The 57671-nt window shown below is 65.8% G+C and carries 55 protein-coding genes (2 of these 55 cut by a window edge); 32 read left to right on the plus strand and 23 right to left on the minus strand.

Annotation, left to right across the window (positions count from 1 at the left end; all coding sequences use genetic code 11):
• A protein-coding gene (locus VO57_000320) for an L-serine ammonia-lyase (protein ID XBL69816.1) crosses the window boundary here: on the minus strand, positions 1–906 show its 5' portion. The gene continues 480 nt to the left of window position 1, outside the view; the window shows 906 of its 1386 coding nt (coding positions 1–906); it begins with the start codon at positions 904–906; its stop codon lies off the left edge, out of view.
• 202 nt (positions 907–1108) lie between these two features.
• Here VO57_000320 and gyrB point away from each other — a divergent pair, with 202 nt between their 5' ends.
• A complete protein-coding gene (gene gyrB / locus VO57_000325) occupies positions 1109–3628 on the plus strand; it encodes a DNA topoisomerase (ATP-hydrolyzing) subunit B (GenBank protein XBL69817.1) in 2520 nt (839 codons plus the stop codon).
• 64 nt (positions 3629–3692) lie between these two features.
• On the opposite strand, the gene VO57_000330 is transcribed toward gyrB, so the two are convergent.
• Positions 3693–4814 (minus strand): acyltransferase family protein, encoded by a 1122-nt coding sequence (locus VO57_000330; GenBank protein XBL69818.1) that lies wholly within the window; start codon positions 4812–4814, stop codon positions 3693–3695.
• Between the two features lie 133 nt (positions 4815–4947).
• On the opposite strand from VO57_000330, the gene VO57_000335 reads away from it, so the two are divergent.
• Positions 4948–6129 carry an NAD(P)/FAD-dependent oxidoreductase gene (locus tag VO57_000335; protein XBL69819.1) on the plus strand — a complete coding sequence of 394 codons (1182 nt, stop codon included), beginning with the start codon at positions 4948–4950 and terminating at the stop codon, positions 6127–6129.
• 82 nt (positions 6130–6211) lie between these two features.
• The gene (locus tag VO57_000340) at positions 6212–7921 is read left to right on the plus strand and encodes a bifunctional metallophosphatase/5'-nucleotidase (protein ID XBL69820.1); all 1710 of its coding nucleotides are present in this window, start codon (positions 6212–6214) and stop codon (positions 7919–7921) included.
• 130 nt (positions 7922–8051) lie between these two features.
• Here VO57_000340 and VO57_000345 read toward each other — a convergent pair whose 3' ends face one another.
• The 5 genes from VO57_000345 to VO57_000365 form a co-directional block, all read right to left on the minus strand.
• On the minus strand, positions 8052–8327 hold the full coding sequence (locus tag VO57_000345; protein XBL69821.1) for a hypothetical protein: 276 nt from the start codon (positions 8325–8327) through the stop codon (positions 8052–8054).
• Between the two features lie 121 nt (positions 8328–8448).
• The gene (locus VO57_000350; protein ID XBL69822.1) at positions 8449–10056 is read right to left on the minus strand and encodes a carboxyl transferase domain-containing protein; all 1608 of its coding nucleotides are present in this window, start codon (positions 10054–10056) and stop codon (positions 8449–8451) included.
• On the minus strand, positions 10053–10724 hold the full coding sequence (locus tag VO57_000355; protein XBL69823.1) for an RNA methyltransferase: 672 nt from the start codon (positions 10722–10724) through the stop codon (positions 10053–10055). Before VO57_000355 ends, VO57_000350 begins: the two co-directional genes overlap by 4 nt.
• A gap of 36 nt (positions 10725–10760) precedes the next feature.
• Positions 10761–11066 carry an alkylphosphonate utilization protein gene (locus tag VO57_000360; protein ID XBL69824.1) on the minus strand — a complete coding sequence of 102 codons (306 nt, stop codon included), beginning with the start codon at positions 11064–11066 and terminating at the stop codon, positions 10761–10763.
• Entirely contained in the window at positions 11063–12232 is a 1170-nt protein-coding gene (locus VO57_000365) for an acyl-CoA dehydrogenase family protein (GenBank protein ID XBL69825.1), read from the minus strand. The genes VO57_000360 and VO57_000365 overlap by 4 nt, the downstream gene beginning before the upstream one ends.
• A 144-nt stretch (positions 12233–12376) precedes the next feature.
• On the opposite strand from VO57_000365, the gene VO57_000370 reads away from it, so the two are divergent.
• The 3 genes from VO57_000370 to VO57_000380 are packed head-to-tail and all read left to right on the plus strand — an operon-like array spanning position 12377 to position 16202.
• A complete protein-coding gene (locus VO57_000370; protein XBL69826.1) occupies positions 12377–13888 on the plus strand; it encodes an HWE histidine kinase domain-containing protein in 1512 nt (503 codons plus the stop codon).
• A gap of 11 nt (positions 13889–13899) precedes the next feature.
• Positions 13900–14655, plus strand: a complete 756-nt coding sequence (locus VO57_000375) for an ABC transporter ATP-binding protein (protein XBL69827.1) — start codon at positions 13900–13902, stop codon at positions 14653–14655.
• Positions 14652–16202 carry an ABC transporter permease/substrate-binding protein gene (locus VO57_000380; GenBank protein XBL69828.1) on the plus strand — a complete coding sequence of 517 codons (1551 nt, stop codon included), beginning with the start codon at positions 14652–14654 and terminating at the stop codon, positions 16200–16202. The genes VO57_000375 and VO57_000380 overlap by 4 nt, the downstream gene beginning before the upstream one ends.
• 47 nt (positions 16203–16249) lie before the next feature.
• Here VO57_000380 and VO57_000385 read toward each other — a convergent pair whose 3' ends face one another.
• The 3 genes from VO57_000385 to lgt all read right to left on the minus strand — a co-directional run bounded on the left by VO57_000385 (position 16250) and on the right by lgt (position 18667).
• On the minus strand, positions 16250–16675 hold the full coding sequence (locus VO57_000385; protein ID XBL69829.1) for a DUF2147 domain-containing protein: 426 nt from the start codon (positions 16673–16675) through the stop codon (positions 16250–16252).
• Positions 16676–16721: 46 nt separating this feature from the next.
• Positions 16722–17717, minus strand: coding sequence for an SAM-dependent methyltransferase (locus VO57_000390; GenBank protein XBL69830.1), 996 nt, complete (start codon positions 17715–17717; stop codon positions 16722–16724).
• Positions 17718–17782: 65 nt separating this feature from the next.
• Complete coding sequence (gene lgt / locus VO57_000395) at positions 17783–18667, minus strand: prolipoprotein diacylglyceryl transferase (protein XBL69831.1); 885 nt, start codon at positions 18665–18667, stop codon at positions 17783–17785.
• A gap of 140 nt (positions 18668–18807) precedes the next feature.
• Between lgt and VO57_000400 the strand changes: the two genes are divergently transcribed.
• The 6 genes from VO57_000400 to VO57_000425 all read left to right on the plus strand — a co-directional run bounded on the left by VO57_000400 (position 18808) and on the right by VO57_000425 (position 26508).
• Positions 18808–20499, plus strand: coding sequence for a class I adenylate-forming enzyme family protein (locus VO57_000400; protein XBL69832.1), 1692 nt, complete (start codon positions 18808–18810; stop codon positions 20497–20499).
• On the plus strand, positions 20496–23264 hold the full coding sequence (locus tag VO57_000405) for a [protein-PII] uridylyltransferase (GenBank protein XBL69833.1): 2769 nt from the start codon (positions 20496–20498) through the stop codon (positions 23262–23264). Before VO57_000400 ends, VO57_000405 begins: the two co-directional genes overlap by 4 nt.
• A gap of 542 nt (positions 23265–23806) precedes the next feature.
• Positions 23807–24406 carry a pentapeptide repeat-containing protein gene (locus VO57_000410; GenBank protein XBL69834.1) on the plus strand — a complete coding sequence of 200 codons (600 nt, stop codon included), beginning with the start codon at positions 23807–23809 and terminating at the stop codon, positions 24404–24406.
• 84 nt (positions 24407–24490) lie between these two features.
• Positions 24491–25324: an IS5 family transposase gene (locus tag VO57_000415; protein XBL69835.1), complete on the plus strand. Its 834-nt coding sequence runs from the start codon at positions 24491–24493 to the stop codon at positions 25322–25324.
• 174 nt (positions 25325–25498) lie between these two features.
• The gene (locus VO57_000420) at positions 25499–26176 is read left to right on the plus strand and encodes a nucleotidyltransferase domain-containing protein (protein XBL69836.1); all 678 of its coding nucleotides are present in this window, start codon (positions 25499–25501) and stop codon (positions 26174–26176) included.
• A gap of 68 nt (positions 26177–26244) precedes the next feature.
• Complete coding sequence (locus VO57_000425; protein ID XBL69837.1) at positions 26245–26508, plus strand: hypothetical protein; 264 nt, start codon at positions 26245–26247, stop codon at positions 26506–26508.
• Positions 26509–26543: 35 nt separating this feature from the next.
• Here VO57_000425 and VO57_000430 read toward each other — a convergent pair whose 3' ends face one another.
• On the minus strand, positions 26544–27215 hold the full coding sequence (locus tag VO57_000430; protein XBL69838.1) for a YggS family pyridoxal phosphate-dependent enzyme: 672 nt from the start codon (positions 27213–27215) through the stop codon (positions 26544–26546).
• A 70-nt stretch (positions 27216–27285) separates the two neighbouring features.
• Here VO57_000430 and VO57_000435 point away from each other — a divergent pair, with 70 nt between their 5' ends.
• Positions 27286–27783, plus strand: a complete 498-nt coding sequence (locus VO57_000435; protein XBL69839.1) for a thiamine phosphate synthase — start codon at positions 27286–27288, stop codon at positions 27781–27783.
• 95 nt (positions 27784–27878) lie between these two features.
• Entirely contained in the window at positions 27879–30245 is a 2367-nt protein-coding gene (locus VO57_000440) for a DNA translocase FtsK 4TM domain-containing protein (protein XBL69840.1), read from the plus strand.
• Between the two features lie 218 nt (positions 30246–30463).
• Here the strand turns inward: VO57_000440 and VO57_000445 are convergent, their stop codons facing one another.
• Both VO57_000445 and VO57_000450 read right to left on the minus strand, forming a co-directional pair.
• A complete protein-coding gene (locus VO57_000445) occupies positions 30464–31348 on the minus strand; it encodes an oxidoreductase (protein XBL69841.1) in 885 nt (294 codons plus the stop codon).
• Between the two features lie 11 nt (positions 31349–31359).
• The gene (locus VO57_000450; protein XBL69842.1) at positions 31360–32235 is read right to left on the minus strand and encodes an NAD(P)H-binding protein; all 876 of its coding nucleotides are present in this window, start codon (positions 32233–32235) and stop codon (positions 31360–31362) included.
• A gap of 92 nt (positions 32236–32327) precedes the next feature.
• On the opposite strand from VO57_000450, the gene VO57_000455 reads away from it, so the two are divergent.
• Positions 32328–33029: a helix-turn-helix domain-containing protein gene (locus VO57_000455; protein XBL69843.1), complete on the plus strand. Its 702-nt coding sequence runs from the start codon at positions 32328–32330 to the stop codon at positions 33027–33029.
• Positions 33030–33305: 276 nt separating this feature from the next.
• The gene (locus tag VO57_000460) at positions 33306–33740 is read left to right on the plus strand and encodes a DUF983 domain-containing protein (protein XBL69844.1); all 435 of its coding nucleotides are present in this window, start codon (positions 33306–33308) and stop codon (positions 33738–33740) included.
• Positions 33741–33764: 24 nt separating this feature from the next.
• On the opposite strand, the gene VO57_000465 is transcribed toward VO57_000460, so the two are convergent.
• Together VO57_000465 and VO57_000470 are read right to left on the minus strand one after the other, a co-directional pair.
• On the minus strand, positions 33765–34556 hold the full coding sequence (locus tag VO57_000465; GenBank protein XBL69845.1) for a hypothetical protein: 792 nt from the start codon (positions 34554–34556) through the stop codon (positions 33765–33767).
• A gap of 53 nt (positions 34557–34609) precedes the next feature.
• Positions 34610–35152: a hypothetical protein gene (locus tag VO57_000470; GenBank protein XBL69846.1), complete on the minus strand. Its 543-nt coding sequence runs from the start codon at positions 35150–35152 to the stop codon at positions 34610–34612.
• A 126-nt stretch (positions 35153–35278) separates the two neighbouring features.
• Here VO57_000470 and VO57_000475 point away from each other — a divergent pair, with 126 nt between their 5' ends.
• Positions 35279–36091, plus strand: a complete 813-nt coding sequence (locus VO57_000475; protein XBL69847.1) for a hypothetical protein — start codon at positions 35279–35281, stop codon at positions 36089–36091.
• A gap of 84 nt (positions 36092–36175) precedes the next feature.
• On the opposite strand, the gene VO57_000480 is transcribed toward VO57_000475, so the two are convergent.
• Positions 36176–37285 carry a substrate-binding domain-containing protein gene (locus VO57_000480; protein ID XBL69848.1) on the minus strand — a complete coding sequence of 370 codons (1110 nt, stop codon included), beginning with the start codon at positions 37283–37285 and terminating at the stop codon, positions 36176–36178.
• A gap of 195 nt (positions 37286–37480) precedes the next feature.
• Between VO57_000480 and ald the strand changes: the two genes are divergently transcribed.
• Together ald and VO57_000490 are read left to right on the plus strand one after the other, a co-directional pair.
• The gene (gene ald / locus VO57_000485; GenBank protein XBL69849.1) at positions 37481–38596 is read left to right on the plus strand and encodes an alanine dehydrogenase; all 1116 of its coding nucleotides are present in this window, start codon (positions 37481–37483) and stop codon (positions 38594–38596) included.
• Positions 38597–38626: 30 nt separating this feature from the next.
• Complete coding sequence (locus tag VO57_000490; GenBank protein XBL69850.1) at positions 38627–39610, plus strand: oxidoreductase; 984 nt, start codon at positions 38627–38629, stop codon at positions 39608–39610.
• Positions 39611–39689: 79 nt separating this feature from the next.
• On the opposite strand, the gene VO57_000495 is transcribed toward VO57_000490, so the two are convergent.
• Complete coding sequence (locus VO57_000495; protein ID XBL69851.1) at positions 39690–40076, minus strand: hypothetical protein; 387 nt, start codon at positions 40074–40076, stop codon at positions 39690–39692.
• Between the two features lie 10 nt (positions 40077–40086).
• A complete protein-coding gene (locus tag VO57_000500) occupies positions 40087–40698 on the minus strand; it encodes an outer membrane beta-barrel protein (protein ID XBL69852.1) in 612 nt (203 codons plus the stop codon).
• 83 nt (positions 40699–40781) lie between these two features.
• On the opposite strand from VO57_000500, the gene VO57_000505 reads away from it, so the two are divergent.
• Both VO57_000505 and VO57_000510 read left to right on the plus strand, forming a co-directional pair.
• The gene (locus VO57_000505; protein ID XBL69853.1) at positions 40782–41414 is read left to right on the plus strand and encodes a hypothetical protein; all 633 of its coding nucleotides are present in this window, start codon (positions 40782–40784) and stop codon (positions 41412–41414) included.
• On the plus strand, positions 41414–41638 hold the full coding sequence (locus VO57_000510; GenBank protein ID XBL69854.1) for a helix-turn-helix transcriptional regulator: 225 nt from the start codon (positions 41414–41416) through the stop codon (positions 41636–41638). Before VO57_000505 ends, VO57_000510 begins: the two co-directional genes overlap by 1 nt.
• Positions 41639–41646: 8 nt before the next feature.
• Here VO57_000510 and VO57_000515 read toward each other — a convergent pair whose 3' ends face one another.
• The 4 genes from VO57_000515 to VO57_000530 all read right to left on the minus strand — a co-directional run bounded on the left by VO57_000515 (position 41647) and on the right by VO57_000530 (position 46363).
• Positions 41647–42069 (minus strand): acyl-CoA thioesterase, encoded by a 423-nt coding sequence (locus tag VO57_000515; protein ID XBL69855.1) that lies wholly within the window; start codon positions 42067–42069, stop codon positions 41647–41649.
• A 10-nt stretch (positions 42070–42079) separates the two neighbouring features.
• Positions 42080–42724, minus strand: a complete 645-nt coding sequence (locus tag VO57_000520) for an HAD family phosphatase (protein ID XBL69856.1) — start codon at positions 42722–42724, stop codon at positions 42080–42082.
• A gap of 74 nt (positions 42725–42798) precedes the next feature.
• A complete protein-coding gene (locus VO57_000525; GenBank protein XBL69857.1) occupies positions 42799–44196 on the minus strand; it encodes a M1 family aminopeptidase in 1398 nt (465 codons plus the stop codon).
• A gap of 1 nt (position 44197) precedes the next feature.
• The gene (locus VO57_000530; GenBank protein XBL69858.1) at positions 44198–46363 is read right to left on the minus strand and encodes a S9 family peptidase; all 2166 of its coding nucleotides are present in this window, start codon (positions 46361–46363) and stop codon (positions 44198–44200) included.
• A 112-nt stretch (positions 46364–46475) separates the two neighbouring features.
• On the opposite strand from VO57_000530, the gene VO57_000535 reads away from it, so the two are divergent.
• The 6 genes from VO57_000535 to VO57_000560 all read left to right on the plus strand — a co-directional run bounded on the left by VO57_000535 (position 46476) and on the right by VO57_000560 (position 52185).
• Positions 46476–48320, plus strand: coding sequence for an aminopeptidase P family protein (locus VO57_000535; GenBank protein XBL69859.1), 1845 nt, complete (start codon positions 46476–46478; stop codon positions 48318–48320).
• Between the two features lie 72 nt (positions 48321–48392).
• Positions 48393–48791 (plus strand): VOC family protein, encoded by a 399-nt coding sequence (locus tag VO57_000540; protein ID XBL69860.1) that lies wholly within the window; start codon positions 48393–48395, stop codon positions 48789–48791.
• Positions 48784–49182 carry a cupin gene (locus VO57_000545; GenBank protein XBL69861.1) on the plus strand — a complete coding sequence of 133 codons (399 nt, stop codon included), beginning with the start codon at positions 48784–48786 and terminating at the stop codon, positions 49180–49182. The genes VO57_000540 and VO57_000545 overlap by 8 nt, the downstream gene beginning before the upstream one ends.
• A gap of 213 nt (positions 49183–49395) precedes the next feature.
• The gene (locus tag VO57_000550) at positions 49396–49986 is read left to right on the plus strand and encodes a hypothetical protein (protein XBL69862.1); all 591 of its coding nucleotides are present in this window, start codon (positions 49396–49398) and stop codon (positions 49984–49986) included.
• Positions 49987–49996: 10 nt separating this feature from the next.
• Entirely contained in the window at positions 49997–50734 is a 738-nt protein-coding gene (locus VO57_000555) for a response regulator (GenBank protein XBL69863.1), read from the plus strand.
• Between the two features lie 5 nt (positions 50735–50739).
• Positions 50740–52185, plus strand: a complete 1446-nt coding sequence (locus VO57_000560; GenBank protein ID XBL69864.1) for an ATP-binding protein — start codon at positions 50740–50742, stop codon at positions 52183–52185.
• A 33-nt stretch (positions 52186–52218) separates the two neighbouring features.
• On the opposite strand, the gene VO57_000565 is transcribed toward VO57_000560, so the two are convergent.
• Positions 52219–53793 (minus strand): helicase HerA-like domain-containing protein, encoded by a 1575-nt coding sequence (locus VO57_000565; protein XBL69865.1) that lies wholly within the window; start codon positions 53791–53793, stop codon positions 52219–52221.
• 105 nt (positions 53794–53898) lie between these two features.
• Between VO57_000565 and pabB the strand changes: the two genes are divergently transcribed.
• The 5 genes from pabB to VO57_000590 all read left to right on the plus strand — a co-directional run.
• Positions 53899–55707, plus strand: coding sequence for an aminodeoxychorismate synthase component I (gene pabB / locus VO57_000570; protein ID XBL69866.1), 1809 nt, complete (start codon positions 53899–53901; stop codon positions 55705–55707).
• A 16-nt stretch (positions 55708–55723) separates the two neighbouring features.
• The gene (locus VO57_000575; protein ID XBL69867.1) at positions 55724–56401 is read left to right on the plus strand and encodes an RNA pseudouridine synthase; all 678 of its coding nucleotides are present in this window, start codon (positions 55724–55726) and stop codon (positions 56399–56401) included.
• On the plus strand, positions 56391–56810 hold the full coding sequence (gene arfB / locus VO57_000580; protein ID XBL69868.1) for an alternative ribosome rescue aminoacyl-tRNA hydrolase ArfB: 420 nt from the start codon (positions 56391–56393) through the stop codon (positions 56808–56810). The genes VO57_000575 and arfB overlap by 11 nt, the downstream gene beginning before the upstream one ends.
• 162 nt (positions 56811–56972) lie before the next feature.
• Positions 56973–57140 (plus strand): 50S ribosomal protein L33, encoded by a 168-nt coding sequence (gene rpmG, locus VO57_000585; GenBank protein ID XBL69869.1) that lies wholly within the window; start codon positions 56973–56975, stop codon positions 57138–57140.
• 105 nt (positions 57141–57245) lie between these two features.
• On the plus strand, positions 57246–57671 hold the 5' portion of the coding sequence (locus tag VO57_000590) for an outer membrane lipoprotein carrier protein LolA (protein ID XBL69870.1). 243 nt of this gene lie beyond the right edge of the window; the window shows 426 of its 669 coding nt (coding positions 1–426); its start codon is at positions 57246–57248; the stop codon falls past the right edge of the window.

The raw sequence follows: 57671 nt of genomic DNA on the forward strand, positions 1-57671 counted from the left end.
GATCACCGCCGGGATGATTCCCGCCGCGCCATTGGTCGGCGCGGTCACCACGCGGCCTCCGGCGGCGTTTTCCTCGTTCACCGCCATCGCGTAGCAGTTGAGCCAGTCGAACAGCTGCTCCCGCTCGTTGGAGAGGGGATTGCCGGAAAGCTTGTCCCACAGATCGGGCGCGCGGCGCTGGACCTTGAGCCCGCCTGGCAGCACACCGCGCTGGGTGAGCCCGCGATCGATGCACCCGTCCATCGCCTGTGCAATCCGGTCGAGCCCGGCGACAGTTTGCTCGCGCGGGCGCATCGCGTCTTCATTGGCGAGGATCAGCTCGGCGACGGACAGGCCGTGCGCATCGCACAGCGCGAGCAGCTCCTGCGCCGAGCCGAACGGGTGCGGCACCTTCGCGCCCGCCTTCACCTGATCGTCCTTCGGCGGCTTCTTGAGCTGCGCCTGCGAGGCGACGAAACCGCCGCCGGTGGAGAAATAGGTGCCCTCTCGCAGCAGCTTTCCACCCGCGTCGTAGGCGCGCAGGACCATGCCGTTGGGATGCAGATCGGGGATGATCTGCCCGGCCAGATCAATATCGGCCTGCGGATCGAACGCGATTTCGCGCTGATCGCCCAGCCGCAGCCGCTTGTCCTCGCGAATGCTCGCCAGCGTGCGCGCCGCCTCGTCCGGATCGGTCCGTTCGGGCCGGAAGCCCGCAAGGCCAAGAATGGTCGCATCGACCGTGCCGTGCCCGATCCCGGTCAGCGCGAGCGATCCCTGCAGCTCGACCGCCACCCGCTTTACCTGCGGCAATTCGCCTGCTTTTTCGAGGGCACGGACGAAGCGCCGGGCGATCCGCATGGGGCCGACCGTGTGCGAGGAGGACGGGCCGATCCCGATCCGGAAGATGTCGAGTATAGAAAGCATGGCCCATGCGATGGTGAAGCCGGTGGGCAAGGTCAATGCCGATCCCGGCCGCGTGCCCGCCGTGCCCGAACACACGCCAAATCCGGCAGCACAGGGCCCGCATTGCGATTAGTGGCCAGCGCGGTTCGACACCCCGTGGAAAAGCCCGCGTTTTCGCCATGTTTCGTTTGGGTTTCAGCCCTCGTATGCCTATATTCGCCCAATGGACGAGAACACGAAGAATGGCCGGAATACCGGCGAATATGGTGCGGATTCGATCAAGGTGCTCAAGGGCCTCGACGCGGTCCGCAAACGCCCCGGCATGTATATCGGCGATACCGACGATGGTTCGGGCCTGCACCACATGGTGTTCGAGGTGTCAGACAACGCCATCGACGAAGCGCTGGCGGGCCATTGCGACCTCGTCCTGATCGAGCTCAATCCCGACGGCAGCGTCGCGGTCGAAGATAATGGCCGCGGCATTCCGGTGGACATGCACAAGGGCGAAGGCGTCTCCGCCGCCGAGGTCATCATGACCCAGCTGCACGCGGGCGGTAAGTTCGAGAACACCAGCGACGACAATGCCTACAAGGTCTCGGGCGGCCTCCACGGCGTGGGCGTCTCGGTGGTCAACGCGCTGTCCGAATGGCTCGAACTGGTCATCTGGCGCGACGGCAAGGAGCACTGGATGCGCTTCGAACATGGCGATGCGGTCGCCAGCCTCGAAGTGCGCGGTGATGCGCCGCCCGTGGACTCCAACGGCGACGAGAACGGCTTGAAGAAAGGCACGCGCGTCACCTTCAAGGCCAGCGAAGACACGTTCAAGAACGTCACCGAGTTCGATTTCGAGAAGCTCGAGCATCGCTACCGCGAACTCGCCTTCCTCAACTCGGGCGTGCACATCAAGCTGCGCGACCGCCGGGGCGAAGATGTACAGGAGCACGACCTGTTCTACGAGGGCGGGATCGCGGCCTTCGTCAACTATCTCGACCGCAACAAGGATGCGCTGATCCCCGAGCCTATCTCCGTCTCGGCGGAGAAGGACGGGATCGGCATCGACGTCGCGCTCGAATGGAACGATTCCTATTACGAGAACGTGCTCGCCTTCACCAACAACATCCCGCAGCGCGACGGCGGCACGCACCTTGCCGCCTTCCGCACCGCGCTGACCCGCACGCTCAACAACTATGCCGCCGCATCGGGCCTGCTCAAGAAGGAGAAGGTCTCTCTCAGCGGTGAAGACATGCGCGAAGGGCTGACCGCGATCGTTTCGGTCAAGCTGCCCGACCCCAAGTTCTCCTCGCAGACCAAGGACAAGCTGGTCAGCTCCGAAGTCCGCTCGCCGCTGGAAAGCCTGATGGGCGACAAGATGACCGAGTGGCTGGAGGAAAACCCCAACCACGCCAAGGCCATCGTCCAGAAGGTCGTCGATGCCGCCGCCGCACGCGAGGCCGCACGGCGTGCGCGCGAAATGAGCCGTAAAGGTGCCATGAGCGTCGCGTCGCTGCCGGGCAAGCTGGCCGATTGCCAGGAACGCGACCCAAGCAAGTGCGAACTCTTCCTGGTCGAGGGTGACTCGGCCGGCGGTTCGGCCAAGCAAGGCCGCGACCGCAAGACGCAGGCGATCCTGCCGCTGAAGGGCAAGATCCTGAATGTCGAGCGCGCGCGGTTCGACCGGATCATCTCGTCCAAGGAAGTCGGCACGCTGATCCAGGCGATGGGCACCGGCATCCGCGACGATTTCAACCTCGAGAAGCTGCGCTACCACAAGATCGTCATCATGACCGACGCCGACGTGGACGGTGCGCATATCCGCACGCTGCTGCTGACCTTCTTCCACCGCCAGCTGCCAGAGATCGTCAAGAACGGCCATCTCTTCATCGCGCAGCCGCCGCTCTACAAGGTCGCGCGCGGCCGCAGCGAGGTCTACCTGAAGGACGAGCGCGCGCTCGACCGCTATCTGGTCGCCGAAGGGTTGCAGGACCGCGTGCTCGACAGCGCGACCGGCGTGCGCGCCGGGGCTGATCTGTCCGCGCTGGTCGATCATGCACTGCGGATGCGCAACCTGCTCGCCTACGCGCCGCGCAAGTACGACACCGCGATCGTCGAAACGCTCGCGATGGCGGGCGCGTTCGATCCGGAAAACCTCGCGGCGGGTGACGCGCTCGACCGCGCGGCAGCACGCCTCCAGATGGGCGACACCGAAGCAAAGTGGAGCGGCGAGCGTTCGCCCGATGGCGGAATCATGCTCAGCCGCCTGTGGCGCGGAGTGACCGACACGCACCTGATCGAGGAGAAATTCCTCGAAAGTGCCGAGGCGCGCAAGCTGCACAAGGTCGCGGCGGAAAATCTCGACGCCTACGAAAGCGCTGCGAAGCTGGTGAAGCCGAGCGCGGTGGAGGATGCTCCCGAGCCCGACAGCGAGGATGACGGCGGCACGCCGGATCGCTCCGCTACCGTAGGCCAAGGCACGATCATTCGCCCGACCCAGCTGTTCGACGCGGTGATCGCGGCGGGGCGCAAGGGCCTGTCCGTGCAGCGCTACAAGGGTCTTGGCGAGATGAACGCGGAACAGCTGTGGGAAACCACGCTCGACCCGGACAACCGCGCGCTGTTGCAGGTGAAGATCGAGGATGCCGACGTGACCGACGAGATCTTCAGCCGCCTGATGGGCGACGTGGTCGAAACCCGGCGCGAGTTCATTCAGGACAATGCGCTGAACGTCGCCAATCTCGATATCTGACCAGCGTCAGACATCGGCTTCGCTTGGGGCCCTGAACGTCGCTAATCTCGATATCTGACCTGCGTCAGGCGGGTGCGCCCTCGCGCGCGCCCGCCAGCAGGCCCCAGCCGCGCTGCTGCGGACGCACGCCGTTGAGCAGCCAAAGCGCCAGGGGACTGCGGCGGACCAGCCGGTGCGCGGCATAGGGCAGCGCGAAAGCGCCCAGGCAGATCGCGATCCACGCCAGCAGTGGCGAAACCGCGGCGGTGATGCACACAATCGCCAACCCGACCACCACCGGGTGGTGCAGCAGGTAGATCGTGAAAGAGGCGTCGACCATCCGGTCGACCCGCGCCGAAGGCTTGCTGAACAGGCGCAGCAAGAGTGCGAGGATGGTCTGCACGAGGCACACCGACGACAGCCCGTCGAACAGGATGTCGAGCGCCATCCCGACCGTCGAGCGATCCTCCCACAGGCCGACATGCAGCACCAGCGCGAGCAGCCCGATGAACGCCACCGCCGGATCGAACCGAGCGAAGCGATTCCACAGCGCGGGCGACCGCCGCATCGCGACACCCAGCGCAAAGAACGGCAGGAAGATCGCCAGCGATCGCAGATCCAGATATCCGCCTGCAAAGCTCAGATCGCTGTGCAGCACGTGCTCGGCGACGACCAGACCCAGCTCGTACACCGCCAGCCCCGCCGCCAGTGCGATCACCGGCGGGGCCGCAAAGGCTCTTGCGCGGGCGACCAGCGGCCACACCGCCGCGAGCAGCGCGCACAGGATGAGCAGAGTGGGCAGGAACCACAGGTGCGCCAGCGGATGGGCCGCTGCAGCGGGGTCGACGATGTCGCGCGGCGCATATCGCAGGATCGCGGCCTGCAGCGGCAGGATGATCGCCATCCCGGTCAACAGCGGCACGCCCAGACGCTCGGCCCGGCCCTTGAGCCACGCGCCGCGAGAGCGTCGCTCCAGCAGCATAGCGGCGAAGAACCCGGCGATCAGGAAGAACCCGGGCATGCGGAAATCGCTCAGCAGCGGGGGGATGATGGCGAGCATGGGGTCGCGCGATCCGCTCATCACCAGCCAGTGCCCGCCTGCGAAGGCAAGGCTCGCATGGAAGGGAATGCCCAGCAGCATGAACAGCGCACGCGCGGCGTCGAGGTGGTGGTAGCGCTGCGCGCCGGAGGGCGACCCGGGGTCCATGGATCGCCGTTGCACCCGGCCCGGCGCAATGTCGCGCGCGCGAAATGCACCGTCTCCGGATAGGACGATGCGCGCGCCAATTCCTACCGCCCCCGCTCGACATGCGCGCGGGGAAAGTCCACGGCGCTGGTCCATGGATCATGATGCAATCATCCTCGGCGGTGGTGCCGCCGGGCTGTTCTGCGCGAGCGTCGCAGGCCAGCGCGGGCGGCGCGTGCTGGTGCTCGAAAAAGCCGACGCGGTGGGGAAGAAGATCCTCATCTCGGGCGGCGGACGGTGCAACTTCACCAATCTGGGCGCGGGGCCGGAGAATTACCTCTCCGCCAACCGCCATTTCGCCAAGTCTGCGCTGGCCCGCTACACCCCGCGCGATTTCCTCGATCTGGTCGAGCGGCACGGGATTGCGTGGCACGAAAAGACGCTCGGCCAGCTGTTCTGCGACGGGTCGGCGCGGCAGATCGTCGACCTGCTGCTGGCCGAGTGCGAAAAGGGCGGTGTCGAAATCCGCACCGGGCAGGAAATCGGCAGGATCGCGCGCGACGAGGCAGGCTTCTCGGTCGAGGCGAACGGCGAAACCCACCGCGCGCCTACGCTGGTCATTGCCACGGGCGGCCCGTCGATCCCGAAGATGGGCGCGACCGGCTTTGCCTATGATCTCGCCCGCCAGTTCGGCCTCAAGGTGGTCGAGCCGCGCCCCGCCCTCGTCCCGCTGACACTCGGCGGAGAAGACGTGCTGTTCCGCGAGCTTTCGGGCGTCTCCGCCCCGGTCGAGGCCACCGCCGGCCAGGGGAAAACGGCTGCGAAATTCCGCGAGGCCGCGCTGCTGACGCACAAGGGCCTCTCCGGCCCCGCGATCCTGCAGGCGAGTTCCTACTGGCGACACGGCGAGGTGCTGCGGATCGATTTCCTGCCCGATCTCACCCCCGGCTGGCTGAGCGAGCGCAAGGCGAAGACCCCGCAGGCGAGCATGGCACAGGTCCTGCGCGAGCATCTGCCCGAGAGACTCGCGGTCACGCTGGCAGATCGTCTCAGCCTGTCCGGCCCGCTCCAGGGGCTCTCCGACAAGGCACTGGTTCAGGCGGAGGAGCGGCTGCGCGGCTGGCAATTCCACCCCAACGGCACAGAAGGCTTCGCCAAGGCCGAGGTGACCGCAGGCGGCATCTCCACCGCCGAGCTTTCCTCGCAGACGATGGAGGCCAAGAAGGTCCCCGGCCTGTTCGCGATCGGCGAGGCGGTGGATGTGACGGGGTGGCTGGGTGGCTATAATTTCCAGTGGGCCTGGGCGAGTGGGCAGGCCTGCGGCGAGGCGCTGTAGCGGAGCGTTCCGTCCCCGCGCGGCCCATCGCGCGCCAACTGCCTTCTTGAACTTGCAACAGCGCTCGCGCATGCCGCGTCCCATGACCTTCGCAAAAGTTCTCGCCCCGCTCTTCGCGCTTTCGCTTGCCGCCTGCGCCACCGTCCCCGACCAGCGCGCAGCCGAGCCCGTGACCATCGGCATCGTCGGGCTCAACGATTTCCACGGCAATCTGGAGCCGATCACCCGGCCCGTGAAGCTGGGCGACGGGCGCGAGGCGAAGGCCGGCGGCGCGGCCTGGCTGGCCGCTGCGGTCGATGCGGTACGCGCAAAGCACAAAAACACGATGGTGATCGCAGCCGGCGACCTGATCGGGGCGAGCCCGCTGGTCTCCTCGCTGTTCCTCGATGAGCCGACGATCGGCGCGATGAACCGCATCGGGCTCGATTTCAACGCGGTCGGCAACCACGAATTCGACAAGGGCTGGCGCGAACTCAAGCGCGTGCAGGATGGCGGCTGCGAGAAGCTGACACTGCGCGATCCGTGCGCGGTCGAACCCGATTTTGCCGGCGCGGACTTCGCCTTCCTCGCCGCGAACGTTGCGATGGAGGATGGCGGCACGCTGTTCCCCGCCTACGGGATCAAGACGTTCGAGACCCCCGCGGGCGAAATCAGGATCGGCGTGATCGGCCTGACGCTGAAGGAAACCCCCACGCTGGTGACGCCCAGCGGGGTCGACGGGCTGACCTTCGGCGACGAGGCGGCAGCGATCAACCGCACCGTGCCGCTGCTGGAAGAACAGGGCGCGGATGCGATCGTGGTCGCGATCCACCAGGGCCTGTACACCGATGTCGGCTTCAACGACAAAAGCTGCGGCGGGGTCGCCGGGCCGCTGATCAACATTCTCAAGCAGGTCGATCCGCGCGTGAATCTGGTCCTCTCGGGCCATACCCATGCCGCCTATGTGTGCGATTTTTCGAAGATCGACCCGGCACGCAGCTTCCTCGTCACCAGTGCGGGCTATGGCGGATCGCTGCTGACCGACATTACGCTCGATTTCGATCCGGCGACGCATGATGTGGTGGGCGTCACCGCAGACAATGTCGTGGTGCAGAGCGCCGCGCCGCAAGACGCCAACCCCGACTTCGCCACGCTGATTCCGCGCAGCGACCTCACCGAATATGTCGCGCGCTACAGCGATGCGGCGAGCGCGGCGGAGCAGCGCCCGGTCGGCCGGATCAGCGGCAATCCCACGGCCCCCGGCCCCGCGACCGAGGAAACCCAGCTGGGCAATTTCATCGCCGACGCGCAGCTTTTCGCGACCCGCGATGCGGGCGCGCAGATCGCCTTCATGAACAATTCGGGCATTCGCGGCGCTGGGCTGGAGCCTGCGGCGGACGGCACGATCACCTTCGGCAGCATCTATTCGGTCCAGCCCTTCGGCAACACGCTGGTGACCAAGACCTTCACCGGCGCGCAATTGCTCGCGCTGCTCGAACAGCAGTTCGACGATGACGGCTTCGTGCAGACCTTCAGCCCGTCCGAAGGCTTTGCGCTTGTCTACGATATGAGCCGCCCGGTGGGATCGCGCGTCGTCTCGGTCACGCTCGATGGCGAGCCGATCAATCCCCAAGCCGATTATCGCGTCACGATGAACAGCTTCCTCGCCGCAGGCGGCGACAGCTTCACCGTGTTCAAGGATGGCACCAACGTGGTCACCGGCCCGGTCGATCTGGACGCGATCGAGGCCTACCTGGCGGGCAAGGACATGGTCGCCCTGCCCGCCACGGGGCGGGTCACCGGAGTGATGTAGCCTACACAGCTGGCGAAGACGGTACAGTTCACATAGCACCTGGGCGAAGCGCCGGAATCAATGATTCAATTGACCATCCCAATCAGAAATTCCGACCGATCAAATCTCAATTATCCTTGAAACTACCGATCTATGTGTCCTCAGCTAATTTCAAAATGAACGCGACAGTAAGCATTCCTAGAGAAAGAAAAGTAAGAAATGCGCCTCTTTCTCCAAGCAGGTAAAATGATAAGCATAAAGAGTTTATAAATAAAGCGCCTGCGCCAATTAGTAGAGAGAAATCTATTTTTTTATTAGGCCTATCGTAAACAAGCAATATACATCCCATGGAGAATGCATAGAAGAAAATCATGGCTAATATTGAAAGGGCCCTGCCGACAGTAAATTTATCACTGTCGATCATCATGCAGTTCTCCCACGAAAAGTAGGAATCGCAGACGCGAATTGTCCCGTAGACACTTTCGTATAATACGAACCCCATCAAAATGATGGATAATTCGAAGAACCAAACGGAGCCGCGATTCATCTCACATCCTGAACACGCCGAACGCCGGGCGATCCTCGATCGGCGCTTCGAGACAGGCGGCGAACGCCAACCCCAGCACGTCGCGGGTCTGCACGGGGTCGATCACGCCGTCGTCCCACATGCGCGCGGTGGCGTAGTAGGGATTGCCCTCGTCCTCGTATTTCTGGCGGATGGGGGCCTTGAACTCCTCGGCCTGTTCCTCGGTCCATGAATCCGCGTCGCGGTGGACTGTCGCGAGCACGGAAGCCGCCTGCTCGCCGCCCATCACCGAGATGCGGCTGTTGGGCCAGCTGAACAGGAACCGCGGAGAATAGGCGCGGCCCGCCATGCCGTAATTGCCCGCACCGAAGCTGCCGCCGATCAGGATGGTGACCTTGGGCACGCTCGCGGTAGCTACCGCCGTCACCAGCTTCGCGCCATGCTTGGCGATGCCTTCCGCCTCGTACTTCCCGCCGACCATGAAGCCGGAGATGTTCTGGAGGAACAGCAGCGGGATGCGCCGCTGGCAGGCGAGTTCGATGAAATGCGCGCCTTTCACCGCGCTTTCGGAGAACAGCACGCCGTTATTGGCGAGCACCGCCACCGGCATGCCCCAGATATGCGCAAAGCCGCACACCAGCGTGGAGCCGTAATCCTTCTTGAACTCGTGGAACTCGCTGCCGTCGACCAGCCGCGCGATCACCTCGTGCACGTCATAGGGCGCGCGCACATCCTCGGGGATCAGCGCGTAGAGGTCTTCCGCGTCGAACTTGGGCGGCACCGGCTCCTGAAGGTCGATATTGGTCGCCGCGTCGGTGTTCGCGCCCAGATGGCTGACGATGTCGCGCACGATGGTCAGCGCGTGTTCGTCGTTCTCCGCCAGATGGTCGACCACGCCCGACTTCTTGGCGTGCAGGTCGCCGCCGCCCAGATCCTCGGCGCTGATTTCCTCGCCCGTCGCGGCCTTCACCAGCGGCGGCCCGGCGAGGAAGATCGTGCCCTGATTGCGCACGATCACGCTCTCGTCGCTCATCGCGGGCACATAGGCCCCGCCCGCGGTGCAGCTGCCCATCACGCAGGCGATCTGCGGGATACCGAGGCTGCTCATCTGCGCCTGGTTGAAGAAGATGCGCCCGAAGTGCTCCTTGTCCGGGAAAACCTCCGCCTGGTAGGGCAGGTTCGCGCCGCCGCTATCGACCAGATAGATGCACGGCAGGCGGTTCTCCTGCGCGATCTCCTGCGCGCGCAGATGCTTCTTGACCGTCATCGGGTAGTACGAGCCGCCCTTCACGGTCGGATCGTTGCACACGATCATCACCTGCCGACCGCTGACGCGCCCGACGCCGCAGATCATCGAGGCGCCGTTGACGTCGCCTTCGTACATCCCGTTGGCCGCCAGCTGGCCGATTTCGAGGAAGGACGAACCGGGATCGAGCAGCCGCTCGACCCGCTCACGGGGCAGCAGCTTGCCACGCGAGACATGCCGCTCGCGATGCTTCTCGCTCCCGCCCAACGCCGCCTCGGCGACCTTGTCGCGCAGCTCTTCGGCAAGCGCCTTGTTATGCTCGAAGCGCGCCTTGGCATCGGGCGCTTCACGGTCGAGCATCGAGGTGAGGGTGGGTGCGGTCACTGCTGTGCTTCCTCTCGGCCCATAACGGTCGGTAGCGGTTCGGTCCGCTTTCCCTTCCTCCGGCCCTTTTTGTATTTGCTTTGATATTCGCGGCGTTGCTTCGTCACCTCGTAGAGGACGATCCCCGACGACGTCGCAAGGTTGAGGCTCTCGATCATTCCGAACATTGGAATCGCAACGCAGGCCTCGCTGCGCTCGACAGCCCGGTCGCTGATCCCGCGCTTTTCATTCCCGAACCAGACCGCAAGCTTGGTGTGCTCGGTGAAATCGCCCTCGTGAAGCCAAACATTGTTCTGCCCCTTCATGTGAGGCGATGTGACAATCGAATGGACATTGTTCTTTTCCAGATGATCGAAGCAATCATCCGTGGTGTCGAATCGCTTTACGAAGCTCCACTTCACCGCAGAAACGGAAGTTTTCGATAGAGAGGATCGCTCACGCATCTCCTGCCAATCGTCCGGCAACGCTTTCCGCGGATCCACGACGTACACTTTCTCGCAACCCAGCGCGTTCACGTTCCGGATCACGGTGCCAATGTTCTTTATGTCAGATGGTGCCTCAATCACCGCGATCAGGTTTTTGCAGACAAACGGCTTGATGGCGTCAGCTCGAGCTCGGACCGAAGGTTTTGATTTCTTCGGCTCTTCTTCACCTGAAACGACTGGCACGATTACGCCTCCTGATTAAATCCGCAGCGCAAGGGCTCACCGCTTCCGCACGAACTCGGCGCGCAGGACGAGGCCCTTGATGCCGGGGTATTTGCAGTCGATCTCCTGCGGGTCGCCGGTCAGTCGGATCGATTTGATCAACGTGCCCTGCTTGAGCGTCTGGCCCGCGCCCTTCACGTCGAGATCCTTGATCAGCGTCACCTGGTCGCCGTCGGCCAGCAGATTGCCGACCGCATCGCGCACTTCGACGGTGTCCGCCGCGGCCTGCTTCGCCGCCAGTTCCGAGGCGGGCATCCATTCGCCGCTTTCCTCGTCGTAAACGTAATCTTCGCTATCGCTCACCCTGCGGCTCCTATCAGTTCGCGGCCGATCAGCATCCGCCGGATTTCGTTCGTACCCGCACCAATGTCGAGCAGCTTGGCATCGCGCATATAGCGCTCCACCGGCCAGTCGAGCGTATAGCCCGCGCCGCCCAGCGCCTGCACGCTTTCTGCGGCCACGCGGAAGGCATTCTCGCTCGCCAGCAGGATCGCGCCTGCCGCGTCGAACCGCGTCGTCTTGTTCGCATCGCAGCTCTTGGCGACCGCGTAGGTATAGGCCCGCGCCGATTGCAGCGCGACATACATGTCCGCCACCTTGGCCTGCATCAGCTGGAACGAACCGATCGGCTTGCCGAACTGCGTGCGCTCGCGAAGGTACGGGATGACAGTGTCGAGGCAGGCCTGCATGATGCCCAGCTGAAGCCCGGCGAGCACCACGCGCTCGTAATCGAGCCCGCTCATCAGCACGCCGACGCCGCCGCCGACCGGGCCCATCACGCGATCCTCCGGCACGAAGCAGTCGTCGAACACCAGCTCTGCCGTGGGCGAGCCGCGCATGCCGACCTTCTCGATCTTCTGGCCGATCGAGAAGCCCTCGTCGCCCTTCTCGATCAGGAAGGCGGTGATCCCGCGCGATCCGGCCTCGCTGTCGGTCTTGGCATAGACCACCAGCGTATCGGCGTAGGGCGCGTTGGTGATCCAGAACTTGGTGCCGTTCAGGCGGTAGCCGCCGTCGACCGCATCGGCCTTGAGCTTCATCGAGACGACGTCCGATCCCGCGCTCGCCTCGCTCATCGCCAGCGAGCCGACGTGTTCGCCGCTGATCAATCCGGGCAGATACTTCGCCTTCTGCTCTTCATTGCCCCAGCGGCGGATCTGGTTGATGCACAGGTTGGAGTGTGCGCCGTAGCTGAGCCCCAGCGAAGCACTCGCCCGGCTGACTTCCTCGACCGCGATCACATGTTCGAGATAGCCGAGGCCAAGCCCGCCATCCTCGGGATCGACGGTGATGCCGTGCAGGCCCAGCTCGCCCATCTGCGCCCACAGCGCGTCCTTGGGAAACCAGTCCTCGCGGTCGATCTTCTCGGCCAGCGGGGCGATCTGCTCGTCGGCGAAGCGGCCGACGCTCTCGCGGATCATCTCCGCGCTTTCACCAAGCTGGAAGTCGAATTCAGGGGTTGCGCGCATGGGGGTATCCTTCTGTTTGCGGGTGCGCATAGCAAGCCCGCGAGCCCCCGCAAACCGGCCGGCAAAGTTTAACAAATATCATGCAATATAAACCTTTGGTGGCGGAACCGGTGCTGATGGTTATATCCTGTCGCTGACGGGATCATGGACACTCTTTTCGAAACCAAGAGCGCGGACGCGAATCGTCCGGATGCAGCGGTCGGTGCGCCGGGGGACCGCGCGCGTGAGCTTGCGCCCTTCGGTATCGATTCGCTGGAAGACGACTTCGAGCTCGAATCGATCGCCGCCTTCGCCGCCAAACTGTGCGGCACACCAAACGCTAGCGTCACCATCGTCGAGGAACGCCGCCAGCGGTTCCTCGCCCGCCACGGGCTCGAGAGCAACGAGACGCCGCGCTCGGTCAGCTTCTGCGCCCATGCGATGCAGGGGGACGAGCTGTTCGTGGTGCCCGACGCCACGAAAGATCCGCGCTTTGCCGATAATGATCTGGTCACGGGCGAGACGCACCTGCGCTTCTACGCGGGTGCCCCGCTGGTGACCGAGGACGGGACCGAGCTGGGCGCGCTGTGCGTGATCGACACCGAGCCGCATCCCGAGGGCCTGAACGAATTACAGCAGGAGGGGCTGCGTGTGCTCGCCCGCTCCGCCGTGCGCCGCTTCGTCAACGAGCGCGAGGCACTGCGCTCTCGCGACCAGGCGAAGGAGCGCGCGCGGATGCTCAATCTGGTGCTCGATTCGGTGCCGGGCATTGCATGGTCCGCCGACGAGGATCTGACCTTCGATTTCTTCAACGCGCGCTGGGACGAAGTCACCGGCGCCGAACCTCCCCGCTCCACCGCCGCTTGGGAGGCGCACATTCACCCCGAGGACTTCGGCAGGACCATTGCCAAGTTCGAGACGGCGGTGCAGCAAACGCGCGTGTTCGACGACGAGTGGCGACTGCGTCTGGCCGACGGATCATACCGCTGGGCGCTGAGCCGCGCGGTGCCGATCCAGCTGGGGAATGGCCGCTGGCGGTGGGTCGGCACGATCATCGATATCGACGATGCGCACCGCCTGTCCGAAAGCCGCGACCTGCTGGCGCGCGAGCTGTCGCACCGGATCAAGAACATCTTCGCGGTGGTCGCGAGCCTGATCACCCTGTCCGCCCGGCGCGATCCGGACCTGCGCTATTTCGCGCAGGAGATGACCGACAAGATCGCCGCGCTGGGTCGCGCGCACGAATTCGTCGCGCCCACAGGCATGGTCCGCGAAAACACGCTGCACGGCCTGCTCGATCAGATCTTCGCGCCGTATAATTCGCAGCACGAACAGCGAATCACGGTGACCGGCTCCAACCCCACGATCCAGGGACGCGCGGCGACCCCGCTGGCGCTGGTGTTCCACGAACTGGCGACCAATTCGGCGAAGTACGGCGTGCTCGCGAACGAGGAAGGCGTGGTCGACGTGACCATTTCGCAGGCGGATCACGACATGCTGCGGATCGAATGGCACGAACCCGGCGTGGCTCCGCAGGAGACCGGCAGCGAAGGCTTCGGCTCGCGCCTGCTCAAGATGAGCGTCGAGGGGCAGATGCAGGGGCGGATCGACCGCCAGTGGAGCGACGACGGCCTGTCCGTGGTGCTCGACCTGTCGCTTGCCGCGCTGGCGGGATAACGGCTCGCCGCATGGCAGCATCGCTCACGTTCGACAGCGTCACCAAACGCTATGATACTACCGAGGCACTGTCCGGTATCGACCTGACGATCGAGCCTGGCAGCTTCGTCGCGCTGGTCGGCGCGTCGGGCTCCGGCAAATCGACCCTGCTCAAGACCATCAACCGGCTGGTCGAGCCTACCACCGGGCGCGTACTGCTGGACGGCGAAGACGTCACCACGCGCGATGCCACCGCGATGCGGCGCCAGATGGGCTATGTATTCCAGCGCATCGGCCTCTTCCCGCATATGCGCGTGGGCGAGAACATCGCGATCGGCCCGCGGCTGGTCGGCGACAACCTGAGCCGGGAGCGGATCGGCGAACTGCTCGAACTGGTCGACCTCGACCCGGCGATGGCCAGCCGTCTGCCCGAGGAACTCTCGGGCGGCCAGCAGCAGCGCGTGGGCGTGGCCCGCGCGCTCGCGGGCGATCCCGATCTGCTGTTGATGGACGAACCGTTCGGCGCGCTCGACCCGGTCACCCGCGATGCGCTGGGCACCCGCGTGCGCGATCTGCACGACCGGCTCGAACTGACGACGCTGATGGTCACGCACGACATGGCCGAGGCGCTGATCCTCGCCGATCGCGTGCTGGTAATGGATGCGGGCAGGATCGTCGCAGACGAGACCCCGCAGGCACTCGCCAGCGGCGGCGGCGGAGAGGTCGCGCAGGGGCTGGTCGCAGTTCCGCGGCATCAGGCCGAACGGCTCAAGGAGCTTGAGACGTGAGCGGCGTGTGGGCCGCGCTGATGGGGCTTGGCGGCGTGCTCGCGCAGCATGTCATCCTGGCTGCCTGCGCGATCGGCCTGGGCATCGCGGTCGCGCTGCCGCTGGCGGTGTGGGCGAGCCGCAGCCAGACGGTCTCGCGCGCCGCGCTGGGTTTCGCGAGCCTCGTTCAGACGATTCCTGCGCTCGCGCTGCTGGCGCTGTTCTTCCCGATTTTGCTGAGCCTGCGCGCGGTCTTCGGCGAAGACCTGCCAACGCTCGGCTTTCTGCCCGCGCTGCTTGCGCTGGCGCTCTATGCATTGTTGCCGATTTTGCGCAACGCGGTGACCGCCCAGACCAATCTCGACCCCGGCGTGATCGAGGCGGCGGACGGCGTGGGGATGAGCTTCTGGCAAAGACTGCGGCTGGTCGAGGCACCGCTCACCGCGCCCTATATCATGGCGGGGATCCGCACCGCAGCGGTGTGGACTATCGGCGCGGCAACGCTTGCCACCACCATCGGCCAGCCGAGCCTGGGCGATCCGATCTTCGCCGGATTGCAGACGCAGAACTGGTCGCTGGTGCTGGCGGGCTGCATCGCCAGCGCGGGGCTGGCGATCATCGCCGACGCGCTGCTCGGCACGATCGAAGCGGGCTTCCGCCGCCGCGACCGCCGCCTGTGGCTGGGCGGTGCGATGGCGGTCGCCATCGGCGTTGCAGCGGCCTTCGTCAGCCAAGTCGACTGGAGCCGGGACGACGGGCGCGACACGGTGGTGATCGGGACCAAGCAGTTTTCAGAACAGCTGATCCTCGGTCGGCTGGTGGGGGCGCAGCTGGAGGAGGCGGGCTACAACGTCGAATATCGCGAAGGCCTCGGGTCGGCAGTGGTCGCGCAGGCTGTCGCCGATGGGTCGATCGACCTCTATTTCGACTATACCGGCACGATCTGGGCCAACCAGATGAAGCGGACCGACAATCCCGGTCGCGATGCGATGTACGAAGCGATCCGGAAATGGGAGCGCGAGGTGCAGGGCACCCGCGTGCTCGGCAAGCTGGGGTTCGAAAACGCCTATGCCTTTGCAATGCGCGAAGATCGCGCAAACGAGCTGGGCATTCGCACGATCGAGGATCTGGCGCGCGCGGGCCCCCAACTGGTCGCGGGCGGCGATCCCGAATGGTTCGAGCGGCCCGAATGGTTCGCGGTGCGCGATGCCTATGGCCTGAAATTCGCCAACCAGCGCAATTTCTCGCCCACCTTCATGTACGACGCGCTGCGCTCCAGCGAAGCCGACGTGATCACCGCCTATACCTCGGACGGGCGGATTGCGGCGGACAAGCTGCGCGTGCTCGAAGACCCGCGCGAGGCGCTGCCCAGCTACGACACGCTGATCATCCTCTCGCCGGAGCGGGCGAACGACGAACGGCTGCTCGCCGCGCTGCGTCCGCTGCTGGGCACGATCAATGTCGAAGCGATGCGCGAGGCCAACTTCTCGGTCGATCGCACCGACGGCGAGAAGAAAACTCCGCGCGAGGCGGCAAGCTGGCTCGCCAAAGAAGTCGGGCTGGAATAGCGGCTTTCCAGATCGGGCCGGCCAGCCCGCGTGGGAAAGCCGTCAGGTCAGGGCCGTGTCCACACCTGCGTCTGGCAGAAGACGGTCACGCAACCCTTAACCTCAAGCTTATTGGGCCCCTTGCGCTGGATCACCGAACGGTAGGTCTTGCCGGACTTCGGATCGTAGATTTCGCCCCGCCACTCGTCGCCATCCTGCCTGAAGCCGGTCAGAACCGGCAGCCCCATCAGCTTACGGCTGCGCAGCGACTTGTCGTTATTATGGATGTCGCGCTGGTCGGCCCCACCTGGCGGGGTCTTGAGGAACTTGGTGATTTTGCCGCACACGCTGCCGCCGCAATCGCCGATTGTGACGACCGCATCCTTGTCCTGCGTTACCCATTGCCCGCCGATGGGATCGGCGGCAAGGGCGGGAACGGCGAGCGCGGCCAGAGCGGCGGCACCTGCGAGCATCGTGGGGAGAAGTTTCTTCATAATCGCCAAACATCTATCAGAACGCGGCGTTCCGCAAGATGAACGACTAGCCCAGCCCGGCGCCTGCGGGCCATTGGGGGTGGGCAATGGCCAGAACCTTGAACAGATCGCCCATCTGTTGGCCCGAAACCAGCCGATGGAGCGCGGTTTCGATCTCTTCCGCGCGCTGCGGAGCGGCCTTGGCCAGCGCCGCCGCGCGCGCATCTATCCCGAGCGCGGACAGGAACGCGCCCTGCGTAGCGCTGCCCAGCACCCGCGCGCCCTCGCGCCGAGCGACCTCGGCCAGCGCGGCGAAATCGACATGTGCGGTCAGGTCCGCCGCGCCCGGCATTACCAGCGGGTCGACCTTCTCGTGGCGCGTGATCGCCTGCAGGGTGGAGCCGGTGCGGGGGGTGAGATGCCCGTAATCGATCATCAGCGCCGTTCCGCCCTGCACTGCAAGCCGCTGCGCGATATCCTGCAGGATCGCGGTCGCCGCAGGGCATGTCTCCACGATCACGCCGACCTCGGCATCGGCGCGATCGGCGGGGACCGCGCTGTCCATCGGCTGGTCGCCCGCCACGAAGCGGAAGTCGTCCTCTTCCCCCAAGCCGACCATGCGTTCGCGCCAGCCCTTCTCGGTGCGGACCAGCTGGCGGACCGGCAGTGCGTCGAAGAACTCGTTCGCCACCAGCAGCAGCGGACGCCCATTCGGCAAGCTGGTCGGGTCGTCGTGGAAGTGTACGCCGGGCACGGCCTCGGCCTGCAAGCTCCGCAATGCAGGCGATCCTTCGACGAAGTGCACTTCCGGCTGCAAGCCGAACCGCGCCATGCTGCGCAGCGCGTCCGCAGCAAGGGTGCCCCGCCCCGGCCCCAGCTCGACATAGATCGCATCCGGCGGGCTGCCCGCGCGGGTCCAGATGTCGGCCAGCCACAGGCCGATCAGTTCGCCGAACATCTGGCTGATCTCCGGCGCAGTGGTGAAGTCGCCCGCGCTGCCCAGCGGATCGCGCGCGGCGTAGTAATGCGCGTTGCTCTCCCCCATGAACCGCGCGACCGGCATGGGCCCGTGCGTCGCAATCAGCCGCCGGAACCGCTCGCCCAGATCGCTGTGCTCACCGCTGTGGGTCAGGATTCGCTCGTCGCGGGCGCATCGACGCGGCCCGTCCTGTTCTGCATCGCGTAGACGATCACCGCGATCCCGACGAGGATCATCGGAATGCTCAGCCACTGGCCCATCGACAGCCCGGTCCGCATCGCGAATTCGGTCAGCTGCGCATCGGGCTGGCGGAAGAATTCGTTGATGAAGCGCGCGGTCGCGATTCCGGCGGTGAACACGCCGACCAGCAGCCCGGGCTTCCAGCGAGCTTTGGTGAGCCAGAACAGCGACAGCATGATCGCCATCATCGCCAGCCCTTCCAGCCCCGCCTGATAGAGCTGGCTGGGATGACGCGCGAGCTGGCTGGGATCCGACGGGAAGACCATCGCCCATGGCACGTCGGTCGGGCGGCCCCACAGCTCTCCGTTCACGAAATTGGCGAGTCGGCCAAAGAACATGCCGAAGGGCACGTTGACCGCGATGTAATCGGCGACGCGCAGCCAGTTGAGATTGTTGCGATAGCTGACCCACAGCAACGCCAGAACAACGCCGATCACACCGCCGTGGAAGCTCATCCCGCCGTCCCACAGGCGCAGCAGGCCCCACGGCATCCAGCCTTCATGGCTGAAATCGACGAACAGTTCCGGGCGGTAGAAGATCGCGTAACCCAGCCGCCCGCCGAAGATCACGCCCAGCGTACAGTAGAACAGCAGGTCGTCGACATGGGTCTGATTCATCGGCGTGCCGGGCGCCTTGATCATCCGCGAGAGGTGCCAATAGGCGAGGACGATCCCCGCGATATAGGCCAGCGAGTACCACCGCAGGGTGAAGAAGCCGAGGTCGATCCCCGGCGTCAGGCCAAGGTCCGACCAGTAAATCGGCTGGTTTGCAGCTTCTGCCAGTAGTGACAGCATTCCATCGACCCCTTAGAGATGCGCCCGAACGATCCCGCCTTGCGCCAACGCGGCTTGCATTGGCACAGGCGGATGTCAGAAAAAAGGACATTGCTCGCACGGCCACAGCGGTCGGCGGGTCACCCGGAGAGAGGAAATCAATGGCGACCGAGCTCGACAATACGCTGGATACGATCATGGACGGGCTGGTTGCGCCCGGCGGCCCTGCGGAGACCGTGCCGTTCACCCGCAACGGCGTGACGATGCCCGCCTTCAAGAACGCCCCGCCCAGCCTGGCGCACTATTTCGCGAATTATTGCGCTGCGCATAAAGACACCGAATTCCTTGTCGATAATGGCTGCCGGCTGACCTTCGGCGAAGCCTACGATGCCGCCCTGCACGTGGCGGCGGGGCTGCTGTCGCAGCACAAGCTGGTCAAGGGCGACCGAATCGGCATCGCCGCGCGCAATTCCGCCAACTGGATCGTCGCCTATATGGGGATCACCATGGCCGGCGGCTGCGCCGCGCTGGTCAACGGTTTCTCCAGCGGCGAGGAAATGGCCGACGCGCTCAAGATGGTCGGCTGCCGGGTGGTTCTGGCCGATCGCAAGCGGGCCGAACGGCTCGAAGGCACCGATCACGGCGCGAAGGTCGTTCCGCTCAAGCATGACTGCAATCCGGCTGAAGGGCTGGCAGCGGTCTGGGGCGATCCCGCAGAGACGACCCTGCCCGAGCTCGGCCCGGACGATTACGCCACCCTGCTCTACACTTCGGGCTCCACCGGCCGCTCGAAAGGCGCCTATTGCGATCATCGCGCGGTGGTCAACGGCACGATGAGCTATGTCGTGCAGAGCCTGATGGCGCTCACCTACCTTTCCGGCAAGGGTGAGGCGTCGGCCCTGCAACCCTGCGCGCTGGTCGCCGTTCCGCTGTTCCACGTGACCGGCGAAGTGCCCGTCTTCCTGCAAAGCTTCGCGCTGGGCCGCAAGCTGGTGCTGATGAAGAAATGGGATGCGCGCGAAGCGTTGCGCCTGACCGAGGCCGAGAAGGTGACCTATTTCACCGGCGTGCCGCTGATGAGCTACGAGATGGCGACCCATCCGGACCGCGAGAAATACGACACCTCCAGCTGCACGTCCTTCGCCGCGGGCGGTGCGCCGCGCCCGACCGACCACGTCACTGCAATCAAGGACGCCTTCCCCGGTGGCTTCCCGCTGCTCGGCTATGGCCTGACGGAAACCAACGCGATCGGCTGCGGTAATTTCAACGAAAACTATCTCGCCAAGCCCTCCAGCACGGGGAAAGCCAGCCGACCGCTGGTCGACCTCGCCATTCTCGACGAAGCGGGCAAACCGCTGCCGGCCGGCGAAGTGGGCGAGATCGGCATCCGCACGGTCGCCAATGTTCTCGGCTACTGGGGCGACAAGGAAGCGACCAGCGCCGCCTTCACCGGCGACATGTATTTCCGCACCGGCGACCTCGGGCGGCTGGACGAGGATGGCTATCTGTTCATCGTCGACCGCAAGAAGGACATCATCATCCGCGGCGGCGAGAACATCAGCTGCCTCGAGGTGGAAGAGGCGATCTACGCGCATGACGATGTCGCCGAATGCTCGGTCTTCGGCCTGCCCGACAATCGCTACGGCGAGATCGTCGGCGCGGTTTACATGACGCGGGAAGGCGCGAGCCTGAACGAAGCCGAACTCGCCGACTTCCTCGAAACCAAACTGCCCCCGTTCAAACGGCCCGCGCATATCTGGCACGAAACCGAGCACCTGCCCCGGCTCGGCACGCAGAAGATCGACCGCAAGGCGCTGCGCGAGCAATACAGCAAGGACTTCGCCGCCGCTTGAGCGCTCCGCCCCTCTCCAACCAGCGCGCCATCGTCGACCGGCGCAAGCTTGCCCAGACAATCGGTGAAACGATCGGCGAGGCGGACGGCGATGGCCGCAGCGCGCGTGACGCAGTGCTCACCCTGCTGCGCAAGGCGTTGGAGAACGGACGTACGGAATTGTCGCGCCGGCTGGCCGAGCATCCCTCTGCCGGGCACGCGCAATGCGGGGGGCAGAGCTTCCTGATCGACCAGCTGCTGCGGCTGATCCACGATTTCGCGAGCGACCACCTCGCCCCCGTGCCCGAGGGCAAGCGTGCGCGGGCGATCACGCTGGTCGCGGCCGGCGGCTACGGACGCGAGGAACTGGCCCCGCATTCCGACATCGACATCGCCTTCTTCGTCGAGCGGGCGGACGATCCGCGCACGGTCAAACTGATCGAGGCGATCCTCTACCTGATGTGGGATCTGGGGCTGACGGTCGGCCATTCGGTGCGCACGGTGGACGACATCGTGAGCATGTCGAAATCCGACGGCACGATCCTGACCTCGCTGCTCGAATGCCGTTACCTGTGGGGCGACGAGGCACTCTACGAAGAGGCACGGAGGCGCTTCTACGCCGAGGTGGTGGACGGGACCGAGCGGCAGTTCGTCGCCGACAAGCTGCGCGAGCGCGATGCCCGGCACAAGCGGATGGGCGACACGCGCTATGTGGTCGAACCCAATGTGAAGGAAGGCAAGGGCGGCCTGCGCGACCTTCAGGCGCTGTACTGGATCGGCAAGTATATCCACCGGGTGCGCGACGCCGCCGAGCTGGTCGACGCAGGGCTTTTCACCACGGCCGAATATCGCAGCTTCCGCCGCGCGGAGGGCTTCCTGCTGGCGGTGCGCTGCCACCTCCACGAAATCACCGGGCGGGCGGAAGATCGGCTGACCTTCGATCTGCAAAAGGGAATCGCGCGGCGGATGAACTTCGCCGACCGGCAGGGCAAGGCCGCGGTCGAGCGATTCATGCAGTACTATTTCCTGCAGGCCAAACGGGTCGGCTCGCTGACCGGCGTGTTCCTCGGCCAGCTGGAGGAACAGTTCGCGAAGAAGCGCGCGCGGCGCGGCCTGCTCGCCGGGTTCAACGCGCGCCCGCGCATGGTCCGCGGCTACACCGCCTTCGCCGGCAAGCTCGCCGCGCCGGGCGACGACTGGTTCCGCAAGGACCCGATCCGCCTGATCGAGATCTTTCAGGTGGCCGAATCCGAACAGCTGGAGGTCGACCCGCGCACCATGCGTCAGGCCGATCGCGACAGCGGCCTGATCAACGACGAGGTGCGCGAATCCCCACGCGCCAATGCGCTGTTCCTCGATCTGCTGTGCGGCCGCAACGACCCCGAAACCGTGCTGCGGTGGATGAACGAGGCGGGCGTGTTCGGTCGCTTCGTGCCCGATTTCGGGCGGGTCAACGCGCAGATGCAGTTCAACATGTATCACCACTACACGGTGGACGAGCATACCATCCGCGCGATCGGTTTCCTCAACGCAATCGAAAAAGGCTCGCTGTCGGAGGAGCATCCGCGTGCGAGCAAGGAGATCCACCGGCTCAAGAGCAGACGAGCACTGTTCGTCGCCACGCTGCTGCACGACATCGCCAAGGGGCGCGGCGGAGACCACTCCGTTCTGGGTGCCGAAGTGGCGGAGAAACTGTGCCCGCGCTTTGGTCTCTCCGAGGAAGAGACGACACTGGTCGCATGGATGGTGCGCCAGCATCTTTTGATGAGCCACACTGCCTTCAAGCGTGACATTGCCGACCCCAAGACGGTCGAGGATTTCGTGGCCGAGGTCCAGACGCTGGAGCGGCTGCGCCAGCTCGCGATCCTGACCGCGGTCGATATCCGCGCGGTCGGCCCCGGGACGTGGAACAGCTGGAAGGGCCAGCTGCTGGGCGAACTCTACGACCTCTCGCACGAGCGGTTGCGGCTGGGCCACGCGACCAGCGGGCGCAAGGGCCGGGTCGCCGCCAAGAAGGAGGCGGTCCGCGCCGAACTGGGCGACAAGGCCGCGCTGATGGACACGCATGAGGACCTGTTCACGGCCCCCTACTGGATCGCCGAACCGCCCGACATCGCCGCGCGCAACATCGTCCAATATACGGTCGCGCGCGAGCTGGGCGAGGCGCTGTCGGTCCATTGCGAGGCCGACGACGAGCGCGGCGCGACGCTGGTTACCGTGATCGCGGCGGACCATCCGGGCATCTTCATGCGGATCGCGGGCGCGATCCATCTGGTCGGCGGCAACATCATCGACGCGCGCATTCACACCACGCGCACCGGCTACGCGGTCGACAATTTCCTGGTGCAGGACCCGCTTGGCCGCCCCTTCGGCGAGGACGACCAGCTCGCCCGGATCGAGCGCAGCATTGCCGACGGTCTGACCGGCGGCGTGCAGCTGGTGCCCAAGCTGGCCAAGCGCCCGCTGCCCCGGCGCGGCGCGGGCGCGTTCGAGGTGCAACCCTTCGTCGCGTTCGACAACGACGCCTCGCACCGCTTCACCGTGATCGAGGTCGGCGCCCGCGATCGCCCCGCCCTGCTCAACCGGCTGGCGCGCGCGCTGTTCGAACAGCACGCAATGATCCGCTCCGCCCACATCACCCACTACGGCGAGCGCGCGGCGGACACGTTCTACGTAACCGATCTGACCGGCGACAAGATCACCGATCCCGGCCGCCTCGAGGCCCTGCGCGCGGCCCTCTCCGACGCGGCCAGCGACGAGATGCAGGCCGAACTGGAGCCTGCTTAGCGTCCGCTACGATACTCGCTTGCGCAAAACGCAAGTTGATGAAGCACATGCAGCGCAGTGCGTGTGAAGAAGCGCGCCTGGAAGCGTCGCGAATTACGATGTGAAAGAGCGGGCCGGCGACGCTAGCACCGTGTGCACGGGTAGGAAAACGCGGGTGTAGGCAGTGTGGAGGGAACGAGAATGGCCGGTTTGCGCCCCGATTACAGGCGTTCAACATTCGACCCGAGAATCTCGTAAGAAACCTTTTGCAATCAAGGTATGGGCGTTGGCTAGAAGTAGGGGTGAAAAAGGGGGCGTTACTTATCCAGCATCCGCATTCCATGTATAGGCTGGCGAGTGTGAATGACGCGCGCCATATTCGCAATATGCTCAGAAGTTTATTCGGAAGACGTTTGGAAGGGCAGCCACCTGCGCCAGAGAGGGAGGAGCCGCAAGTTCCCGCCTTGGAGTCGCGACACGCGATTGGTCGACCTATTGAGCGGGTTCCCGTCTCGCTCGGGAGATACGAGAAGCTGGACCTACGCCACCGTCGCTTTGAGGACATGAACGCCAACAAAGCCGCGTTTATAGACTGTGACTTCTCATATTCTGTGTTTGAGCGCGCTTATTTTCACGCTGCTAGCTTTAACAATTGCAAATTCATCGGCTGCAGATTCTACGATTCCAACCTTCGTGGAGCATCATTCCCGGGCTCCGATTTTCGATACGCCATCTTCCATCGGACGCTTTTGGATTCGAATGAAATGGTCGCGATCCTTCCGCAGGAGCCTAATTTGAAGCGCGACATGCTGCAAAACCTGCGGGCCAATGCAGCCGAGACCGGCAACTTTAGAAGTCAGCGCACATTCGTTCTCGCCGAGATTGAAGCTGCAATGGATCATGAACTGCGGGCGCTGAAAGGGATCGAAGACTACTATCGCCGCAAGTATCAGGGCTTCTTTCCTAAGGCGCAGGCGGCGCTTAAATACTCCGGGTTGCGGTTCAGCGGCCTTCTTTGGGGGCACGGCGAGCGGCCGCTCTTACTCGTGGTGAGTGCGGCTCTCTTCATCGTCGCTCTTAGCTTAATCAATCTCTGGGCTGTGCTGCCGAGAATCGGATGGGAGGCAACCGGTTCCGGCCTAAGAGCCTGTCTTCAAAAGTAGTTGGGAGATATCAGCTGGTTGCGCTTGACGCGCTGGTGCATCGCTGATTCCGGGGTTTCGCCAGAAACGACCGAGGAATAAGCGATGTGGACCGATACCTCCCGGCAGCAGCATAGCCGCCCGGGTCTACGTTATCCAAGCGATTTGCGCGATGCCGAGTGGGCCTTGATCGAGCCTCTGTTGCCGCCCGCGAAACCTGGCGGCAGGCCGCGCTGCGCCGACCTGCGCGAGGTGATGAACGCGATCCTCTATCTGGCAACAAGCGGTTGCCAATGGCGGATGCTGCCCAAGGATTTCCCTCCGCTCTCGACGGTTCAACGCTATTTCTATGCCTGGCGCGACAGCGGCCTATGGCAGACGATCAATCACCTGCTGGTGATGGCTGCGCGCCAGATCGAAGGGCGCGAGGCCAGCCCCAGCGCCGGGGTGATCGATAGCCAGAGCGTCAAGACCACCGAGAGTGGCGGCCCACGGGGCTACGATGCGGGCAAGAAGATCATGGGACGCAAGCGTCACATCATCACCGATACGCTCGGACTGATGTTGTTCGTCACCATCCACGCTGCCAGCATTCAGGATCGCGACGGGGCGGTCGATCTCATCAAGGCAATCCGCTACCGCTTCCCGTGGCTGCGCCACCTCTTCGCCGATGGGGGCTACGCAGGCGACAAGCTCATCGGCGCGCTTCAAGGGCATGGGCAATGGACGCTCGAGATCGTGCGCCGCTGCGACACCGCCAGGGGCTTTGTTCTGCTCCCGCGCCGCTGGGTGGTCGAGCGCACCTTCGCCTGGCTCGGCAGATGTCGACGGCTCGCAAAGGACTGGGAAAGAACTATCGAAAGTTCCACCGCATGGACTACCATCGCCCACATCCGCCGCCTCACCCGCCTCATCGCAAGCCACTGCCAGATCGCATAAACTTCTGAGTCAGGCTCTAAAGGTTTTTGAATACTGCTTTCAGCAGTTCTGGGGCGTCATTCCCGACATAAAGTTTCGGGGATATCTTCTCATTGACTACGCGCTGATCGGCTTGCGGTACCTTTATACCGGGCTCTTCATCTCGGTACTCTTCAAATCGATTTCTCACCGCTGATGGGCGAACTTCTCGGAGTCTACGTCTTCGGGTCGGTCGCCCGTGGAGATCGCGATCCCAAGAGCGATCTGGACCTACTCGCGGTGGTGGCGGACGGCCAGGGCAAGGTCGATGAAAGAACTGTTTTTGCCTTCATTCCCTTGGAGCTGTCCGACTTGGAAGCGTCGATATCTTGGTACGGGCGGCGGCGCCTCGGCTCGATGTTCGAGAATGGAGAGCTGTTTGGCTGGCACCTATATCAAGAAGCGATCCCACTTTTCGAGGCGGAGCCAGTTTTCAAGGGGCTGGGCACGCCAGCGCCGTATGGCGACGCGGAGGCAGATGTGGCCTCCTTCAAGAAGGTATTGTCTGGTATTCCGGAGCAGCTGAACGGATCTCCTCAAAATGCGTTGTATGAGCTCGGGCTCGTTTACGTATGCCTTCGCAACATCTGCATGGCAGCGTCATCCAGACTCTGCGACCGGCCCGACTTCTCGCGCTACTCTCCATTCCGGCTCAGTGGGTTGCCTGCCTTGCCCATAACACAGGGCGAGTACGACCTAGCAATGAGCTGCCGGATGGCCGGCCAAAGAGGGGTGCGCCCACCGTCAGCTGTGTCGCGGTCGTTGGTGGCCGATATTCATGATAGATTGATGCCTTGGATCACCGAATTACAGCATCGGCTGGAGAGAAATTGATGGACGCTTCGACGCGAAGGACCAGATTCGAAGAGCGAGTAAGGGTAGAGCGTGAGTTCCTAGTGCCCGTGAACCAGCGCTTCGGGCAGCAGGCGCCGCTTGCGGGTATGACCGCAGGTGCTATCGAATTATGGCGTCGGCGCGCGTCCGATTTAAATTTGGGCGTGGACGTTGAACGTGTTGCCGCGCTGCTGCTGGAAGCGGCTGCAAGGGCCGAGTTGCTGGCCGATAATTCGCGCGACGTTTTCGAAGCTAGCAGGCATATCGCGCCAGACGGATTGGCGGCTCTAAGGGACTTATTAGAAGACGCTTTGAAAGCTGAAACCAGCTGACAGTCCGCAACCGGCCCACAAGCTACCCTACCCCATCACCCCCGCGCGCCGAACAGCGCGGACCCCACGCGGATATGCGTCGCGCCGAGCATGATCGCGGTCTCGTAATCTCCGCTCATCCCCATGCTCTGGGCCCACGCGCCGGGTTCGGGCTCGTGCCGCCGCGCCAGTTCGCCGAGCAGTGCGAAGAACGGCGCGGGTTCCTTGTCGGCGGGGGGGATGCACATCAGGCCGAGCAGGGGGATCTCCGCCTCGCGCGCCTGATCGATCAGCGCGGGCAGGTCGGCAATCGCGCAGCCGCCCTTCTGGTCTTCCTCGCCGACATCGACCTGGATGAAGCACGGCACGCGCCTGCCCAGCTTGTCGTATGCCTTGGCCAGCGCCTTGAGCAGGCTCGGCCGGTCGAGCGAGTGGATCACGTCGAACAGCGCGGCGGCATCTTCCGCCTTGTTCGACTGCAGCTGGCCGATGAGGTGCAGCTCAACATCCGGGAAGCGCTCGCGCAGTTCGGGCCACTTGTCCTGCGCCTCCTGCACCCGGTTTTCGCCGAACAGACGCTGGCCTGCTTCCAGCAAAGGCTCGATCCGTTCGACCGGGTGGGTCTTGCTGACCGCGATCAGGTTCACCTCTTTCCGCTCGCGCTTGGCGATTGTGCAGGCGCGGACGATCCGCTCTTCGACTTGTGTAAGGGCTGCTGCGCTATCCATCGCGCGCCGCTATAGCGGCTGGGCGATGCCGATCCAGCCCCGACCCGAAGAACTGCCACGCCTCTGGCTGATGTCCGATGCCCGCAACGACTCAGGTCTGGAGGATGCCCTCGCGCGCCTGCCGGAAGGCTCCGCGTTCGTCTTCCGGCACTATCATCTGGGCAGCGTGGCGCGACGTGAGCGGTTCGAAATGCTGCGCAGCATTTGCCGCAGCAAAGGCCTGCGCCTGATCCTGTCGGACCGCGCATCGGAGGCGCGTGCGTGGGGTGCGGACGGTGTCTATGGCCCGCCCGGAAGGCTCGGCGATGCTGCGGACATGCTGCGCATCACTACCGCGCATGATGCCGCCGAGCTTGCCGCTGCCGGGGCCGCAGATGCGCACGCGGTGATGATCTCCCCCGTGTTCGCCACGCGCAGCCATCCCGGTGCACCCGCATTGGGTCCGGAGGGCTTCCACGATCTCGCGCGGCGCATTTCACTGCCCGTTATCGCGCTGGGCGGGATGACGGCGGAGCGCGCCCGCGACCTTGGCGTTGCGCGCTGGGCGGCGATCGACGGGCTTTCCTGAGGCTCGCCGCGGCCCAAAAGCCTTGACCCGGCACCAGCCGAGGATTCATGATGCGTTCCCGTATTCCCCCCGCCCTTCCCTCGGGAGACTTCGCAATGGCCAGCAAGGCACTCGTTACGACCGAACAGGTCGACTGGCGCGACGCGCTGCGCCACTCGGTCAAGCGCGCGCTGCAGATGACCGGCGCGGTGATCCTGCTGGGCGCGATGCTGTTCCTCGCGCTGTCGCTGATCAGCTACACCCAGACCGACCCCAGCCCCTCCACCGCCGCTGCGCCCGATGGGCCGATCGGCAACTGGATGGGCACTGCCGGAGCATGGGCGGCGGAGCGCGCGCTGTTCCTGTTCGGCTGGGTCAGCGTGCTCGCCCTGCCGCTGCTCTATATCGGCGCGCGCGGGCTGTGGCGTGCGGCGAACGACGACGAGACGGTGGAGCGGCACACGCGCTGGTGGCGCCCGGCGGCGGCGCTGCTGCTGGCGATGACGCTGCTCTCGACCGTGGCCGCGCTGACCTTCGCCGATGCGGCGATCGCGCTGCCTGCGGGTGCCGGCGGACTGACCGGGCTGCTCGGCGCGACCCTGACCGAGGGGATCGCGACGCGGCTGGTCGGCCCGGCGGCGGGCTGGCTGATCCTGGCGGTGGCGCTGGTGTTGCTGGCGGTCGGGACCACGCTGGTCGCGCGGGTCTTCGCGATCGACTGGCGCGGGTTGCTGACCCTGCCCAGCCTGCCGCGCCGGATGCAGCGCGAACGGGCCGAGCCTGCTCCTGCCAGGCCCAAGCCGGAGCGGCGCACGGCCAAGCGCGCCCCGGTCGACGAACCCGTGATGGAGGAGCCTGCTGCCGAGCCTGCCGCAGCCCGCCGCGCGCCCAGGATCGTCGACCCCAAGGTCGCCCCGCGCAAGGCCGATGGGCACGCAATCACGCGGCAGAAGGACATGTTCGCCGCGTTCGATCTGCCCAGCCTCGAACTGCTGTCCGACCGCGGTGAGGCCAACGTGGTCCCGCTCGACCGGCAGGCGCTGGAGCGCAATGCGCGGCTGCTCGAATCGGTGCTCGACGATTTCAACGTGAAGGGCGAGGTCACCGCCGTGCGCACCGGCCCGGTGGTCACCATGTACGAGCTGGAGCCTGCTCCCGGCACCAAGGCCGCCCGCGTGATCGGCCTGTCGGAAGATATCGCCCGCAACATGAGCGCGGTGTCCGCGCGCGTCAGCACGGTGCCCGGCAAGACCGTGATGGGCATCGAACTGCCCAATGCCGAACGCCAGATGGTCGGCTTCAAGGAGCTGGCCGCCTGCGCCGACTTCGTCGATGCACCGGGCGACCTGCCGATCATCCTGGGCAAGGACATCGCGGGCGAACCCGTGATCGCAGACCTTGCCGCGATGCCGCACCTGCTGGTCGCGGGGACCACGGGCAGCGGTAAGTCGGTCGGTCTCAACACGATCATCCTCTCGCTGCTCTACCGCTTCACACCTGCCGAGTGTCGCCTGATCATGGTCGACCCGAAGGTGCTGGAGCTGAAAAGCTACGAGGATATCCCGCACCTCCTCTCGCCCGTCGTGACCGAGCCGGAAAAGACCATCCGCGCGCTCAAATGGACGATCGAGGAGATGGAGCAGCGCTATCGCAAGATGAGCGAGGTCGGCGCGCGCAACCTCACGGGCTTCAACGAACGCGTCCGCACCGCCAAGGCGAAGGGCGAGCCGCTCGGCCGCCGCATCCAGACCGGCTACGACCCCGAAACGGGCGAGGAGATCGTCGAGGAGAAGGAGCTCGATTACGAAGAGCTGCCGCTGATCGTGGTGATCGTCGACGAGCTGGCCGACCTGATGGCGGTGGTGGGCAAGGACATCGAGATCCTCATCCGCCGCCTGACGCAGAAGAGCCGCGCGGCGGGCATCCACCTGATCATGGCGACACAGCGCCCCTCGGTCGATGTCATCACCGGCGTCATCAAGGCCAACTTGCCCACCCGGATCAGCTTCAAGGTCACCAGCCGGATCGACAGCCGCACGATCCTGGGCGAACAGGGCGCGGAAACGCTGCTGGGCAAGGGCGACATGCTGTTCAAGCCCAATATCGGCAACCTGACCCGCGTCCACGGCCCCTTCGTGAGCGACGAGGAAGTGGAGGCCGTGGCCGAGCACTGGCGCCAGCAAGGCTCGCCCGCCTATGTCGACGCGGTCACCGAGGAACCGATGGACGGCGGCGGCGGCTTCGCCTTCGAGGACGAACTGACCGCGAGCGACAACCCCGAAGAGCGCAAGTACCGGCAGGCGTGCCAGGTCGTGTTCGAGAACCAGAAGGCGAGCGGCAGCTGGCTCCAGCGCCAGATGGGCGTGGGCTACAACACCGCCGCCAAGTGGATCGAGCGGATGGAGAGCGAAGGCCTGGTCGGCCCCGCCAACCACGTCGGCCGCCGCGACGTCTACCGCGACAAGGATGGCAACCCGCTCTGACGCCTGCGATTCGCAAGGCGCCAGCCCTGCCCGCCTGTAGGGTTCCTGACACACCTGACACACTGTCCTGGGGGAGAAAATCTCGCCCCGTGTGAGGCGAGATTCCGGCGACGGTTCGACGGTGTGAAAGAGCCGCGCTCAGGCTAGCGCCGCGGGAGCGTGTAGGACAGCGCGCACCTCATGCGACAGAGCGGGGTAAACGCGCAGGGCTCGATCGGTCAGCCCCCGATCCCGTCGAGCCGCGCGACAGCCTCTTCCGGCAGAGCGAGATTGGCCGCAGCCACGTTTTGGCGCAGATGGTCGACCGAACTCGTGCCCGGAATCAGCAGGATATTGGGCGAGCGATGCAGCAGCCAAGCGAGCGCGACCTGCATCGGCGTAGCGTCCAGATCCCGCGCGACGTTTTCCAGCGTTTCCGATTGCAGCGGATCGAAACCGCCGAGCGGGAAAAACGGGACATAGGCAATGCCCTCGCTCGCAAGATGGTCGATCAGATCATCGTCGCCGCGGTTGGCGAGATTGTACATGTTCTGCACGCACACGATCTCGGTCATCGAACGTGCAGCCTCGACCTGTTCGGGCAGGGCATTGCTGATCCCCAGCGCGCCGATCCGGCCGCGTTCCTTCAGCGCGATGAGCGGTTCGAGCATCGGCCTCACATCACCGGGAGTAGGCCCCGCGTCGCCCGCGCCGAACATCAGCCGCAGGTTTGCAATATCGATCCGCTCGATCCCGAGGTTATCGCAATTGCTTTCGACCGCATCGATCAGTTCCTGCGGCTCCATCGCCGGCAGCCAGCCACCTTCATCGTCGCGGAGCGCACCCAGTTTGGTCACGATCGTCAGATTATCGGGAAAAGGCGCAAGCGCATCGCGGATCACGCGGTTGGTGTGGTGCGGGCCGTAGAAGTCGCTCGTATCGATATGGTCGATGCCGAGCGCGAGTGCTTCGCGCAGCACAGCGATCGCGCCTTCGCGGTCCTTTGGCGGGCCGAAAACATGCGGTCCGGCAAGCTGCATCGCGCCGTAGCCCATCCGGTGGACGGTGCGGTGGCCCAAGGCGAAGGTGCCCGAGTTGGCGATGGCGTTGTCTGTCGTAAGCATTGGCAATTCCTTTATTCGTGATTGGTTTGGGGGGCCGGAGCCAGTGCGGCCGCGAGTACTTCGCGCAGCGGTGTGGGTTTGCGGCCGAGCAGGGTTTCGAGCGTCGGATCCACCGTGCTGAAATCGCCCCGGCGAGAGGCGCGGAAGGTGCCCAGCAGCATTTCGGCGTAGTGTTCGGGCACGCCGGCCGCGACCTTCGCCGCTTTCCATTCTGCGTCCGAAACGACGGTATGGCGAACCTCGCGGCCGGTGAACTGCGATGCGAGTTCGGCAATCTCGGCCATCGTCCAGGCGCGCGATGCCGTCAGCGGCGGGGTTGCCCCGTCGAAGGTCGCCTCGCCCGCGAGGAGTGCCGCGTCCGCCCGTGCGAGATCGCCGCGTGCCGTCCAGCAGACCGGGCCATCCTCGGGCACGCGCAATTCATTGCCCTTCAGATCCTCGCCGATCATCTGGAGACAGCTCTCGGCATAGAATCCATGCCGCAGCGCCGTGAAGGGCGTGCCGCTTGCCTCGAGGTCCGCTTCGCTCCTGGCGTGCTGGTCGGCGGGCGGAAAGGGCGATCCCTCGCGCGCGCCGGCGTGGGAGGTGTAGAAGATGCGTTCGACGCCTGCGTCGCTGGCCGCAGTGATCGCATTGCGGTGCAATCTGCGTGCCTCCTCGCCAAGCTTGTCGACCGAGACGATCTCCATCCGCTCCATCCCGTCGAAAGCGTCGGGCAGGCAGGCCGGATCGGCGAAGTCCGCGCGCCGCACGGCGACCCCCTCAGGTGGCGAAAGCGCCCCCGGCTCGCGCGAAGCGGCAATGATCTGCGCCGGTCCCGTGCGGTCCGAAAGATATTCGACGATACCGCGGCCAAGGGGACCATTGGCGCCTGTGACGAGGATCATGACTGCGCTCCTTCCGCTGATATGACCTATTCGTTATCAGTGATACGCAATCGACGCTATCATTGTTCCCGTATCGTCGATAATGATTGGCCATGACGACGGACGAAGCCACCGACACCGATACAAGGAGGGCAGTGCTCGACGCCGCTGCCGAGCTGATTGCGAGCGGCGGAACTGCTGCGCTGACGACGCGCGCGGTCGCCGCCAAAGCTTCGATCCAGCCGCCTACGCTCTACCGCATCTTCGGCGACAAGCGCGGGCTGCTCGACGCGGTGGCGCAAGAACGGCTGGCGCGGTTCGTGGCGGAAAAGGAAGCGCATCCGCCGCATCCCGATCCGGTCGAGGACCTGCGGCAGGGGTGGAGCCGCTACGTCGCCTTCGGGCTCGAGAATCCGGACGTGTTCGCGATCATGAACGAGATCGGTTCGCCCTTGGCGCAGTCCACTGCGTCGCTCGCCGGGATGGCGGCCCTGCGCCGCCGCGTGGCGCAGATCGCGCGGGCGGGTCGGCTTCGTGTCGCGGAAGAGCGGGCCGTCGCACTCGTCCATGCGTCCGCGGTCGGCATCGTGACCACGTTTCTGGCCTTGCCGCCCGAGGAACGGGACGAGCAGATGCTCTCCTTGGCCCGTGACGCGGCGATTGCTGCGATCGTGGACGAGAGGGCAGCTTCGCAAGCCTCCGGGCCGGTGCCCCACGCGATCGCCCTGCGTGCGCACCTCGATGACACGGACGGGCTTTCGACGGCGGAAAAATCGCTGCTGCGCGAATGGCTGGAGCGGCTAATAGAGCAGTAAGGAATATCCTCGCCGATCGTGCCGCCCGGCCTCCCGCAGCCAGTTCCAGCCATCACTGCGCTTCAGGAAAAACGCATAGATTGACGCGTCACGTGTATTGTAGAACGTGAGCCAGGGGAGCTTCCGCCGGCAAGCTGAGTGATCCTCACACATGCCCTTCCTGCAACCCGCGTAACCTTCATCGCAATTGCGCTCTGCGCACGAAAACTGCATCGCCCGGCATCAAGTCCCACCCGAATTGCACAGGAACGGCGCGGGAGCGCCTGGAGGCGAGAGATGAAACTCGAGATCAACGAACATGCCGCATGGGTGTTCAAGGCCGGCTGGAAGGGGCTTTGCCCGCGGTGCGGCAAGGGCAAGATGTTCAAGTCGTGGCTCAAGGTCAGCGACAGGTGCGACGTGTGCGGGCTCGATTACCGCTTTGCCTCGCCCGACGATGGGCCCGCGTTCTTCTCGCTGTGCTTCGTCGCCTTTCCCCTGGTCTTCCTGATGGTCTGGGTGCAGGTGGCGCTGGAACCCCCGATCTGGCTGCTGCTGATCATCGCGGTGCCGCTGATAAGCCTCGGCTGCCTGCTGCCGCTGCGCCCGATCAAGGGCTGGCTGGTCGCCTCGCAATATGTGAACCGCTCGGTCGAGGCGGGGACGGAGAAGCTGTGGGCGGAGATGCACGCGCGCGAGGACGAGCAGAAGCACGGCGAGGGCCGCGACTGAGCGGTACGCGCCCCGCCCGCGTCCTCAGCCGCCGAACCAGCGCCTGAGGCCGGCCGATCGCAGGCCGATCGCTGCGCCGGCAATCACCAGCAGCGCGGCAACACCCGTCGCGATGGCGACCGGCTCCGCGCGCTGTCCGCCCGCGGCGTAGATCGCCGAGAGCGCCCACAGAAACACGACCGCGTAGAACGGATTGCCCCGCCCCCTGACGAGCGCGAGGCAGGCGATGATCCCGCCGGTCAGCACCACCAGCGCCGAAATCAGCGGCGCGGCCTCTCCGCCATCGACGCCGTAGAACAGCAGCGTGGCGGCAATGTTGACGATGGTCGCGGCGGTCAGCCAGGCGGCCAGCGCGCTCAGCGGCAGCACGGCGAGCCAGCGCTCTCCGGTCGAAAGCTTCGGCTCCCACCGGGCGAACACCCGGTAGATCGCGATGAGGCATGACAGGGTGAGGATGATGATCACTGCGGAGAACACGGCCAGTCCGAAGAACTGCGTGTAGAGCGCCCACAGCGCATTGCCGAGGAAGGCACCCGCTGCAGGCAGGCGGATCTGCGCCAGAAGCCTGTTCGTCCGCTGCCCGGGCAGGGCCTGGTAGATCGCGAAGGCGATCGTACCGGCAAACAGCGGCCCCCAGATAGAGAAGGCCCAGCCCGCGGGCGTGATCAGCGTGCGCACCGCATTCGACTGCGCGCCGATCGGGTCGCCGATACCCAGCGCGGGCAGAGAGGTCGTGACGATCTGGAGCAGGGCCGCGACGATCACGGCCCCGACCAGTGCGGGACTGGCGTTCGTCGGGGTGTCGCTGGGTTTCATGATGGGAAAACCGCGGCGTACCGATTTCGTTTCTGCGAACGTGCGCTGCGAGTTCAGCCCGCTGCGTCATCCACCGCCAGCGGATCGATCAGGTCGTCGAGGAACAGTGCCAGCAGCATGGTCTGGTTGGCGACCCCGGCCTTGGCGTAGACTTGGCTGAGCTGGGACCGCACCGTGCCCTCGGCACTGCCGCGCAGGCGGGCTATGTCGGGAATCGTGCTGCCCTTGATCGCGAACAGCGCGACCTCGCCTTCCGACCGGGTCAGGTTCCATTCGGCAAAGCGCATCTCGATCAGCTGCGCCATCGCGCCGCGCGCCATGCCCAATGCCTGCTTGCTGCGCCGCGCATCGGCCAGCAGGCGCTGCGTGTAGCGCGCGCCGAGGATGGTGCCCGCCAGCAGGGCGATAGCGATGATGCATTCCATGATCGGTTCGACGCCGATGCCGGAGCGCATCTGCGCCGCGATGTCGTCGATCCCGTCGCCGAGGAAATAGAGCGCGGCGATCCCCTGCAACGCCACGAAGGCGGAGGCGGCGAGCGCGGCCCGGCGCTGGTTTCGTCCCGGTCGCGTGGCCTGTCGCGGGGTCTGGGGCAAGGTTGCAACACTCCTAAGCACACGCGGAAACAGCGCCGCATAAGCGCGTGCTTATAGATTTGGGCGCGCCGCCGTCCAACCTGTCGCCGCGGCGCGAAAGCGGGCCGGGCAGATGGAGATGGCGAGATGACGCGAGACGCAATGATCGAAACCGCGGCGAAGGTGCCCGCGGTCACCCTGGGGTTCTGGATCATCAAGATCCTCGCGACCACTCTGGGAGAGACCGCGGGCGACACCGTCAGCATGAGCTGGCTGGGCGAAACCTCGGCCAGCGCCGGGCAAGGCGGTCTGAACGGCTATGTCGTGGGCACCGCAATCTTCGGGGCGGCGCTGGCGATCCTCGCCTTCTTCCAGATCCGCGCCAGGCGGTTCCATCCCTGGCTCTACTGGGCGACGATCATCGCCTCGACCACGGCAGGCACCACGCTGGCCGACTTCGCGACGCGATCGCTGGGGATCGGCTATCCTGGCGGATCGATCCTGCTGTTCTCGCTGGTCGTCCTGTCGCTGATCGCTTGGCATCGCACGCTCGGCGGGATTTCGGCGGCCTCGGTCCATACCCGCGAGGCTGAACTGTTCTACTGGATCACGATCACCTTCTCGCAGACGCTGGGCACCGCGCTGGGCGACTGGGTCGCGGACGGATCGCTCGGTTATCTGGGCGCGGCGGGCATCTTCGGCGGCGCGCTCGCGCTGGTCGCGCTGGCGCACTACACCACGCGCATCTCCAAGCCGCTGCTGTTCTGGTCGGCCTTCATCCTGACCCGCCCGCTGGGCGCTGTGGTCGGCGATTTCCTCGACAAGCCGGTGGCGAATGGCGGGCTCGAACTGAGCAGGTTGGCGGCATCGGCCGTGCTCGCCGCGGCGATCGTGCTGCTGGTGACGCTGCTGCCGCAGCGGCCCGAAACGGTCACGCAGCAGGAGCGGCTGGAGAGCTGACCCGTCGCGGCGAGGCACACGAAAAGGCCGCCACGCTCGAGAAGAGCGGGCGGCCTTTCTGTTGGCAGTGGGTGGCGGTGGGCCTTACTCGGCCGCTTCACCCGGCGCGCCGTTGGCGGTCTGCGCCTCGGCCCGCTCCGCCTCGAGCACGCTGTCGTTCTCGAGATCGGCGGCGGTCAGCTTGGGGTGCTGTTTGATGCGGCTGGCCATTTCTTCCATCGTGCCGGCGGGCAGGGCGACGAGGCCGATCTTGGCCAGCGGCCCGTCACGATCCCACATGTCCATCCACTGGTCGAGATAGGCCTGAAGGCCCGGAATCGCCTGCAGGTGGGCCAGCTTGACGTAGATGTAGAGCGGGCGCGCGCCGGGGTACTTGAAGCTGGCGATGTTGTCGTAGGTCGGCTCGACCCCGTTCATCGGCAGGCCCTGCACCTTGCCCTCGTTCTCTTCGAGATAGGAATAGCCGAAGATGCCCACGGCGTTCTTGTTGCCCTGAATCTTCTGGACAATCAGATTGTCCTGCTCGCCCTGATCGACATATTTGCCGTCGGAGCGGACTTCGGTGCAGGTCCGCTCGAACGCGTCCTCGTCACTGTCCTTCAGGGCTTCCATCGCCGGGTCGGTTTCGCAACCCGCGGTCAGGACCAGTTCCTTCAGCGCGTCGCGCGTGCCGCTGGTCGACGGCGGGCCATAGACCAGGATCGGGGTGGCGGGCAGCGAGGGGTCGACATCGGCCCAGGTCTCGTTGGTCTGTTCCTTGCCGTAAGGGTTGGCGGCGAGCGCCTTGTACACGATTTCCGGCGTCAGGTTCATCATGATCCCGCCCTGCGCGCTGGCAAAGGCAATCCCGTCCAGCCCGACCTGGATTTCGGTAATGTCGTTCACGCCGTTCGACTGGCAGGTTTCGAACTCGCTCACCTTCATCCGGCGCGAGGCGTTGGCCATGTCGGGCGTATCCGCGCCCACGCCCTTGCAGAACAGCGCGATGCCGCCGCCGCTACCGGTCGATTCGATCAGCGGCGAACGCATGCCGGGATTGGAGCGCGAGAAGCTCTCAGACACCAGCTTGGCGAAGGGATAGACGGTGGACGAGCCGACCGCGCGGATCGATTCGCGGGTGCCGCCGCTGCTGTCGCACCCGGTCAGCATCAGGCCGGCAGCCGCCGCCATCGCCAGAACATGCGTGATTTTCATTGGGAAACGCCTTTCTCTCAAATTGGTAAGGCCTGCAAAGCCGGGACGGCTAGAGTGCAAGTGTGACACTCATATGACCGGACCGGTGGTGATCGCTCCTGCTCGCGCCGTCGCACTCGTGCCCGCTTTGCCTTGCCGTGGACCGCGCGCCAACCTAACGAGCGCGACGTAACGGAAAAAAGGCTTTTCTCACCCATGCGCATCGGATGCCCGAAGGAAATCAAGAACCACGAATACCGGGTCGGGCTGACCCCCGAAAGCGCCGGCGAGCTGGCCCGCCACGGCCACGAGGTTTGGATCGAAAGCGGTGCCGGCCTAGGCATCGACGCGACCGACGCGGAGTACACGGCCGCCGGTGCGCGCATCGTCGACGGGCCCGACCCGATCTTCGCCGAGTGCGAGATGGTGGTGAAGGTGAAGGAACCCCAGGCGGTCGAGCGCAAGAAGCTGCGCGAAGGCCAGATCCTATATACCTACCTGCACCTCGCCCCCGATCGCGAGCAGACGGTCGATCTGGTCGATTCGGGCGTCACCGCGATCGCTTACGAAACGGTCACCGGGCCCAACCGCTCGCTCCCGCTCTTGAAGCCGATGAGCCAGGTGGCCGGGCGGATGAGCGTGCAGGCCGGTGCCACCGCTCTCGAAAAGGCGCATGGCGGACGCGGCGTGCTGCTGGGCGGCGTGCCGGGCGTGATGCCGGGCAAGGTCGTGGTGATCGGCGGCGGCGTGGTCGGCTTCAACGCGGCGCAGATGGCTGCGGGCGTCGGCGCGGACGTGACCATTCTCGACCGCGATCCCGAAGTGCTGGAGCGGGTCGGCACCCATTTCGAAACCCGCGCCAAGACGCGCTTCTCCAACGCCGCCAATCTGCATGACGCCGTGTGTCAGGCGGATCTGGTGATCGGCGCGGTGCTGATCCCCGGCGCGGCTGCGCCCAAGCTGGTCACCCGCGACATGCTGCGCGACATGCAGAAGGGTGCGGTGCTGGTCGATGTCGCGATCGACCAGGGCGGCTGCTTCGAAACCAGCCAGGCGACCACCCATGACAACCCGACCTATGTGGTCGACGACATCGTGCATTACTGCGTCGCCAACATGCCCGGCGCGGTCGCGCGTACCAGCACCTATGCGCTCAACAACGTGACCCTGCCCCACGCGCTGCAGATTGCCGACCACGGCTGGAAGGCCGCGATGCGCGCCAATCCGCACCTCGCCGAAGGGCTCAACGTGTGGGACGGCAAGGTCACCTACAAGGCGGTGGCCGAAGACCTGGGATACGAATATGTTCCGGTCGAAAAGGCGCTTGCCTGATACGACAATGACCTGAGCGGGAGAGAGACGATGGGAATCCAGCAACCGGTGAATTCGGGCTTCGGCCGGACGAGTGAACCGCAGGAGGTGCTGGACGGCATCGATCTCTCCGGCAAGGTCGCGATCGTTACCGGCGGCTATTCGGGCATCGGGATAGAGACCGTGCGCGGGCTCGCCGGGGCGGGCGCGACAGTGATCGTGCCCGCGCGCGACCATGCCAAGGCGGTGGGCAACCTCTCCGATGTGGTGGGCGACGTCACGATCATGGCGATGGACCTCGCCGACCTCGCCACGGTGCGCGCCTTCGCTGCCGAGTTCATGGCGCAGCACGAGCGGCTGGATCTGCTGATCAACAATGCCGGGATCATGGCCTGCCCGCTGACCCGCGTCGGCCCCGGCTGGGAACAGCAGTTCGGCGTCAACCACCTCGGCCATTTCGCGCTGGCGCAGGCGCTGATGCCGCTGCTGGTGGAGACGGCCAGCAAGCCGGACAGCGACGTGCGCGTGGTCGCGCTGTCCTCCACCGCGCACAAGATGGGCGATATTCGCTGGGACGATCCGCACTGGGAAAGCGGCGAGTACGACAAGTGGAAGGCCTACGGGCAGGCCAAGACCGCCGACGCGCTGTTTGCCGTGGGCATGAACAAGCGGCTGGGCGAGCATGGCGGACGCGCGTTCTCGGTCCACCCCGGCGGGATCATGACCCCGCTGCAGCGCCACCTGCCCAACGAGGAGATGGTCGCGCTCGGCTGGATGAACGAGGATGGCGAACTGTCCGAGGACGCCGCGAAGATGTTCAAGAGCGTGACGCAAGGTGCCTCGACCACTCTATGGGCCGCAACCTCGCCGGCGCTGAAGGACCGCGGCGGTGAATATTGCGAGGACTGCGACATCGCGCAGCTGGCGGATAGCGAGAACCCGAGCCGCTACAACAATGTCCAGCCCTACGCGGTCGACGAGGACAGCGCGCAGCGCCTTTGGGCGATGAGCGAGGAGATGGTCGCGGCGGTGTGAGCATCGGTTGGCGCGTTGCGCGTCGCGGGGTGACCTCCGCGGCTCAGGCGGTGACGGGCCTGACCTTCGCACCCCCGCCCTACCGTTGGTCGATGCCGTATTTCTCGAAGAACGGCGTGATGCACCGCTCGAGTTCCTGCGTCGCGGCGCGTTCCAGCTCTTTGCGTGAAGCGCCCCGCTCCTCCATCTCCTGCAGAGCGTGTGTGCGATCGACAACGCCGTGGCAGCGGACGAGCTGGGCGCAAAAACCGCGATCGAACGCGGCATCACCGCTCGATCGGCGCAGATCGCAATAGAGCTCGCCGGTCTTGCGGCGGGTTTTGACCCGCGCGCGGAACTTGCGCAGCCGCTGTGCGGTGACGACGATCGTCGCGTCCTCCCCGGTGGTCGCTGTCTCTGCGGCTCTCGCCTCGGGTGCCGGGGCCTGCAGCGAGAGAAGCAGAACGGGTGCCAGATACAAGAGCATTTCCGTCTCCTCAGAACCGGATAGGCAACCCGACGAAGAACGCGTGGGCGGAGCTATCAAGATGCTCGTATTCGAAGCGCAGGTCGATCCGCTCGTCGAGCCTCACCTGCGCGCCCGCCCCTACGACGAAGCTGGTTCGCCACTCGCGCGCGTCCTCCACACCGGCCGCGTTGTCGATCGCATAGCGATCGCCGCCGAAGCCTCCCTTGACGAAGAACAGCGCCCGGTCGGCCGCGACCACGCCGATCCGCCCGGTCGCGCGATAGCCGAACCGCTCGTTCTGCTGGTAGCGCGCCCCGCCCACGAAGGTTTCCGGCGATCCGCCACCTTTCAGCAGCGAGACTTCGGCACCGATCCGCACCCGATCGCCCACGGCGATGTCGTACCCCGCCATCGCACCGCCGCCGATATCCCAGTCCCGGGTATAGGCACCGTCGGTTGCGCCCGTCTGCGCGTCGGTCTGCTCGATGTAGAAATGATGCTCCAGCACGCCGACCAGCGGCCCGGCGTAGGCGCCGTCGAACGGCACGTCCTGCGCATGCGCGGCAGGCGCAAGGATCAGCGAAGCTGCGGCCGCGGACACGGCGGCGCAGGCACGGCGGAAGGGGGAAGAAAGGCGCATCGAAATTCCTTCGTTGCGGATCGACGATTCGCTCCGTAGTGTTTTTCTGACACGGAGATTTCTTTCTGTAAAACGAAAAGATATTGATGCCTGACGAATATAATCTACCTCCGAGCCGAGCACGCGCCTGTCGCTGGGCGGCACTGTTTTTCGGTCTCATCGCCGTAATCGCGCTGGCCGCGCCCATCGCCCTTCTCGCCATCACCGGCGATCCGCTGACGAATTGGCAGTGCGGAAGCGATCGGGACTGCGCGTTCGAAAATGGAGCGTTGGCCGCGCTGGACGATGAGGTGCGGGCACAGGTCGCCGCGTCACCGTCTGCGCAAGAAAGCTTTGCGGATCACCTCGATCGCGTGCCCATCCACGGCGGGCTGGCGCTCTTGTCGATCCTGTCGAGCCTCCCCTTCGCGGCGCTGATGTTCGGTGTTGCGATGGCACTGCGCAGCTTCGGCACTTCCAGGGGAATTCCCGCGGCGATCAAGTGGCTGCGACTGGTCGCCTGGGCGGCCCTGGCGGCTGCGCTCGCACCACCCATCATCGGGCTGCTGCAAAGCGTGCTGCTGCTCCCCGGAACTCCCTACGGCCCGGGCTACGCGATCGAGGTCGAGGGCGGCCCGCTGCTGCTGCATTGCTTGCTGGCGTTCGCCACGATGGCGCTGGTGTGGGCACTGGACGCAGGCCACAGCGCCCAGCGCGATCTGGCCGAGATCGTCTGATGCCGGTGGTGGTCAACCTCGACGTGATGCTGGCCAAGCGAAAGGTCCGCTCGAACGAGCTGGCGGCCGCGATCGGCATTACCGAAAGCAACCTCTCGCTGCTCAAATCGGGCAAGGTCAAGGGCGTGCGGTTCGGCACGTTGGCGGCGATCTGCCGCTATCTCGATTGCAAACCGGGCGACCTGCTCGACTACGAGATTTCCGACGACGACCTGCCCGGCTGACGGGGGCGCTAAGAACCCGCCACAAACGGCGCGGCGATCTCTGCGGTGACGCGCTGTGGGCGCAGCGTCTTCGCATCGAGCATCGCCCAGCGGGTGAGCGCGGAGACGAGCACCTTGCCCGCATCGTCCACGAACCGCACCTCGCGGTCGAACTGCGCCCCACGCGGCGTGCCCGAAACACGGGTGCCGCCGTGCGCGACCTCGCCTTCGCGGATATTACCGCGATAGTCGATCTCGTGCCGGGTCACGACCCAGATGTAGCGCTCGCGGTGTTCGTCGGGCGCAACCGCGTGCCAGTGCGACACCGCGATGTCCTGAATCCAGCGGACCCACTCGGCATTGTTCACATGGCCGAGCTCGTCGATATGCTCAGGGCTTGCGGTGTAGTCGCGCTCGAAAGCCCAGCTATTTTCGGAAGTCTCGTCACTCACGCCAGCCTCCTCACGCTGCCTCCAGCTTGGCGTCCGGATCGACGCCGATGCTGCGCAGGTCCGCCTCCGCCTGCGCGGTGGTGGTGAAGACGAAGCTTTCCATCCCCACCGCCTTCGCGCCGTCCACGTTCTTTTGCAGGTCGTCGAAGAACACGCATTCTTCCGGCACCAGGCCGTAGGTTTCAGTCAGCCAGGTATACATGCGCGGATCGGGTTTGAGCGTGGAGTGATCGGCGGAGACGCACGCGCCATCGAACAGCGGCCAGAAATCGTAGCGCCCGCGCAGATAGGCGACGATTTCGTGCACATTGTCGGTGATCGCGTAGATCCCGTAGCCGCTCGCCTTGAGGCGGCGCATCAGCGGCGGGGTTTCCTCGATCAGGACGAGGCTTTCGAACAGCGCGGAGACCAGCCGGTCGCAGGTCTTGCGGTCGAACCCGTGGCGTTCGCCGAACATGCGCTGCGTCTCGGTCAGGCTCATTGCGCCGCGGTTGAGCGCGCGGAAGATGTCGCCGCCGAACAGCTCCTGGCTGGTGATCCCGGCGGGCAGGTCGTGGCCGAAGGCGAGTTCCACGATCGTCTGCGGCTCCCACCGGACGATCACGTTGCCGACATCGAAAACGACGTTGCGGATGGGGGTGGTGCGCTGGGTCATGAGGGGCTCGCTCAGGCTGGAGGGTTCTGGTCTCAGCCGGTCCCATAGAAGCGCAGCGCGCGCCGATCCACCGCTCAGTCGGCTACCGCCGCGCATCCGGGGGCTGCGCGGTCCACCCGGGCGAGCATGGCGCACAGATCGCCCTGCGGATCGTCGGTGCCCTGATAGACGAAGGCCTTCAGCTGCGCCGCCAGCTCCGCATCGCCACTCTCCGCGACCAGCTGGCCGAGCCAGTCGTCGACCGAGACGACACCGTCGCCGCCCGCATCCTCGCGGTTGGCCGCGACCAGTGCGGCCAGAAAATCGAAGAAGTCGCGCCCGCCGTTTGTCTGCGCCGCGCCTTCGGCGATCATGCCGAGCACCGTTCCGCAGGCGTAATTGGCGTCGTAGTCGCGCCGCGCGCTCGCTTCCGCCAGCGGCTTGTCGACCGACATCGCGAGGCAAGTCTGCCAGCTGTTCGCCAGTTCGGTGCCAGCGTTATATTCGGGATCGATCTGCTCGATCAGCCGGAAGGCGAGCAGGTTGGCTCCGCCCTCCATGATCCACGCATCGGCATCGGTTTCGTATTCGACCGTCTGGCCGAGCCAGAAATGTGCGCCTTCGTGGGCGATGAACCAGCGCATCCCCTGCAGGGCCTGCGTGCTCTCATTTACCAGCCCCTCGCCCTCCAGTCGCACGGTCAGCAGGCCCGGAAGCACACTGCCGCCCTGGCTGTACAGCTCCGGCGTCGGCCCAGCCCAGCTGGACAGCACCATCGGCTTGCCGCTGCCCGCCCGCTCGCCCAGCCGGTCGGCATAGATGGCGAAGGTCTGCGGAAGGAAATCGACCATCTCGCGGCGCAGCCACGCGGGCGTTGCCGGATCGATCAGCGCGGCGAGATGGTCGGTCGTGACAAGCCGGGGATCGCCGAAGACGACATAGGTCGCATCGTCGCGGGTCGTGGCGCTGTCGTAGGATTGTCCCTTGTACATGAGCGGGCCTGCCGCATCGCGGAAGACCATCTCCGTATCCGGTCCCTCTTCCGCAATCTCCTGCGTGTTGCCCAGCCAGGGCAGCACGGCGAAGTGCCCGGTGAACAGCGCCAGCGTGCCATCGGTAAACAGCAGCGCCGGGTCGTAATCCGCCAGCAGGTCCTGGGCGAAAGGTTCGAACCGCACGGTCACCACGCGCGGGACGGTGCCATCATCGGCCAGCAGCACGTCGGTCTCGTCGATTCGTTGCAGCGAAACGCCGTCCGACTCGACCGTCCAGCTCAATTCGCGCCAGCCTGTGTCCTGTCGGCGTGCCCGGTTGGAGCGGGGGAAGGCCCAGCCCTGCGCATCGGCGGGGAAGTGAAACGTCGCACTCCAGCCGTCCGCATCGTGCAGCACCTCGACCCGCACGGGCGTTTCGTCCGGCACATCCTGCGCGGTGGCGATGGCCGGGACGAGGAGCGCGAGAAGCGCGGCGACCATCACCACCAGGCGCTTCATGTCAGTCCACCACGTCCAGCTGGGTCAGGATGAAGGCGAATTCCTCCGCGGTTTCGTAGAGCGAGGCGAAGCGCCCGGACTTGCCGCCGTGGCCCGCGCCCATGTTGGTCTTGAGCAGCAGCGTGTTGGTATCGGTCTTGGTCGCGCGCAGCTTGGCAACCCACTTGGCGGGCTCCCAGTAGGTGACGCGCGGATCGTTGAGGCCCGCGGTGACCAGCAGCGGCGGGTAATCCTGCGCCACGACCTGATCGTAGGGGCTGTAGCTGAGCATGTAGGCAAAGGCCTGCTTGCTCTCGATCGGGTTGCCCCATTCGGGCCATTCGCCCGGGGTCAGCGGCAGGTCCTTGTCGAGCATCGTGTTGAGCACGTCGACGAAGGGCACATCGGCGACCACCGCACCCCACAGGTCGGGATCGGTGTTGACCACCACGCCCATCAGCTCGCCCCCGGCGCTGCCGCCGCTGGCGCTGATTTTGCCCTTTTCGGTGTAGCCCGCGTCGATCAGGCCCTTGGCCACGTCGACGAAGTCCTCGAATGTGTTGGTCCGCTCGTTCAGCTTGCCCTGCAGATACCAGCGACGGCCCAGATCGTCGCCGCCGCGAATATGCGCGATGGCGTAGGCCATGCCGCGATCGACGAGGCTGAGGCGGCTGGTCGAGAAGCCCGGCGGCACCGCATAGCCATAGGCGCCATAGGCATAGAGGTGGAGCGGGCCGCCCATCGGCCTGTCCTTGCGCGTCACCACGCTGACCGGAACCTGCGTGCCGTCGCGCGCGGTGATCGTCAGCCGCTCGGTCTTGTAGAGCGTTGCGTCGTAGCCGCTGGGGATTTCCTGCTGTTTCAGGAGTTCGAGCGCGCCGGTCTTCACGTCGTAATCGTAGACCGATCCCGGCGTGACCATGCTCTGGTACGACAGGCGCAGCTTCTGCACATCGTATTCGGGGTTGTTCGAGAGACCCGCGACGAAGCTCGCCTCCGGGAAGGCGATCGGAGTCATGTCATCCGCATCGTCATAGGCGCGCAGCTGGATCTGATCGAGCCCGGCAAGCCGCCCCTCGGTGACGTAGAAGTCCTTGAACAGCTCGAAATCGGTCAGGTAGAAATCGTCCGAGCCTTCGATCAGCGTGGTCCACTCGCCCGGAGCCGCGAGCGTCGCGGTCGCGAGGCGGAAGTTGATGTGGTTATCGTTGGTGTGGACGAACAGCGTGCCGTCGCGCACGTCGACGTCGTACTCCACGCCCTTCTGCCGCGGTTTGACCAGGATCTGTTCGCCGGTCGGGTTGTCGGCGCTGACAAGGCGGATTTCGCTGGTCTCGTTGTCGCCCGTGGCGATGACCAGCCAGTCTTCCTGCGCGGTCAGCCCGGTCCCAACGCCAAAGCTTTCATCCGCTTCCTTGTAGAGCGTGACATCGCTGGCGACCGGCGTGCCGATCACGTGCAGCTTGGCTTCGAGCGTGCGCCATTCTTCGGTCGACGGGCCGTAGACCAGCGCGCTGTCGTTCGCGACCCAGGTGAGGCCGCCGCGCAGGTTGGTCAGTTCGTCGGGCAACAGTTCGCCCGTTTCGAGATCCTTGATCCGCGCGGTGTACCGCTCCGACCCATTGTCGTCCGACGAGTAGGCGAGGAAGCGTCCGTCCTTGCTGGCCGAGAAGGCGCCGAGGCGGAAATAGTCCTTGCCCTCTGCCAGCTGGTTCTCGTCCAGCAGCAGCTGCGGCTCGCCGCCCGCGACCGGCTTGCGATAGTGCAGGCGGTATTCCTTGCCCTCTTCGAATTCGGACCAGTAGAGCCAGTCGCCATCTTTCTGCGGGACCGTGGAATCGTCTTCCTTGATACGGCCCTTCATCTCTTCGAACAGCGTGTCGACCAGTTCCTTGTGCGGCGCCATCTGCGCTTCGAACCACGCATTCTCCGCCTTGACGTAGGCAAGCACGTCCTCGTCATCGACGGTCGGATAGGACGGGTCCTTCAGCCAGTGATAGGGATCGGAGAGCGTGATCCCGTGAGTGGTGAAGCTGTAATCGCGCCGCTCCGCCACGGGGGGAGAGGTTGGCGCCTGTTCGCTCGAATTATCGCTCACGCTGGTATCGGCTCCGTTGGATTGCGCCACTGCGCCGACCGGCAGGGAGAGCGCGGTCAAGGCGATTGCGGCGGTAAAAAGCTTGCTCATTGGTGTCGGTCCCCCTGTGCGCGATGGCTCACGGCTTTGAAAGCCTTGCGTTGCTGGGGTATGACCCCAGATCGGGGGCAGAGCCAGACACAAGAACCACAGGATCGACAAAATGCTGATGCAGACCCACGAAGCCCGCCTTTCCGCCCTGCGCGAGGAACTCAAGCGGCGGGGTCTGGACGGGTTTGTCGTCCCCATCGCCGATGCGCACATGAGCGAATATGTCGGCGAGGATGCGCAGCGGCTGCGCTGGCTGACCGGTTTCGGCGGCTCGGCAGGCAGCGCGGCGGTGCTGCTCGACAAGGCCGCGATCTTCGTCGACGGGCGCTACACCGTGCAGGTGCGCGACCAGGTGGAGGAACGCCTGTTCGAATATCGCGGCGTGCCCAAGGACAATCCGGCGAACTGGCTCGCCACGAATGTGAGTGAGGGCGCGCAGGTCGGCTATGACGCATGGCTCGCGACGCCCGGCTGGGTCCGCTCGACCAAGGCTGCGCTCGAAAAGGTCGGCGCGAAGCTCGTCCCGGTCGACGGCAACCCGATCGACGCCGTGTGGCAGGACCAGCCCGCGCAAAGCGATGCCGAGGCGCGCGTCCATACCGACACGCATGCCGGCCGCAACGCGCAGGAAAAGCGCGCCGCGATCGCCGACTGGCTGGGCGAGGAAAAGCTCGACGGCGTGGTGCTGAGCGCGCTCGATTCGGTCGGCTGGGCGTTCAACATCCGCGGCGGCGACATCGCGCACACGCCGGTGACCATGGCCTTCGCGCTCGTCCAGCAGGACGGCACGGCGCAGCTCTTCATCGACGAGAACAAGGTCGGGCCCGAGCTCAAGCAGCACCTCGGCAATGCGGTCACCATCCGTCCGCGCAGCGAGTTCAAAAGCGCGCTGGGCGCGTTCGAAGGCAAGCGAATCGCGCTCGATCCCGAATATGGCGTGGCGGCGATTGCGCAGGCGCTCGAAGAAGGCGGCGCAAAGGTGGTCGAGACGCGCGATCCCACCATTCTGCCGCGCGCGATCAAGAACGAGGCCGAGATCGACGGCCACCGCGACGCGCAGGCGCGCGACGGTGCGGCGGTCTCCCGCTTCCTCGCATGGATCGAAGCCGAAGCGCCCTCGGGCACAATCGACGAACTGACGGCTGCAGCCAAGCTGCTCGAATTCCGCAGCGTGGACGGCGGGCTGAAGGATACCTCGTTCGACACCATCTCGGCGGCCGCAGGCCACGCCGCGCTGCCGCACTACAAGGTGGACGAGGACAGCAACATCGCGATCCCGCCGGGCAGCATCTTCCTGTGCGATTCGGGCGGCCAGTATATCGGCGACGAGCGCGCGGGCACGACCGACATCACCCGCACCGTGTGGGTCGGCAGTGCCGACGGCAAGGCCGAGCCGAGCGCGGAAATGAAGGACCGCTTCACCCGCGTTCTCAAGGGCCACATCTCCATCGCCCGCGCGGCCTTCCCCGAAGGCACCACCGGCGGCCAGCTCGATACGCTGGCGCGCATGCACCTGTGGGAAGCGGGCTGCGACTACGCGCACGGCACCGGCCACGGCGTAGGCAGCGCGCTGGGCGTGCACGAGGGCCCGCAGCGCATCGCCAAGACCACCGGATCGCAGGGCGGCACGATGGAACCGCTCGCCGCGGGCATGATCTGCTCGAACGAGCCGGGCTACTACAAGGCGGGCGAATACGGCATCCGGATCGAGAACCTCGTCCTGATCGAGGAGCGCGCGATCGAGAACGCGGACGAGGGCACGTGGTTCGGGTTCGAGAACCTGACCTGGGTGCCGATCGACCGCACGCTGATCGATGTCGACCTGCTGACGCCCGAGGAACGCGACTGGGTCGATCACTACCATGCCTGCTGCCGCGAAATCCTCAGGCAGCGCGTCGCCGAGACCGGCGACGAGCGGGCGGCGGACTGGCTGGAGCGGCACACCCAGCCGCTCTGAATGCCGCTTGCGGGGCGGTCAGTGTTCTCGTAATGTTCCTTTCGCGACATTCGCGATTCGGGAGACAGTTCGATGATCGGTTACGTAACGCTGGGCACCAACGACCTGCAGGGCAACGCGCCCTTCTACGATGCCATCGCCAAGGAGATGGGCGTTGGCCGGATGATGGACTTCGACATGTACATCGCCTGGGGCGAGCCCGGCGGCGCGGCAGGTGTCGCGCTGACCAAGCCATTCGACGGGAACGAGGCGACCGTCGGCAACGGCACGATGGTCGCGTTCGAGGCGAAGGATAAGCAACAGGTCCACCGCCTGCACGAGATCGCGCTGGCCAATGGCGGCACCGACGAGGGCGCACCCGGCCCGCGCGGCGAGGCGGACGAGAACGGGCTGGTGTTCTACGCGTCCTACTTCCGCGACCGCGACGGCAACAAGCTCAATGCCTTCTGCATGGCCCCTGCGGATGGCTAAGGTGCGAAAGCTCTCCGAAAATCCGGTCCATCTCGGCCTGGGGGCGACTGCACTGGCGCAGCCGCCCTTAACCGGGATGGACTGGTATGCGGATTATGCGCAGCGCACCGCCGCAGACGGCTCCGAGGGTCGGCTGGTCTCGCTGCATTCCTTTGCCGAGAGCTGGGACAGCTGGGAAATGCACCCGCGCGGGCACGAAGTGGTGGTCTGCACGGCGGGCATGATCACGCTGACGCAGGAATTTCCCGACGGGCGGATCGAACAGGTCACGCTGACGGCTGGGGAATACGCGATCAACGATCCGGGCGTGTGGCACACCGCCGATGTCGAGGCAGAAGCGACCGCACTGTTCATCACCGCTGGCGAAGGCACGCAACACCGCCCGCGCTGAGCAGCCCTGCGAGGGCCGCGCCCCTGCCCCGCTCCATTGCACCTGGGTGAACGGGGCACCGATCCTGCGACAATCCGTTACAAAGCGGCCGGTTCGTGGCAAACCGGCGCGACAATGCGCGGGTAGAAGAGGTGTCATGAGCTGCGAGGCGGGTGTCCGATCTCTCCCCCCCCTTGCCCGTCTCGCAGCTCTTCCACCAACAGGAGCACCCCTATGAAAACCCCCATTCTCGCCCTCGCAGGCATTTCGCTGCTCGCAGGCACCGCCGCGCTGGCCCAACCCGGCGACCGCACTCCCGGCCCGATGACCCGCGCCGAAGTCTCCCAGAAAGCCGCCGAGCGCTTCCAGCGCATGGACCTGAACAGCGACGGCGTACTCGATCTCGCCGACCGCGAACTGCGCCGCGAACAGCGGATCGCCCGGCTCGACACCGACGGCAACGGCGCGATCAGCAAGGCCGAACGCGAAGCCGCGCGCGAAGCCCGGCAGGAACGGCGCGCCCAGCGGATGGCCGAACGCGGCCAGAGTGCCGAAGCGGGCGAACGTCGGGCACGCGGCAAGCACCATCGCGGGATGCGCGGCTGGAATCGCGGCCGCGGCATGATGGCCAAGGCCGACACCAATGGCGATGGTCGCCTGACGCTGCAGGAGTTCCAGGCCCATGCACTGGCCCGGTTCGACCGCGCCGATGCGAATAGCGACGGCACCGTGACCCAGGCCGAACACAAGGCCGCGCGTGAGGCGATGCGCGCCCAGATGGCCGAGCGCCGCGAAGCGCGCCGCGCCGAGCGTGCAGGCCAGTAACCCGATGACGATGGCCGCGCACGCAGCCGACACGGCCGTCACCATCCTGCTCGTCGATGACGAGCGCACCTTGCGCGAACCCCTGGTCGACTACCTCGTCGGTCAGGGGTTCGTGGTGCTGGAGGCGGACAGCGCGGCGAGCGCGCGCAGCCTCCTGCGCGAAAAGAAGGCCGACCTCGCGCTGGTCGATATCATGATGCCGGGCGAGGACGGCCTTTCGCTGACCCGTCACCTGATCGAAACGCAGAACCTGCCCACCATCCTACTAACCGCGATGGGCGAGGCGACCGACCGGATCGTCGGGCTGGAAATCGGCGCGGACGATTACGTGACCAAGCCGTTCGAGCCGCGCGAGCTGGTTGCCCGCATCCGCTCGGTCCTGCGCCGCGCGGGCCGGGCAGCGACCGACGATGAGGGCGAGGACGCGCATTACCTGTTCGAAGGCTGGCGGCTCGATCCTCTCAAGCAGCGACTGACCGATCCGGAGGGCGCGGTGATCCCGATCTCAACCGCGGAATTCCGCATGCTGCGCGCCTTCCTCGACTACCCGCGCGCGGTGCTCGACCGTGATCGCCTGCTCGACATGGTCCAAGGGCGCGAGGCGCATCTGTTCGATCGCGCGGTCGACAACCAGGTCAGCCGCCTGCGCCGCAAGATCGAGGACGACAGCAAGAACCCGCATTTCATCCAGACCGTGCGCGGCGGCGGCTATCGCTTCGCCGCCGATGTCACCCGGGTGCCGGGCTGAAACAATTGGCGCGCTTCTTCCCGAAAAGCCTGTTGGGCCAGAGCCTGCTTGCGATCGCGGTCACCCTGCTGATCGGGCAGGCGGTTTCGGGCCTGCTGCTGTACCGCGCGGCGCAGGACCGACGCGATGCGGCGACCGTCAATGCCGCCGCGTTCCACCTGCTGCGGATGGTCAACCGCGAAACCGATTCGCCGCGCGACATCCGCCGCGCGCTGCGCCGCGCAGAGCCTGAGGGGCGGATCGACATCGGGCGCGGCAGAGGCGAGCGGCGACGCGGCCTGCCCCCGCGCCTGTCGGGCATGATTGCCGATGCTTCGCCACTGCTGCCCGACGAGCGGCGCGCAGCGGGCGAGGAGGCGCAGCTGCGCGAGATATTGGCACGGCAGGGCGTCGTTCCAGATGAGCTTGCAGTCACTATCCGCCCCGTTGCGCAAGATACGCTGCTCGCCGCGCTTGCGGACGAATTCCCGCGCTTCCGCGCCCGCTGGCGCGCTGGCCTGAGCGAGCGCGAGGTGATGGTCGCCGCGCTGCGCATGCCGGGCGAGAGCCGCTGGATCGTCGCGCGCGCGCTGCGCCCCCCGGTGGAGGCGGGCGTGCTGTGGCTGATCGCCGCGCAAACCGTACTGCTGTTCCTAGTGCTGCTGGCCGCGACCTATCTGGTTCTGCGCCGGATCACCCGCCCGCTCGCGCGCCTGACCGAGCGGGTGGAGAGCTTCGCGCGCACGCACGAGGCGCGCGAACCGCTCCCCGAACGCGGGCCGGAGGATGTCAGCCGCCTGATCGCGGCGCACAACCTGCTCGAACACCGGATTGCCGCGCTGCTGGACGAGAAGGACGTGATGCTCGGCGCAATCGGGCACGATCTCAAGACGCCACTCGCGGCGCTGCGCGTGCGGATCGAATCGGTTGCGGATGAAACCCAGCGCGCGCGCATGGCCGAGACGATCGAGGATCTGCGCCGCTCGCTCGACGATATCCTCTCGCTCGCGCGGATCGGACGCGCGAAAGACCCGCCTGAGGCGACCCAGCTCGCCGCGCTGGTCGAAAGCGTGGTCGAGGAGTTCGAGGATGTGGACCGGCCCGTCGCCATCGCGCACACCGATCGGATCGTCGCCCCGGTGCAGGTCACCTGGCTGCGGCGCGCGCTGCGCAACCTGATCGAGAATGCGCTGCGCTACGGCGGCACCGCGCAGGTCTCGCTCACCCGCGAGGGCGGGACGGCGGTGATCGCGGTGGAGGACGAAGGCCCCGGCATCCCGCCGGAGGATGTCGCCGCAATGCTCGAACCGTTCCGGCGCGGCGAGGCGAGTCGCAATCGCGGGACCGGTGGTGCCGGGCTCGGCCTCACGCTGACCCGCGCGATCCTTGCCGAACATGGCGGAGACCTGCGGCTCGCCAACCGCACGCAGGGCGGCCTGCGCGCCGAGATGCGGCTACCTTTATCGGCTTAGTTCGGCGCCGGCCCGCACCCGGAACCGCGATCCCTAACGCATCAACCCGCCGACGAGGTTGCGCACGAAGCTGCCGACGACCGGTCCCGCAAGATCGGTCGCGATCGAACCCGCAGCCGAGGTGACGCCCGAGGCCATCGGATTGGCGCGCGATTTCTTGCCCAGCACGGTGCGCGCGGCCATTCCGGCGGCGGACCCGGCGGCGACTTTGGTGCCGCGCGAGATCGCCTTCCCCCAGATGCTGGTGCTCTTGCGCTCCCGCTTGCGAACCTCAGCCTCGCCCTTCTCCTCGACTTCGGCGGCGGTCGCGGCGGCATCGAGCATCTTCTGCGCGATCACTTCCGCCGCGCTTTCGCGGTCGACCGGCGTATCGTACTTGCCCGCCAGCGGGCTCGCGCCGAGGATCACCGCACGTTCGCCGGGAGACAGCGGGCCGAGGCGGCTTTGCGGCGGCTTGATCAGCGTGCGCTGGACGACCGACGGCGCGCCATCCTCGCCCAGCGTGGAGACCAGCGCCTCGCCCGTCTTCAGTTCGGTGATTGCCTGCGCCACATCGAGATCGGCGTTGATGCGGAAGGTCTGCGCGGCGGCCTTGATCGCCTTCTGGTCGCGCGGGGTGAAGGCGCGCAGCGCGTGTTGCACGCGGTTGCCGATCTGCCCGGCAACATCGTCGGGCACGTCGATCGGGTTCTGGGTAACGAAAAACACGCCCACGCCTTTCGACCGGATCAGGCGCACCACCGTCTCGATCGTGTCCTGAAACGCCTTGGGCGTGTCGTCGAACAGCAGGTGCGCCTCGTCGAAGAAGAACACGAGCCTGGGCTTTTCCGGGTCGCCCACCTCGGGCAGCGTCTCGAACAGCTCGGCGAGCAGCCAGAACAGGTAGGTCGCGTAAAGCTTGGGGCTGCGCATCAGCTTGTCCGCGGCGAGAATGCTGATGAAACCGCGCCCAGCGGCATCGACGCGGAAGAGGTCGTCCACCTCCAGCGCAGGCTCCCCGAAGAACTTGTCCGCCCCCTGGCTCTCGAAGGTCAGCAGCGCGCGCTGGATCGCGCCGATGGAGGCCTTGGTGACGCGGCCATATTCGCCCGAGACTTCGTCCGTATGATCCGCCGCCCACGCGAGCAGGCTGCGCAGGTCCTCGAAATCGAGCAGCAGCAGCCCGTTGTCGTCCGCGTGGCGGAAGACGATCTGGAGCACGCCCTCCTGGGTCTCGTTCAGGTCGAGCAGGCGCGCGAGCAGCAGCGGCCCCATTTCGGAGATGGTGGTACGCACCGGATGCCCCTGCTCGCCGAACAGATCCCAGAAGATCACCGGGAAATCGGCATAGGCATAGTCGTCCATGCCCAGCTCTGCCGCGCGGCCTTCCAGCTTGTCGGCGTGCTTGAACTTGGCCGATCCCGGCACCGCGAGCCCCGCGAGGTCGCCCTTCACGTCCGCGACAAACACCGGCACGCCGGCAGCCGAGAAGCTTTCGGCGAGACCCTGCAGCGTCACCGTCTTGCCCGTACCGGTCGCGCCCGCGATCAGCCCGTGGCGGTTGGCGCGGTCGAGCCGCAGCTCCTGCGCCTCGCCATCCTGGTTGCGCCCCAGAAAAATCGTGCTCACGCCGCCAACACCCTTCTCTCACAATCCTTCGACGGTCTTCGCGGGGCACCTGCGAAGCGTCAAGGTGGTTCCAATTCGCGGTCGCTTCGATAGAGCGGATCACGAATGGCAACGGCGGACCCCTTCATCCTGCTCGACGATGCGCGGCCTGCGCATGATGGCGGCGCACGCCTGTTCGAAAGACCGGTCGAGGTGTTCCGCGCGCTGCGTCCGGACGAGGTCGAAACAACGCTTGCGGCAGCGCAATCCGCACAGGCGGAGCGGGGCGGCACGCTAGCAGGCTACCTCGCCTACGAGGCGGGGCTGGCGCTTGAGCCGAAGCTGCATCCTCTGGCCGATGCGCGCACGGGGGCGGCAGGGCCGCTCGTGTGGCTGGGGCTGTTCGATACCGAACAGAGAATCGCGGCGGACGCGGTCGGGGACTGGCTGGCGCAGCGCGCGCCCGGCCCCGCCACGCTCGGCCCGCTCGACCCGGCAATCTCTCCGGGCGAATGGCAGGAACGCTTCGCCGCGTTGCAGGACAACATCGCAGGCGGCGACATCTATCAGGCAAACCTCACCCTGCCGCTGACCGGGGCGTTCCGGGGCGATCCGCTGGCGCTCTATGCGAGCCTGCGCAAGGCCTCCAGCGCAGGGCACGGCGGCGTGGTGTGGGATGGCAGCCACGCGGTGGTCAGCCTCTCGCCCGAACTGTTCTTCGAACTGGCCGATGGCGATCTGACCGCCCGCCCGATGAAGGGAACCCGCCCCCGGCACGCGGATGCGCAGGCCGACCGGGCGGCCGCTGAGGAACTCGCAGCGTCGGAAAAGGACCGCGCCGAAAACCTGATGATCGTCGACCTGATGCGCAACGATCTCTCGCGCATCGCCGCGCCCGGATCGGTGCGGGTCGAGGAGCCGTTCAAGGTCGAGAGCTTCCCCACCGTGCACCAGATGGTCAGCACGGTACATGCGCAGATGAAGCCGGGCACGGGCCTTGCACAGATCGTCGCTGCGCTGTTCCCCAGCGGATCGATCACGGGCGCGCCGAAGATCCGCGCGATGGAGATCATCGACCGGCTGGAGCGCGATGCGCGCGGGCCCTATTGCGGCGCGATCGGCGCGTTCGATGCCGATGGCAGCGCCAGCTTCAACGTCGCGATCCGCACGCTGCGCCTGACCCCGACCGAGAATGGCCACGGCACCGCCGTGCTGGGCGTGGGCGCAGGGATCGTCGCGGACAGCGATTCGCTGGGCGAATGGCGCGAGGCGCAGATCAAGGCGGGGTTCGCGCGCGCCAGCAGCCCCGAATCGCGCGCACCCTCGTTCGACCTGATCGAGACGATGCGGTTCGACCCCGAAGAGGGCGTGCCCCTGCTCGAAGGGCATCTGGCGCGGATTTCCGCCAGCGCGAGCGAGCTGGGCTTCGCGTTCGACCGGCACGCCGCGCGCAACCAGATCCAGACGCTGTGCTTCGACCTCGCCGATCCGGCGCGTGTGCGGCTCGTCTGCGCGCGTTCCGGCACGACCGCGATCGAGGTTTCGCCGCTGCCCGTCACGCCGAGCGAACCGCTCGACTGCATCGCCCTGCCCCTGCCGGTCGATCCCGGCGACTGGCGGCTACGGCACAAGACCACCGACCGGGGCTTCTACGCCGATGCGCTGGCTGCCGCGCGGGATCTGGACGCGCACGAGGCGCTGCTGGTGCGCGACGACGGACTGGTCACCGAAGGCAGCTGGACCAGCGTCTTCGTCGAGCGCGACGGCGTGCTGGCAACCCCGCCCCGCGCGCTCGGCCTGCTGCCCGGCGTGCTGCGCGATTCGCTGATTGCCGAAGGCCGCGCAGTGGAAGCCGAACTCACGCTGGACGACCTCGAAAACGGGTTCTGGATCGGCAACGCCGTGCGCGGGTTGATGCGCGCAAGACTCGTATAAAAAGCTCCAATTTCACATGACCGATACGACCATCCCGATCCTCTACGAAGACGGCGAGGCACTTGTGATCGACAAGCCCGCAGGCCTGTCGATCGACCGCCCGCGCAAGGGCGGGCCGTGCCTCGACGATTATCTGGAGCAGCTGAAGCTGGGCTTCCAGCGCCCGCCGAGCGCGGTGCACCGGCTCGATACCGACACCAGCGGATGCCTGCTGCTCGCGCGCAATCCCAAAGCGCATAAACGCTTTTCCGCCGCGTTCGAGGCGCAGCAGGTGACCAAGGTCTATCACGGCATCCTCGCGGGAATTCCCGCGCAGGAAGAGGGCGTGGTCGAACTCGCGCTGTCCAAGATCAGCAGCGCGGAAAAGGGCTGGCGGATGATCCCGGCGAAAAAGGGCAAGCCCTCGGTCACCGCATGGCGGGTGGTCGCGACGCACGAGGGCCGCGCGCTGGTCGAGTTTCGCCCGGCAACCGGGCGCACGCACCAGATTCGCGTCCACGCGGCGAGCGGGATCGGCATCGCGCTGGTCGGGGATCCGGTCTACGGCACCAAGCAGGGCGCACCGCGCACGATGCTCCACGCCAGCGCGCTGACGGTCGAGCGCGAGAGCAAGACGGATATCGCGGCGACCAGCCCGCTCCCGGCGGATTTCCAAGCGCTCGGCTTCGGCGGCGAAGGGCCGGATGCTCCCTGACGATCTGATCTCTCGCGCACACGCGCTGGCGGAGGAACGCTTCGTCGCAGGCTCCGGGCCGGGCGGGCAGAACGCCAACAAGGTCGCCACCGAAGTGCAGCTGCGGGTCAACGCCTACAAGCTGCGCCTCTCCCCCTTCGCATTCCGGCGGCTGGGCGAGGTCGCGGGCAGCCGGCTGACCGATTCGGGCGACATCCTGATCGTCGCGCGAGAGCACCGCACGCAGGAAGCGAATCGGGCGCTGGCGCGCGAAAAGCTGGAGGACCTGCTGCGCGAGGCGCATCGACGGCCCAAGCAAAGGGCCAAGACCCGGCTCAACCGCGTGGGCAAGACCCAGCGGCTCAAGCAGAAGAAGGCACGCGGCGCGGTCAAGGCCAATCGCGGGAAGCCCAGCCGCAGCGATTGGTAGTGCGACTGCTTGCTTGACTTTTGAGGGCCTCGCGGCCAATAGCGCCTGCGATCGGGCGGTGCCGCGTGCGCCGCCTGTTGTTTTTTCACCCGATGCACATCGTAAGGTTCCCCATGGAGCCAATCACCGATGGCCGGGCCATTGAACTGGCAGGATTGAGTTATGGCGAAGCCCGCAACCGTCAAGATCAAGCTCGTGTCGACCGCGGACACCGGCTTCTACTACGTGACGAAGAAGAACCCGCGCAACATCACCGAGAAGATGACCTTCCGCAAATACGATCCCGTCGTGCGCAAGCACGTCGAGTTCAAGGAAGCGAAGATCAAGTAAGGACCGGGCGGAGCCGTTCGCGGCTTCCCCCTGCCGATTCGTCTGTCATTGGCGGAACCGGCACGCTCACGCACGGTTCACTCCGAGACCATTACGGAGGCCGTCATGACGACCACTTACAAAGCACTTCGCCGCCCGCTCGCCGGGCTTGCCAGCATCGCACTGATCGCCGGCGCACCGATCGCCGCGACCGTCGCCCTGCCCGCCCCTGCGCTTGCGCAGGCGGGTGGTTCGCTGGACGACGCGGTCGCGGCGCTGCGCGGCATCAGTACGATGCGCGCCAGCTTCACCCAGACCGACCGCAGCGGCCAGACCGTTCGCGGGACCATGACGCTCAAGCGTCCGGGCAAGATTCGCTTCGAATATTCGAAGGACGTGCCGCTGCTGATCGTGTCCAACGGCAAATCGCTGACCATGGTCGATTACGAGGTCAACCAGGTACAGCGCTGGCCGATCAGCAATTCGCCGCTGGGCGCGCTGCTCGACCCCAATCGCGACGTCAAGAAATACGGCAAGCTGCGCAATACCGGC

It is taken from the genome of Citromicrobium bathyomarinum (assembly GCA_001306305.2).
GTDB lineage: Bacteria > Pseudomonadota > Alphaproteobacteria > Sphingomonadales > Sphingomonadaceae > Alteriqipengyuania > Alteriqipengyuania bathyomarina.

Coding starts and splice junctions, on each gene's coding strand:
- gyrB (XBL69817.1), top strand. CDS start 1,109: ATGGACGAGAACACGAAGAATGGCCGGAATACCGGCGAATATGGTGCG.
- VO57_000330 (XBL69818.1), bottom strand. CDS start 4,814: ATGGACCCCGGGTCGCCCTCCGGCGCGCAGCGCTACCACCACCTCGAC.
- VO57_000335 (XBL69819.1), top strand. CDS start 4,948: ATGGATCATGATGCAATCATCCTCGGCGGTGGTGCCGCCGGGCTGTTC.
- VO57_000340 (XBL69820.1), top strand. CDS start 6,212: ATGACCTTCGCAAAAGTTCTCGCCCCGCTCTTCGCGCTTTCGCTTGCC.
- VO57_000345 (XBL69821.1), bottom strand. CDS start 8,327: ATGATGATCGACAGTGATAAATTTACTGTCGGCAGGGCCCTTTCAATA.
- VO57_000365 (XBL69825.1), bottom strand. CDS start 12,232: ATGCGCGCAACCCCTGAATTCGACTTCCAGCTTGGTGAAAGCGCGGAG.
- VO57_000370 (XBL69826.1), top strand. CDS start 12,377: ATGGACACTCTTTTCGAAACCAAGAGCGCGGACGCGAATCGTCCGGAT.
- VO57_000375 (XBL69827.1), top strand. CDS start 13,900: ATGGCAGCATCGCTCACGTTCGACAGCGTCACCAAACGCTATGATACT.
- VO57_000385 (XBL69829.1), bottom strand. CDS start 16,675: ATGAAGAAACTTCTCCCCACGATGCTCGCAGGTGCCGCCGCTCTGGCC.
- VO57_000390 (XBL69830.1), bottom strand. CDS start 17,717: ATGCCGGTCGCGCGGTTCATGGGGGAGAGCAACGCGCATTACTACGCC.
- lgt (XBL69831.1), bottom strand. CDS start 18,667: ATGCTGTCACTACTGGCAGAAGCTGCAAACCAGCCGATTTACTGGTCG.
- VO57_000400 (XBL69832.1), top strand. CDS start 18,808: ATGGCGACCGAGCTCGACAATACGCTGGATACGATCATGGACGGGCTG.
- VO57_000410 (XBL69834.1), top strand. CDS start 23,807: ATGAACGCCAACAAAGCCGCGTTTATAGACTGTGACTTCTCATATTCT.
- VO57_000415 (XBL69835.1), top strand. CDS start 24,491: ATGTGGACCGATACCTCCCGGCAGCAGCATAGCCGCCCGGGTCTACGT.
- VO57_000420 (XBL69836.1), top strand. CDS start 25,499: ATGGGCGAACTTCTCGGAGTCTACGTCTTCGGGTCGGTCGCCCGTGGA.
- VO57_000430 (XBL69838.1), bottom strand. CDS start 27,215: ATGGATAGCGCAGCAGCCCTTACACAAGTCGAAGAGCGGATCGTCCGC.
- VO57_000435 (XBL69839.1), top strand. CDS start 27,286: ATGTCCGATGCCCGCAACGACTCAGGTCTGGAGGATGCCCTCGCGCGC.
- VO57_000440 (XBL69840.1), top strand. CDS start 27,879: ATGGCCAGCAAGGCACTCGTTACGACCGAACAGGTCGACTGGCGCGAC.
- VO57_000445 (XBL69841.1), bottom strand. CDS start 31,348: ATGCTTACGACAGACAACGCCATCGCCAACTCGGGCACCTTCGCCTTG.
- VO57_000450 (XBL69842.1), bottom strand. CDS start 32,235: ATGATCCTCGTCACAGGCGCCAATGGTCCCCTTGGCCGCGGTATCGTC.
- VO57_000455 (XBL69843.1), top strand. CDS start 32,328: ATGACGACGGACGAAGCCACCGACACCGATACAAGGAGGGCAGTGCTC.
- VO57_000460 (XBL69844.1), top strand. CDS start 33,306: ATGAAACTCGAGATCAACGAACATGCCGCATGGGTGTTCAAGGCCGGC.
- VO57_000465 (XBL69845.1), bottom strand. CDS start 34,556: ATGAAACCCAGCGACACCCCGACGAACGCCAGTCCCGCACTGGTCGGG.
- VO57_000475 (XBL69847.1), top strand. CDS start 35,279: ATGACGCGAGACGCAATGATCGAAACCGCGGCGAAGGTGCCCGCGGTC.
- VO57_000480 (XBL69848.1), bottom strand. CDS start 37,285: ATGAAAATCACGCATGTTCTGGCGATGGCGGCGGCTGCCGGCCTGATG.
- ald (XBL69849.1), top strand. CDS start 37,481: ATGCGCATCGGATGCCCGAAGGAAATCAAGAACCACGAATACCGGGTC.
- VO57_000490 (XBL69850.1), top strand. CDS start 38,627: ATGGGAATCCAGCAACCGGTGAATTCGGGCTTCGGCCGGACGAGTGAA.
- VO57_000495 (XBL69851.1), bottom strand. CDS start 40,076: ATGCTCTTGTATCTGGCACCCGTTCTGCTTCTCTCGCTGCAGGCCCCG.
- VO57_000500 (XBL69852.1), bottom strand. CDS start 40,698: ATGCGCCTTTCTTCCCCCTTCCGCCGTGCCTGCGCCGCCGTGTCCGCG.
- VO57_000510 (XBL69854.1), top strand. CDS start 41,414: ATGCCGGTGGTGGTCAACCTCGACGTGATGCTGGCCAAGCGAAAGGTC.
- VO57_000520 (XBL69856.1), bottom strand. CDS start 42,724: ATGACCCAGCGCACCACCCCCATCCGCAACGTCGTTTTCGATGTCGGC.
- VO57_000525 (XBL69857.1), bottom strand. CDS start 44,196: ATGAAGCGCCTGGTGGTGATGGTCGCCGCGCTTCTCGCGCTCCTCGTC.
- VO57_000530 (XBL69858.1), bottom strand. CDS start 46,363: ATGAGCAAGCTTTTTACCGCCGCAATCGCCTTGACCGCGCTCTCCCTG.
- VO57_000535 (XBL69859.1), top strand. CDS start 46,476: ATGCTGATGCAGACCCACGAAGCCCGCCTTTCCGCCCTGCGCGAGGAA.
- VO57_000540 (XBL69860.1), top strand. CDS start 48,393: ATGATCGGTTACGTAACGCTGGGCACCAACGACCTGCAGGGCAACGCG.
- VO57_000545 (XBL69861.1), top strand. CDS start 48,784: ATGGCTAAGGTGCGAAAGCTCTCCGAAAATCCGGTCCATCTCGGCCTG.
- VO57_000550 (XBL69862.1), top strand. CDS start 49,396: ATGAAAACCCCCATTCTCGCCCTCGCAGGCATTTCGCTGCTCGCAGGC.
- VO57_000555 (XBL69863.1), top strand. CDS start 49,997: ATGGCCGCGCACGCAGCCGACACGGCCGTCACCATCCTGCTCGTCGAT.
- pabB (XBL69866.1), top strand. CDS start 53,899: ATGGCAACGGCGGACCCCTTCATCCTGCTCGACGATGCGCGGCCTGCG.
- VO57_000575 (XBL69867.1), top strand. CDS start 55,724: ATGACCGATACGACCATCCCGATCCTCTACGAAGACGGCGAGGCACTT.
- arfB (XBL69868.1), top strand. CDS start 56,391: ATGCTCCCTGACGATCTGATCTCTCGCGCACACGCGCTGGCGGAGGAA.
- rpmG (XBL69869.1), top strand. CDS start 56,973: ATGGCGAAGCCCGCAACCGTCAAGATCAAGCTCGTGTCGACCGCGGAC.